Annotated in this window: 49 protein-coding genes (1 of these 49 only partly in view); 38 read left to right on the top strand and 11 right to left on the bottom strand. The window is 75.2% G+C overall.

Going from position 1 to position 56,640, the window contains the following annotated elements:
• The 3 genes in view from RM540_RS03680 to RM540_RS03670 are tightly spaced (each overlapping or abutting the next) and all read left to right on the top strand, a layout consistent with a single transcriptional unit that may run on beyond the window.
• Nucleotides 1-1,162 carry the 3' end of a heavy metal translocating P-type ATPase gene (locus tag RM540_RS03680; RefSeq protein WP_311662174.1) on the top strand. It extends 1,430 nt beyond the left edge of the window, so only the last 1,162 of its 2,592 coding nucleotides appear in the window; its start codon lies beyond the left edge, outside the window; it ends in the stop codon at nt 1,160-1,162.
• Nucleotides 1,159-1,341 carry a cbb3-type cytochrome oxidase assembly protein CcoS gene (gene ccoS, locus RM540_RS03675; RefSeq protein ID WP_311662173.1) on the top strand — a complete coding sequence of 61 codons (183 nt, stop codon included), beginning with the start codon at nt 1,159-1,161 and terminating at the stop codon, nt 1,339-1,341. The genes RM540_RS03680 and ccoS overlap by 4 nt, the downstream gene beginning before the upstream one ends.
• Complete coding sequence (locus tag RM540_RS03670) at nt 1,334-2,377, top strand: hypothetical protein (protein WP_311662172.1); 1,044 nt, start codon at nt 1,334-1,336, stop codon at nt 2,375-2,377. The genes ccoS and RM540_RS03670 overlap by 8 nt, the downstream gene beginning before the upstream one ends.
• A 127-nt stretch (nt 2,378-2,504) precedes the next feature.
• Here the strand turns inward: RM540_RS03670 and RM540_RS03665 are convergent, their stop codons facing one another.
• Nucleotides 2,505-3,200 carry a sulfite exporter TauE/SafE family protein gene (locus RM540_RS03665; protein WP_311662171.1) on the bottom strand — a complete coding sequence of 232 codons (696 nt, stop codon included), beginning with the start codon at nt 3,198-3,200 and terminating at the stop codon, nt 2,505-2,507.
• 186 nt (nt 3,201-3,386) lie between these two features.
• Here RM540_RS03665 and RM540_RS03660 point away from each other — a divergent pair, with 186 nt between their 5' ends.
• A complete protein-coding gene (locus RM540_RS03660) occupies nt 3,387-4,406 on the top strand; it encodes a hypothetical protein (RefSeq protein WP_311662170.1) in 1,020 nt (339 codons plus the stop codon).
• Nucleotides 4,407-4,491: 85 nt separating this feature from the next.
• Here RM540_RS03660 and RM540_RS03655 read toward each other — a convergent pair whose 3' ends face one another.
• Both RM540_RS03655 and RM540_RS03650 read right to left on the bottom strand, forming a co-directional pair.
• Nucleotides 4,492-7,632, bottom strand: a complete 3,141-nt coding sequence (locus tag RM540_RS03655) for a hypothetical protein (RefSeq protein WP_311662169.1) — start codon at nt 7,630-7,632, stop codon at nt 4,492-4,494.
• A 244-nt stretch (nt 7,633-7,876) separates the two neighbouring features.
• Nucleotides 7,877-8,761 (bottom strand): LysR family transcriptional regulator, encoded by an 885-nt coding sequence (locus RM540_RS03650; protein ID WP_311662168.1) that lies wholly within the window; start codon nt 8,759-8,761, stop codon nt 7,877-7,879.
• 270 nt (nt 8,762-9,031) lie between these two features.
• Between RM540_RS03650 and RM540_RS03645 the strand changes: the two genes are divergently transcribed.
• From RM540_RS03645 to RM540_RS03505, 29 genes are all read left to right on the top strand, one after another.
• Nucleotides 9,032-10,420, top strand: coding sequence for a YbaY family lipoprotein (locus RM540_RS03645; RefSeq protein ID WP_311662167.1), 1,389 nt, complete (start codon nt 9,032-9,034; stop codon nt 10,418-10,420).
• A gap of 76 nt (nt 10,421-10,496) precedes the next feature.
• The gene (locus RM540_RS03640; RefSeq protein ID WP_432280800.1) at nt 10,497-11,819 is read left to right on the top strand and encodes a serine hydrolase domain-containing protein; all 1,323 of its coding nucleotides are present in this window, start codon (nt 10,497-10,499) and stop codon (nt 11,817-11,819) included.
• Nucleotides 11,820-11,821: 2 nt separating this feature from the next.
• On the top strand, nt 11,822-12,595 hold the full coding sequence (locus tag RM540_RS03635; RefSeq protein WP_311662165.1) for a glucose 1-dehydrogenase: 774 nt from the start codon (nt 11,822-11,824) through the stop codon (nt 12,593-12,595).
• Between the two features lie 285 nt (nt 12,596-12,880).
• Entirely contained in the window at nt 12,881-13,324 is a 444-nt protein-coding gene (uraH, locus tag RM540_RS03630; protein WP_311662164.1) for a hydroxyisourate hydrolase, read from the top strand.
• Nucleotides 13,325-13,347: 23 nt separating this feature from the next.
• Complete coding sequence (gene sugE, locus RM540_RS03625) at nt 13,348-13,680, top strand: quaternary ammonium compound efflux SMR transporter SugE (protein ID WP_311662163.1); 333 nt, start codon at nt 13,348-13,350, stop codon at nt 13,678-13,680.
• A gap of 13 nt (nt 13,681-13,693) precedes the next feature.
• Nucleotides 13,694-14,290, top strand: a complete 597-nt coding sequence (locus RM540_RS03620) for a MarC family protein (RefSeq protein WP_311662162.1) — start codon at nt 13,694-13,696, stop codon at nt 14,288-14,290.
• Nucleotides 14,291-14,292: 2 nt separating this feature from the next.
• On the top strand, nt 14,293-15,192 hold the full coding sequence (locus tag RM540_RS03615) for a L,D-transpeptidase (RefSeq protein WP_311662161.1): 900 nt from the start codon (nt 14,293-14,295) through the stop codon (nt 15,190-15,192).
• 111 nt (nt 15,193-15,303) lie between these two features.
• Nucleotides 15,304-16,308, top strand: coding sequence for a YeiH family protein (locus RM540_RS03610; RefSeq protein WP_311662160.1), 1,005 nt, complete (start codon nt 15,304-15,306; stop codon nt 16,306-16,308).
• Nucleotides 16,309-16,435: 127 nt separating this feature from the next.
• Entirely contained in the window at nt 16,436-17,041 is a 606-nt protein-coding gene (locus tag RM540_RS03605) for a trimeric intracellular cation channel family protein (protein ID WP_311662159.1), read from the top strand.
• A gap of 26 nt (nt 17,042-17,067) precedes the next feature.
• Entirely contained in the window at nt 17,068-18,339 is a 1,272-nt protein-coding gene (locus tag RM540_RS03600; RefSeq protein WP_311662158.1) for a CynX/NimT family MFS transporter, read from the top strand.
• Between the two features lie 166 nt (nt 18,340-18,505).
• Nucleotides 18,506-19,696, top strand: a complete 1,191-nt coding sequence (locus RM540_RS03595; RefSeq protein WP_311662157.1) for an AI-2E family transporter — start codon at nt 18,506-18,508, stop codon at nt 19,694-19,696.
• A gap of 29 nt (nt 19,697-19,725) precedes the next feature.
• Nucleotides 19,726-20,343: a DUF3124 domain-containing protein gene (locus tag RM540_RS03590; RefSeq protein ID WP_311662156.1), complete on the top strand. Its 618-nt coding sequence runs from the start codon at nt 19,726-19,728 to the stop codon at nt 20,341-20,343.
• Nucleotides 20,344-20,354: 11 nt separating this feature from the next.
• Nucleotides 20,355-20,780: a hypothetical protein gene (locus tag RM540_RS03585; RefSeq protein WP_311662155.1), complete on the top strand. Its 426-nt coding sequence runs from the start codon at nt 20,355-20,357 to the stop codon at nt 20,778-20,780.
• 144 nt (nt 20,781-20,924) lie between these two features.
• On the top strand, nt 20,925-21,704 hold the full coding sequence (locus tag RM540_RS03580; protein ID WP_311662154.1) for a hypothetical protein: 780 nt from the start codon (nt 20,925-20,927) through the stop codon (nt 21,702-21,704).
• Between the two features lie 42 nt (nt 21,705-21,746).
• Nucleotides 21,747-22,913, top strand: a complete 1,167-nt coding sequence (locus RM540_RS03575) for a porin (RefSeq protein ID WP_311662153.1) — start codon at nt 21,747-21,749, stop codon at nt 22,911-22,913.
• A 300-nt stretch (nt 22,914-23,213) separates the two neighbouring features.
• Nucleotides 23,214-23,888 (top strand): response regulator transcription factor, encoded by a 675-nt coding sequence (locus tag RM540_RS03570; protein WP_311662152.1) that lies wholly within the window; start codon nt 23,214-23,216, stop codon nt 23,886-23,888.
• The gene (locus RM540_RS03565; protein ID WP_311662151.1) at nt 23,869-25,371 is read left to right on the top strand and encodes a sensor histidine kinase; all 1,503 of its coding nucleotides are present in this window, start codon (nt 23,869-23,871) and stop codon (nt 25,369-25,371) included. Before RM540_RS03570 ends, RM540_RS03565 begins: the two co-directional genes overlap by 20 nt.
• A gap of 64 nt (nt 25,372-25,435) precedes the next feature.
• Nucleotides 25,436-25,768, top strand: a complete 333-nt coding sequence (locus RM540_RS03560; RefSeq protein ID WP_311662150.1) for a PepSY domain-containing protein — start codon at nt 25,436-25,438, stop codon at nt 25,766-25,768.
• Between the two features lie 63 nt (nt 25,769-25,831).
• On the top strand, nt 25,832-26,149 hold the full coding sequence (locus RM540_RS03555; protein WP_311662149.1) for a PepSY domain-containing protein: 318 nt from the start codon (nt 25,832-25,834) through the stop codon (nt 26,147-26,149).
• Between the two features lie 17 nt (nt 26,150-26,166).
• Complete coding sequence (locus RM540_RS03550) at nt 26,167-27,033, top strand: SdiA-regulated domain-containing protein (RefSeq protein ID WP_311662148.1); 867 nt, start codon at nt 26,167-26,169, stop codon at nt 27,031-27,033.
• A gap of 108 nt (nt 27,034-27,141) precedes the next feature.
• Nucleotides 27,142-27,615 carry a GbsR/MarR family transcriptional regulator gene (locus RM540_RS03545; RefSeq protein WP_311662147.1) on the top strand — a complete coding sequence of 158 codons (474 nt, stop codon included), beginning with the start codon at nt 27,142-27,144 and terminating at the stop codon, nt 27,613-27,615.
• A gap of 271 nt (nt 27,616-27,886) precedes the next feature.
• Complete coding sequence (locus RM540_RS03540; protein ID WP_311662146.1) at nt 27,887-29,536, top strand: TolC family protein; 1,650 nt, start codon at nt 27,887-27,889, stop codon at nt 29,534-29,536.
• Between the two features lie 76 nt (nt 29,537-29,612).
• A complete protein-coding gene (locus RM540_RS03535; RefSeq protein ID WP_311662145.1) occupies nt 29,613-30,902 on the top strand; it encodes an efflux RND transporter periplasmic adaptor subunit in 1,290 nt (429 codons plus the stop codon).
• An 89-nt stretch (nt 30,903-30,991) separates the two neighbouring features.
• Complete coding sequence (locus tag RM540_RS03530; protein WP_311662144.1) at nt 30,992-34,285, top strand: efflux RND transporter permease subunit; 3,294 nt, start codon at nt 30,992-30,994, stop codon at nt 34,283-34,285.
• A gap of 172 nt (nt 34,286-34,457) precedes the next feature.
• Nucleotides 34,458-34,841 (top strand): hypothetical protein, encoded by a 384-nt coding sequence (locus RM540_RS03525; RefSeq protein WP_311662143.1) that lies wholly within the window; start codon nt 34,458-34,460, stop codon nt 34,839-34,841.
• Nucleotides 34,838-35,515 (top strand): TetR/AcrR family transcriptional regulator, encoded by a 678-nt coding sequence (locus tag RM540_RS03520; RefSeq protein ID WP_311662142.1) that lies wholly within the window; start codon nt 34,838-34,840, stop codon nt 35,513-35,515. The genes RM540_RS03525 and RM540_RS03520 overlap by 4 nt, the downstream gene beginning before the upstream one ends.
• A gap of 142 nt (nt 35,516-35,657) precedes the next feature.
• Nucleotides 35,658-36,320: a PhoU domain-containing protein gene (locus RM540_RS03515; protein ID WP_311662141.1), complete on the top strand. Its 663-nt coding sequence runs from the start codon at nt 35,658-35,660 to the stop codon at nt 36,318-36,320.
• A gap of 92 nt (nt 36,321-36,412) precedes the next feature.
• Nucleotides 36,413-36,775, top strand: a complete 363-nt coding sequence (locus RM540_RS03510) for a hypothetical protein (protein WP_311662140.1) — start codon at nt 36,413-36,415, stop codon at nt 36,773-36,775.
• 173 nt (nt 36,776-36,948) lie between these two features.
• A complete protein-coding gene (locus RM540_RS03505; RefSeq protein ID WP_311662139.1) occupies nt 36,949-41,346 on the top strand; it encodes a CusA/CzcA family heavy metal efflux RND transporter in 4,398 nt (1,465 codons plus the stop codon).
• Between the two features lie 241 nt (nt 41,347-41,587).
• On the opposite strand, the gene RM540_RS03500 is transcribed toward RM540_RS03505, so the two are convergent.
• From RM540_RS03500 to RM540_RS03480, 5 genes are all read right to left on the bottom strand, one after another.
• Entirely contained in the window at nt 41,588-43,057 is a 1,470-nt protein-coding gene (locus RM540_RS03500) for an NAD-dependent epimerase/dehydratase family protein (RefSeq protein WP_311662138.1), read from the bottom strand.
• Between the two features lie 98 nt (nt 43,058-43,155).
• Nucleotides 43,156-43,557 carry a hypothetical protein gene (locus RM540_RS03495; RefSeq protein ID WP_311662137.1) on the bottom strand — a complete coding sequence of 134 codons (402 nt, stop codon included), beginning with the start codon at nt 43,555-43,557 and terminating at the stop codon, nt 43,156-43,158.
• Nucleotides 43,557-43,796, bottom strand: a complete 240-nt coding sequence (locus tag RM540_RS03490) for a hypothetical protein (RefSeq protein WP_311662136.1) — start codon at nt 43,794-43,796, stop codon at nt 43,557-43,559. The genes RM540_RS03495 and RM540_RS03490 overlap by 1 nt, the downstream gene beginning before the upstream one ends.
• Before the next feature lie 362 nt (nt 43,797-44,158).
• A complete protein-coding gene (gene dnaE, locus RM540_RS03485; RefSeq protein ID WP_311662135.1) occupies nt 44,159-47,632 on the bottom strand; it encodes a DNA polymerase III subunit alpha in 3,474 nt (1,157 codons plus the stop codon).
• A 270-nt stretch (nt 47,633-47,902) separates the two neighbouring features.
• On the bottom strand, nt 47,903-48,415 hold the full coding sequence (locus RM540_RS03480; protein WP_311662134.1) for a fasciclin domain-containing protein: 513 nt from the start codon (nt 48,413-48,415) through the stop codon (nt 47,903-47,905).
• Between the two features lie 221 nt (nt 48,416-48,636).
• Between RM540_RS03480 and RM540_RS03475 the strand changes: the two genes are divergently transcribed.
• The 5 genes from RM540_RS03475 (at nt 48,637) to RM540_RS03455 (ending at nt 54,435) form a co-directional block, all read left to right on the top strand.
• Nucleotides 48,637-49,314 carry a hypothetical protein gene (locus RM540_RS03475; RefSeq protein ID WP_311662133.1) on the top strand — a complete coding sequence of 226 codons (678 nt, stop codon included), beginning with the start codon at nt 48,637-48,639 and terminating at the stop codon, nt 49,312-49,314.
• A gap of 151 nt (nt 49,315-49,465) precedes the next feature.
• A complete protein-coding gene (locus tag RM540_RS03470) occupies nt 49,466-49,651 on the top strand; it encodes a histone H1 (protein WP_311662132.1) in 186 nt (61 codons plus the stop codon).
• A gap of 67 nt (nt 49,652-49,718) precedes the next feature.
• Nucleotides 49,719-50,684 (top strand): DUF3078 domain-containing protein, encoded by a 966-nt coding sequence (locus RM540_RS03465; RefSeq protein WP_311662131.1) that lies wholly within the window; start codon nt 49,719-49,721, stop codon nt 50,682-50,684.
• A 72-nt stretch (nt 50,685-50,756) separates the two neighbouring features.
• Nucleotides 50,757-53,069, top strand: coding sequence for a hypothetical protein (locus RM540_RS03460; protein ID WP_311662130.1), 2,313 nt, complete (start codon nt 50,757-50,759; stop codon nt 53,067-53,069).
• A gap of 85 nt (nt 53,070-53,154) precedes the next feature.
• Nucleotides 53,155-54,435 (top strand): type IX secretion system plug protein domain-containing protein, encoded by a 1,281-nt coding sequence (locus RM540_RS03455; RefSeq protein WP_311662129.1) that lies wholly within the window; start codon nt 53,155-53,157, stop codon nt 54,433-54,435.
• Nucleotides 54,436-54,474: 39 nt separating this feature from the next.
• Here RM540_RS03455 and RM540_RS03450 read toward each other — a convergent pair whose 3' ends face one another.
• From RM540_RS03450 to RM540_RS03440, 3 genes are all read right to left on the bottom strand, one after another.
• A complete protein-coding gene (locus RM540_RS03450; protein WP_311662128.1) occupies nt 54,475-55,227 on the bottom strand; it encodes an SDR family NAD(P)-dependent oxidoreductase in 753 nt (250 codons plus the stop codon).
• Nucleotides 55,228-55,285: 58 nt separating this feature from the next.
• The gene (locus RM540_RS03445; RefSeq protein WP_311662127.1) at nt 55,286-55,876 is read right to left on the bottom strand and encodes a fasciclin domain-containing protein; all 591 of its coding nucleotides are present in this window, start codon (nt 55,874-55,876) and stop codon (nt 55,286-55,288) included.
• Nucleotides 55,877-55,956: 80 nt separating this feature from the next.
• On the bottom strand, nt 55,957-56,568 hold the full coding sequence (locus RM540_RS03440) for a Maf family protein (RefSeq protein ID WP_349256293.1): 612 nt from the start codon (nt 56,566-56,568) through the stop codon (nt 55,957-55,959).
• Nucleotides 56,569-56,640 lie beyond the last annotated feature (72 nt).

Genomic DNA, 56,640 nt, shown 5'->3' with positions numbered 1-56,640 from the left:
CGTCGCGCTCCTCGTCGTGACGTGCCCGTGCGCGCTCGGCATGGCGACGCCGCTCGCGCTCGCCGTGGCGTCGGGCCGCGCCGCCCGCGCCGGCATCTTCGTCAAGTCCGACGCCGCCGTGCAGCGGCTGACCGAGGTCGACACGGTCGTCCTCGACAAGACGGGCACGCTCACCGAGGGGCGCATGGAGCTGGCCGAGTGGGAGGGGAGCGGGGCGGCGCTCGACCTCGCGGCGGCGCTCGACGCGCACGCGACGCACCCGGTCGCCGAGGCGATCGTGCGGGCGCGCGGCGTGGGGCCGGAGCCCGTGACCGACATTGAAGCCGTGGCCGGTCAGGGCGTGCGCGGCCGCGTGGGCGGGGCGGCCGTCGCCGTCGGGCGGCCCGACTGGGTCGAGGCGCTCTCCGCTCCGCTCCCGGCGCGGTGGCGCAGGGCGCTCGCGGCGTGGGCCGAGGCCGGCCACACGCCGGTCGCCGTGGCCGTCGACGGCGCGCCGGCCGCCGTGCTCGCCGTGGGCGACCGGCTCCGGGCCGAGGCCGCCGACCTCGTGGCCGGGCTCCAGGCCGAGGGCAAGGCCGTCCACATCCTGTCCGGCGACGACGCGCGGACGGTCGCCGCCGTGGCCGGCCGGCTGGGCGTCGAGAGCGCGCGGGGCGGCGTCTCGCCCGAGGCCAAGCGCGAGGCCGTCGCCGCGCTCCAGGACGCGGGCGGCGTGGTCCTCATGGTGGGCGACGGCGTCAACGACGCCGCCGCGCTCCGCCAGGCCGACGTCGGCGCGGCCGTGGGCGGGGGCACGACGGCCGCGCTCGTGGCCGCCGACCTGTTCCTCACGCGCCGCGGCGTGGCCCCGCTCGTCGACGCGCTGGGCGGGGCGGAGCAGGCCATGCGGACCGTCCGCCGCCTGCTCGCGCTCTCGCTGGGCTACAACGCGGTCGGGGCGGCGGCGGCCGTCGCCGGGCTCGTGACGCCGCTCGTGGCTGCGGCCGCCATGCCGATTTCGTCGCTGGCCGTCGTCGGGCTCGCGCTCCTCCAGCCCTCGTTCGCCGCCCGCCCCGCCCCGGCTGGTGACCGCCCCGCCCCGCCCCGGCCGGACGGCCCATCCCGATTGGCCGCTCCGCCCCGCCCGGCCGCCCTGGCCGACGCCTCACCCCGCCCGTCGTGAACGTCCTCTACGTCCTGGTCCCGCTGGCGCTCGCGCTGGCGCTGGGCGGCGTCGCCGCCTTCCGGTGGGCCGTCCGCGACGGCCAGTTCGACGACGTCGAGACGCCGGCCCTCCGTGTCCTCCTCGACGACGAAGAGGCTCCGACCGACGGAGCCCCATCCCCCCCGCCCGATGCCTAAGCCCTCTGCCGCCGCCGCCCCGCCCACACCCACGGCCCCCATCGACGGCGCCGTCGTCCCGCTCGACGCGGCGGTCCTCCGCTGGACCGCCCCGCCCGGGACGGCCTCGTTCGACGTGCGCGTGGCCGCGGCCGACGCGCCCGACGACCCGCTCGTCGAGCTCGACGCGCTGCCGGCCACCGAGGTCGAGGTCGCCGACGCGCTCCCGCCCGGCGACTGCGTGTGGTGGGTCCGCCGCTCGGGCGGGGCGTGGAGCACGGCGGCCCGGTTCCGCGCCGGCACGGCGGCCGACGTCGAGGCCACCGTCGAGGCCGGGGCCGCCGCCGCCGACAACGAGCGCGACGCGCGCGGGCCGGGGCGGGGCGGCGGGGAGGGCGGCGCCACCGAGCCGCCGCCGGACCCGGTGTGGCCCCACGCGACCGGCGAGGCGCTCGACGGCGCCGCCGACGTCGACTGGTCGACGGTGCCCGGCTTCGGGGCGCCGACGCGGGACAGCGTGCCCACGGCCGACGCCCCGCCGCCCCAGCTGATCGGCCCGCTGGGCGGCGAGATCGTCGACGCCGTCGTCGTCGCGCTCCGCTGGCGCGACGTGCCCGGCGCCGACTCGTACGAGGTCGAGCTCTCGCCGCACCCCGAGTTCGACCGCGACGTGCTGTCGCTCGACGCCGGCCGCGCGACCGAGATCGAACTCCCCGGCCTCGTCCCGGCCGCCGGCCGCAAGCTCCTGTGGCGCGCGCGGGCGCGCGTGGGCGGGGCGGCGACGCCGTGGAGCCCGTACGGCCGCTTCTACCCGGCCGGCGAAGACGACGTCGACCGCTTCCGCGCCGACCTCAGCGCCGCGCTGGCCGCGCAGCAGAGGCAGCAGGACTACGCCCGCGTCGTCCGCGAGCGCGAGCTCGACCTCGTCCCGCTCCACGAGCGCCCCGACGCCGTCACCACGACGGCCATGGCGGGCGTGATCACCTGGATGCTCATCTCCGGCCTGGTCATCGGCGTCATCGCCTTCGTGTTCGTGATGTCGCTGCGGGGCGGCTGACGCGGACCGCCCCGCCCGAACGGTGCCGACGTCGTCCCGGCTCTCGGCGAGAACGCTGGCGCCGCGCGGCGTCGGCGCAGCCAGGGCGCTGGAGCGGGGTGGAGGCCGTGGACCGTCGGAGCGCGGGTTAGCGGTCGACGCCGTGGACCATCTCGCTGTGGGCGGAGTGGCCCTCCGGCGCGAGCGCGCCCGCGCCGCGCACGACCGTCAGCGCCCCCATCACGACGACGAGGACGCCGGCCAGCCGTTGCAGCCGGAGCCGGCCCGACGGCCGCAGGCGGCGGCTCAGGACGCCCGTCAGCGCGAGCGCCGGCACGGTCGCTAGGCCGAACACGGCCATCGTAGCCGCCCCGCCCCCCGCGCTCCCCGTCGAGGCCGCCATGCCCAGCATGCCGTAGACGAGCCCGCAGGGGAGGAGCCCGTTGAGCGCGCCCAGCGCCACGAGCGCCGGCATCGACCCCGACCCCGCGAGCCGGCCGATCGCGGGCGCCAGCCGCGTCGCCACCCCGCGCCCCGGCGCCCGCGCCCCGCCCCACGCGACGCCGCACAGGGCCAGCCCGACGAGCACCATCGCCACGCCGAGCCCGACCGAGAGCACGCCCGAAACGGCGCCCAGCGCGCCCGTCACGAGCGCGCCTACGCCGCCCGCGAGGGCGCCGAAGGCGGCGTAGGTGGCCGTTTTGCCCGCGAAGTACGCCGCCTGCCGCACGGCGACCGACGGCCCGCCGCCCACGCTGAGCAGGGCCACGAACCCCCCGCACATGCCGACGCAGTGGGCGCTGCCGAGGAGGCCGGCGAGAAAGGCGGCCGTAAGGTTGAGCATAGTGCCCCGAGGCTACGGCCCGCCGCCCCGCTCGGCTGCGGGGCCGGCGGCGGCCGCGGTGTAGGGGAATCCCGGCCGGGGCGGGGTGGAGCCTGCGGCCGCCCCGCCCCGGCCGGCGCTAGCTTTGGGCATGGACCGACTCTCCGCCGGCGAACGCCCCCGATCCCCCGCCCCGCCCGGACGCCCGTGAACGGGTTGGTCCTCGCCGCGGGCGTCGCCCTCGTCGCCGTCATCTGGGCCGACGCCCTCGTAACGGCCCTGTCGCAGCGGGGCGGCGGGCCGGTCACCTCGCGTGTGGCCCACGGGCTGTGGCGGCTCTCGCTGGCCGCCATGCCCACGGGCACGCGCTCGCGCGCCGTCGAGCTTATCGGGCCGACCGTCGTCGCCGCCATTGTGCTCGCGTGGCTCCTCGGGCTGTGGGCGGGGTGGCTCCTCGTGTTCAGCGCCGACCCCGCCGTCGTCGTCGACGCGGACTCGCGGGCGCCCGTCGACCTGGGGACGCGGATCTACTTTGTCGGCTTCGTGCTGTGGACGCTCGGGACCGGCACCTACGTCCCCGTCGGCGACGAGTGGGAGGTCCTGACGGCGGTCGCGTCACTCCAGGGGTTCGCGCTGATCACGCTCGGCGTGACGTACCTGCTCCAGGTGCTCCAGGCCGTCACCGCCGAGCGCCAGCTGGCCGGGGTGGTCGACGACCTCGGCGGGACGCCCGACGGCATCGTCCGCCAAAACTGGTCGGGGAGCGGGTTCGACGCGCTGAGCTCCTACGTCCCCTCGCTGGTCCAGATGATCGAGCACCACGGGCGGCGGCACCAGGCGTACCCGGGGCTCCGCTACTTCCGCAGCGCCGAGCGGCGCGTGGCGCTGGCGCCGTCGATGGCCGCGCTGAGCGAGGCGCTCCTGCTGCTGGAGTCCGGCGTGGCCCCCGACGCTGCGCCGCCGCCGCCGACGCTCCGGCCGCTCCGCCGCGCGCTCGACGGGTTCGTCGCCAGCCTCGGCCACACGGCCGTCGAGCCCAGCGCGGCCGACCCGCCGCTCCCAGACCTCGCCGCGCTCGCCGAGGCCGGCGTCCCGACCGCCCCGCCCGCCGCGTTCGCCGCCGGGGCGGGGTGGGCCAGCCACCGTCGGCGCGCGCTCTGGGGGCTCGTCGAGGCCTCGGGCTGGCGGTGGGACGACGTGGTGGGCGAGGCCGCCGCCCGGCCCTGAACGCCGACCGCCCCGCCCCCAGGATGGGGGCGGGGCGGAATCCGCCCGCGGGCGGGGTGGGGGAGGGTGGAGGCCGCCCCGCCCGCTACAGCACCTCGCGCAGGATCCGCCCCAGCCAGCGTTCCAGCGCGCTGTAGGGCGGGATGAGCTCGTCGATCTGACTCTGCTCCTCGATCCACGTCGTCCGCCCGAGCAAGAGGGCGAAGTCGGGGTAGTGGACCATCGCCCACGGGCCGCCCACGACGTGCATCGTCTCGCCGTCGAGCATCATGCTCCGCGAGTCCTTGTTCATCGACCCCACGAGCGAGAAGAAGACGGCGCTGTCGCGGAGGGCGGGGCGGAGTCGGGCCACGCGCTCGACCATCGGGTACTGCGCCTGCGCCCGTGTCGCCATTGTGCCCCGGACGCTGTCGGCGAGCATCGTGCCCAGCGTGGTCGCCCGGAGCCCCTCGCGGACCGTCTCGACGTCCATCTCGCGGGCGATCTGGCGCGTCACCGCGCCGATGCCCAGGAGCTGCGTCTTCCGGTGGAGCTTGGGGAGCCGCTCGACGACGTCGGTGACGAGCGGCTGGACCGTGACGCCGGCCTCGTCGAGCTCGTCGGGCACGGTCTGCAACAGGTCGTAGACGTCCTGGGGGAACGGGAACTCCTCGCGCAGGAACGCGCCCCGCTCGAACTGCGAGGACGCCTCGCGGAGCAGGCCGGCCAGGTCGTCCACCTCGGACGTCCGCGTGTAGAGGCCGACGCGGAAGTCGCCGCCGGCCGCGGCGAACACGTCCTCCATCTCGTTCTGGATCAGGAGCATCCGCGCGATCAGCGCCCGGCTCCGGGCCATGACCGGGGCCGAGGCCGAGGGCGCGTTCGCGAAGGCCGGCGCGATCACGCGCACGGCGCACCCGCGGAAGGCGGCGCCGACAAGCTGGCCCGACCAGAACGCGCTGAGCCAGAGCGAGTCCGGCACGTAGATCACGCACCCCGCCGGCATGAGGTTGTAGAGCGTGGCCTGCGCGACCGTGGCCTCTTTGGGTGCGTAGCCCACCTCGTTGTGGACGTTGATCGCGCGGGCGTCCGCCCCGCCCGCGTCCAGCTCGGCCACGAGCGCGTCGTAGGTCGGCGGGAAGGGCTCGGCGCGGAGCGGGGGCGGGATCTCGTCGGCGTCGAAGCCCTGCGAGAGCAGCAGCTCGCGCGCCGCCGTCTTGAGCGCGACGAGCGCCGGCCCGGTCGCCACCACGCCGCGGTCCTCCCACGTCGGCGACGCGTACTGCTCGCCCACGCCGGTCCCCACGAACACGCCCCGCCCGCGGCGGGGGTCCCGCTCGGTCACGTCGTAGAAGGCCACCTTCCGGTGGTCGCGCATGAGCTCGTCGGGGAGGAAGTTGGTCCAGTCCGGCCACCACGAGATGAGCTCCGACGAGCGGAAGGAGAAGTCAGCCGGGAACGTGATGTTGAGGTGGACCTTCACCACGTCGCGGATCCAGCCGTCGCCGCCCCGCTCGGCCGCCTCGCGCTGGAGCCTCGCGCTCCCGGCGACCGCCGCGCGGAGCGCGTCCTGCGCCCGCCGCACGCCGTCCTCCATCTCGGGGTGGTCGCCGGGCAGCGAGAACCGCCGGCGGAGCGGGTCCTGGAGCACCTTCAGCCACACCCCGCCCCCCGTCGTCGCGTAGCTCTTGACGTCGAGGAAGAGGAGGAACGTCGGCAGCCGCCCCGTCTCGTCGTAGCGCCGGACGGACTCGGTGAGGGCGTCGAGGTAGCCGGCCGTCGTCACCCGGTAGGCGACGGTGTCGGGCTGGCCGATGGCGTCGTAGCCGGCAAAGTCGTGGACCCAGAGGACGTGGTAGTCCTCGGCGTCGTGGAGCGAGGCCACGAGGTCGCGGTAGAACCACGTGTTGTTGATGGGGAGGGCCAGGTTGCCCGTCGTGAGCGGGCGCCCGACCGTCCGCCCGACGATCTCGTTCAGCTCGTCCTGCGAGTCGTGCGCCTCGGGGCGCATCCCGAGCTGGAGCGGGAGCCACACCTTGCGCCCGTCGTCGTGCCAGCGGTCGAGGAGCCAGGCCCGCGTGGACTCGGCGATGTCGAGGAGGTGGGAGAAGGCGTCCTGCGCCCGCGCCTGGGCGCCGGCGTCGGCCCCCGACGAGTCGGCGAGCCACCGGCCGAAGCGGTCCTGGGCAGCGGGGAAGAGGCCGCGGAGCGAGTCGTTCTCCCTGGGCTGCCCGATCAGGCGGTCGTAGGGGATGAGCACCTCGTCGAGCAGGGCTGCCCGCGCCGCGTCGGCCGCGGCCGCCCCGCCCCGCCCGCCGAGCGCGAGCGCGAAGGCCCGCTCGACGCCAGCGTGGTAGCCGTCCTCGGCCTCGGCGAACGTGGGGAAGGCGCTCTTGGCCGCCCCGCCCCGCTGCGCGAGCGAGTCGCGCCAGTCGACGAGCTGGCGGCGGAAGTCCTCCAGCCCGACGGCCTCGTCGCGGCCGCTGTTGTCGAGAAAGGCCGTGTTGAAGGCCGTGAGCCAGAACGCGCCCTCGGCCGCCTCGCGCAGCGCGGCCTCGACGGCCGGCGCGGGCGGGGTGGGCGGGGCGGCCTCCCGGTCGGCGCGCGGCGCGCGCGGGAGCACGGCCTCCACGTGCCGCGGGCGCGCCTCGCCCAGCCACCGCTGGCCCAGGGGGAGCTTCAGGCCCAGCCGGAAGGAGTGGTCCCGCGTCGGGATCCAGTCGATGCGGAGCGCGCCGCCCTGCCCGAGCGGACCGCTCCGCCGGAGCGGCGGAAGAACCGAAACCACGAGGTCCAACTCCGGGTCGTCGAGCCGGACCTCCCCGCCCACCTGGAGCGCCAGCGACGGCGCCGACCCGAACAGCCGGACGGCCCCGCGCGCCCCGCCCTCGTCGCCGCCCGTCCACCCGACGGACCCTTCGAGGGCGACGCCGACGCCGACGATGGGGTTGATGAGGTCGCGGTAGACGCCGGCCGTGAGGGCGCCGCCGGCGGCGCCGGCCTCGCGGTCCCAGACCGCCCCGCCCACGGCGTAGGGCTTGAACGTGGGCGGAATCCCCATCGACGTGATGGGCTCGGGGGGCGCCGCCGGCTCGGGCAGCGGCGGGGCCTCCAGCGCCGAGGCCAGCACCCCGGCCGGGCGGGGCGGGGCGGCGGCCGAGTCGGGGCCGGCGGCCGGCCCGCCCACGCCTTGGGCGGCGGCGACGGCGGGGAGCAGGGCGAGGAGCGAGAGGGCGAGGGCGCGCATGAGCGGGGGGTCCAGCAGGCCCTGTAGGTACGGCCTCACCGGGGGCGGCGTCTCCTGGTTTTCTCCACGCGGCGCTCCCCGCCCGGCGTCCCCGCCCGGCCGCCCCGCCCCGCCCCGGCGCCGAGGCCGGCGAAACCGCCCCGCCCCGCCCGCCAACGCCTCACGCGGCCCGCGGGCGGGGCGGCGATTGGCAGGGGCGATCGCCGTGATGGAAACAACCCATCGGCCCCGCTGGGCGGGGCGGCTAGAGGGGCGGGGCGGGGCGGAGGACGGCGTCGAGGAACCGGGCCAGCAGCGGCGAGCCGTCGCCGCGCCGCCACACGGCGCCGGTCCGGATCGTGAGCGCGGGCTCGACGAGCCGCGCGAACGCCACGCCGGGGTACCCCGGCTGGACCCGGGCCGCGTGCATCGTCCCCACGCCGACGCCGGCGGCGACGAGCCCGAGCAGGCTCTCGGCGTGGCGGACCTCCTGGACGACGCGCGGGACGAAGCCGGCCGCCCCGCACGCTCGGAGGTACTGGTCGTACACCTCGGGGGCCGGGTCCCGCGCCCACGCCACCTGCGGCTCGTCGGACAGCTCGGCCAGCGCGACCGTCTCGCGGCCCGCCAGCCGGTGCCCCTCGGGGATCACCACGAAAATGGGGGACTCGGCAATCGCCCGGACCTCGACGCCCCGCTCGTCGACCGGCAGGAGCACGAGGCCGGCGTCGGCCCGGCCCTCGCGGACGGCCTCGACCTGCTCGCGGCTCCCGGCCTCCCAAAAGTGGAGGCCGGCGTCGGGCACGTCGGCCCGGAAGGCGCGGATCGACTCGGCCAGGCCGTCGCGCATGATCGGCGCCTCGTAGCCCACGCGGAGCGCGCCGGCCCGCCCCTCGGCCGCCGCCCGGACGGCGGCCTCGGCACACGCGGCCTCGTCCAGCACGCGCCGCGCGTGGGGCAGGAGGACGGCGCCGACGGGCGTGAGCGAGACGCGGGGCGACCGCTCGAACAGGCGCGCGCCGACCTCGCCCTCGAACGTCTTGATCTGCTGGCTCAGCGTCGGCTGGGCGACGAACGACCGCGCGGCGGCCCGGCCAAAGTGGAGCTCCTCGGCGACGGCGACGAAGTAGCGGAGGTGGCGGAGCTCCATGCGTCGGGTTGGCTGGGGGTGTTCCTGGGCGGGCTCGGGGTCCCCACGCCTACACGAACGAGCGCCCGTGCCGGCACGAAGAGCGAAACGTCGGGCGGGGCGGCTCGGGCGGGGCGGAGGCCGGAGCCTGGGGCCGGGGAGAGTCGGGAGGAGGGGGTGGGGATCGAATGATAGAGGCGGCCTACCCGCCCGATCCAAAGGATCGATACAACCTCTCGTGCAGGCCCGCGTTCGTAGGGAGTCCGCCGCCTCCTCTGCCGCGCTGTTTCTATGGCTCCGTCTTCTGCAAAAGCGTTCCTGTTCGCTCTCTTCGCGCTCGCGCTCGGCGGGTGCGCAACGACGGGGTCGTCGGGCGGGGCGGCGACGTCCGAGCTGGCCGGGACCGTCACCTACCTCCCCCGCATCGCGCTGCCGCCCGACGCCGCCGTCGTCGTCCGGCTCCTCGACGTGAGCCGCGCCGACGCGCCGGCGGAGACGCTGGCCGAGGAGACGATCTCGACCGAGGGCGTGTCGGTCCCCGTCCCGTTCACGCTGCGCTACGACGCGGACCGGGTCGACGCCCGCCACCGCTACGTCGTCCGCGCCGAGATCCGCGACGCCCTGGGCGACCTCACCTGGACGACCGACACCGCGGTCCCCGTCCTCACGAACGGGGCGCCGTCGTCGGGCGTCGAGGTCCGCGTCGTCCAGGTCACGAGTGAGCCCGAGGGAGAATCCGGGGGCGGGGCGGACGTGCTCCGCGGCCCCGAGTGGCGGCTCGTCGAGCTGCGCGCGGCCGGGGGCGCCCCCACCCCGCCCGAGGGCGACGGCGCGTTCACGGTCTCGTTCCTGGAGGACGGCCGCTTCCTCGGCCAGGCCGACTGCAACCAGTACGGCGGCACCTACCGGACCGAGCCCGGCGGCGACCTCGTGCTGTCGGACGCGGCCACGACGCTCGCAGCGTGCGCCCCGCCCTCGTCGTCCCGCGACTTTTTCGGCACGCTGGGGCAGGTCGTCGGGTACAGCGTGGCGGGCGACCGGCTCACGCTCCGCGCCGCCGACGGCCGCGCGCTCGTGTTCAGGGCGGGCGCCGCGCCGGACCTCGGCGGGATGCCGCCGCAGGAGACCGGCCGCGACTATGCCTACACGTGCGCCAGCGACGACGGCCCGTTCACGTTCCGCATCCGCACCGGCCCGGGCGAGGTCGCGCTGTGGCTGCCCCCGCGCTTCGAGGGCCGCGAGGGCGGGACGTACCGCGTGCTCGGGCAGGTCGTCTCCGCCAGCGGCGCCAAGTACCAGGACGGGCCGGTGACGGTCTGGACGAAGGGCGAGGACTACGCGCTGCTCGACGTCGACGGCCAGGAGTTCCTCGACTGCCCGGCCGACCCGGCGCGGGCGGGGCGGCTCCTGCTCCGGGGCACCGGCGACGGCTGGTACCTCGAAGTCGTGGAGGCCGGCGACGGCGCCCGCCTCCGCCTCGTCGGCGCCTTCGAGGAACGGGGCGGGGCGGCGACGGTCACGCGGTCGGGCGCCCAAACGGTCTACCGCGCCGACGGCCTCGTCGTGACGGCTACCGACGAACCGTGCACCGACGCCGACAGCGGCGATACGACCGGCACCCGCGTCACCGTCGAGCTGGACGGCCGGACGCACGAGGGCTGCGGGCAGCGGACCGGGTAGCGCCTGTCTCCGCCCCGCCCGTCCCCGCCCCGTCCGCCTCCGCCCTCGCTTGCACCTCTCCTACGACTTCTCCACGATGAACCCATCCCTCCGCTGGCCGAGCGCGCTGCTCGCCGCTCTGCTCCTCACCGTTATGAGTTCGCCCGCCGCCGCCCAAGACGCGCCGCTCTCCGCCCGCGAGAGCGACCCCATCGACATGGGGTGGATGCAGGGCTCGCCGCCGCCGCCCGACAAGGTCCTGAGCGCGGTCGACAGGTCGTTCTTCGAGTTCCCGGCGCTCCGCTACAGCGTGGCCCACATGCGCCAGTTCCTGCCGACCGTCAACGTAGGTCGCGGGCTGGGGGACCCGGTCCCGTTCGAGGTCGAGCTCGACGCCGGCATCGACTCGGTCACGTTCGTGCCGTGGGACGCCAGCGAGCCGATGACGTGGGAGGAGTCGCTGTGGGCGAACTACACCGACGGCATCCTGGTCCTGCACCGCGGCCGGATCGTCTACGAGCGCTACTTCGGCGCCCTCACGCCCGGCGGCAAGCACGCGGCCATGTCGGTCACCAAGTCGCTCACCGGCCTGCTGGCGGCGGCGCTGGCCGTCGAAGGCACCCTCGATCCAGACAAGCCCGTGACCGACTACGTTCCCGAACTCGAAGGCTCGGCCTTCGGCGACGTCACCGTCCGCCAGGTCATGGACATGACGACGAACCTGGACTACAGCGAGGACTACGCGGACCCCGACGCCGAGATCTGGGAGTACGCCGAGGCCACGGACCCGTCCGCGGCGCCGAGCGACGGCCCGGTCGGCACGCTGGCGTACCTCCAGACGATCCAGGCCGCCGGCCCGCCCGGCGAGGCGTTCGCCTACCAGACCCCCAACGCCGACGCGCTGGGGTGGATCGTGACGCGTGCCTCGGGACAGCCGCTGAACGAGCTGCTGTCGGACCGGATCTGGAGCCGGATCGGCATGGAGCAGTCGGGCTACTACCAGGTCGACGCCGTGGGCACGCCGGCGGCGGGCGGCGGGTTTAGCGGCGGGCTCCGCGACATGGGCCGCCTGGGCGAGCTCATCCGCAACGAAGGCATGTGGCGGGGCGAGCAGGTCCTGCCGCGCCTGGCGATCTCCGACATCCGGCGGGGCGGGAGCGTCGAGGACTTCGCCCGGTCCGACCACCCCGCCCTCGACGGGTGGTCGTACCGCGACTTGTGGTGGATCACGAACAACGCGAACGGCGCGTTCGCCGCCCGCGGCGTCCACGGGCAGACGGTCTACGTCGACCCGACGGCCGAGATGGTCATCGTCCGGTTCGCGTCGCACCCCGTCGCCGCCAACGCCGCCAACGACCCCACGTCGCTCCCGGCCTACCAGGCCGTCGCCGACTACCTCATGGCCCACGATTCCCGCTAGACATGACTCCGACTCCACTCTTCGACCTCTCCGGCAAGACCGCCATCGTCACCGGCGGCGCCAACGGCATCGGCCTCGCCTCTGCCCAGATGCTCGCCGACTACGGCGCCGCCGTCGTGGTCGCCGACCTCGACCTAGCGGACGCCCAAGCCGCCTCCGACGAGATCCGGTCCGCCGGGGGCCGCGCGCTGGCCGTCGACTGCGACGTGACCGACGACGCCGACCGCCAGCGGCTGGTCGAGCGGGCCGTCGCTGAGTTCGGCGGCGTCCACGTCCTCGTCAACAACGCCGGCGGGGGCGGGGCGGGGCGGGAGAGCCCGGACGACATCACGGTCGAGCAGTTCGCGTCGGTCTTCAGGCTCAACGTGTTCAGCGCGTGGCGGCTCTCGCAGCTGTGCGCGCCCCACATGCGGGAGGCGGGGTACGGCTCGATCGTCAACATCACGTCGATGGCCTCGGTCAACCGGAGCCCAGCGATCAGCGCCTACGCCTCGTCAAAGGCGGCCCTCAACCACATGACGGCCAACCTCGCCTTTGACTACGGCCCCCACGTCCGCGTCAACGCCGTCGGCCCGGGCGCGGTGCGGACGGGCGCGCTGGAATCCGTCCTCACGCCCGAGGTCGAGGCCAAGATGCTGGAGCACACGCCGCTGGAGCGGCTGGGCGAGCCCGGCGACATCGCGGCGGCCGTCCTCTACTTTGCCGCCCCGGCCTCGTCGTGGACGAGCGGGCAGACGCTGTTCGTCAACGGCGGCGGCGTGCAGACGCTGGACTGAGCCCCTCCGGGGAGGTACGGGGTACACGGTACCGGGTACGGCTGTGGGTGGGCGTACTCCGTGCCCTCCTGAACCGCGCTCCGATGGCCGCCCCGCCCGCGGAGATCGACGTCAGATGCCCACCCCGCCCACGCAGAGTGGTGTGGGCGGGGTGGGGAAGGGAGCCGCCCCGCCCTTTGCGCGGCCTTCCGCGTCTCTCCTCCGGTTCTGGGCCGGGCGCGCCGTACCTCGGGGCGGGGTGGCGCGTTGAGTCGCCGCCCCGCTCCGTCTCCTCCGCCGTTCTCGATGCCCTTCCGCCTCTCTCTCCTCGTCGCCCTGTGCGCCCTAGCCCCCGTGGTGTCGGCCCAGACGGCTGTTCAGGACCTCGGCATCTCGTCGCACGTGCTCGACATCGCCCGCGGCGTCGGCGGCGGCGGCGTTCCCGTCATGCTGGAAGTCCAGACCGGCGACGGCTGGGCGCTCCTCGGCCGCGCCGTCTCCCAGGACAACGGGCGCGTCGAGTCGTTCACGGCCGACGAGTCGGCGCCGCGCGTGAGCGGGACCGAGACGTACCGGCTCACGTTCGACCTGAGCGACTACTGGGACGACGAGATGGCCGACGACGACGGCCCGAGCCTGCCGTTCTTCCCCGAGGTCGTCGTCGTCTTCCGCACCGACGACCCGACGGCGCACACGCACGTGCCCGTCCTCGTGAGCCCGTTCGGCTACAGCACGTACCGCGGGAACTGACCCCGCCCCGCCCGGACGTGACCATGACCCCCACCGCCGCCTGGGCGACGCTTGTCGTCGCGGGCCTGTTCGAGACCGGCTGGGCCGTCGGGCTCGCGTACACCGAGGGCTTTACGCGCCTGTGGCCGAGTCTGGCGACCGCGGCCTCGATGGCGGTCAGCGTGTTCCTGCTGTCGCGGGCGCTCCAGGTGCTCCCCGTGGGGACCGGCTACGCCGTGTGGACCGGGATCGGGACCGTCGGGACGGCGCTGCTCGGCCTCGTCCTGTTCGACGAGCCGCGCACGGCGGCCCGGTTCGCCTGCATCGGCCTCATCGTGGCCGGCATCGTCGGGCTCAAGCTCGTGACGCCCTCGTAACCCACCCTGACTCGTGACGCTGTTTTCCGCCGCGCTCCTGCTGTTCCTGGTGATGGACCCGTTCGGGAACGTCCCCGTGTTCCTCGCGGTCGTCGCGCCGGTGGCGCCCGAGCGGCGGCGGCGCGTGATCGCGCGCGAGCTGCTGATCGCGCTCGCGTTCCTCCTCGTGTTCCTGTTCGCCGGGGGGAGCCTGCTCGCGGCCGTCGGCATCTCCGAGGCCACGCTAACTGTCGCGGGCGGGGTGATCCTGTTCCTCATCGCGCTGCGGATGCTGTTCCCCCCGCCCGGCGGCGTCTTCCCGGCCGACACCGAAGAGGGCGGCGACGAGCCGTTCCTCGTGCCGCTCGCGGTCCCGCTCGTCGCCGGGCCGTCGGCGCTGGCGGCCGTCCTGTTCATCATGAACAGCGACCCGGAGCGGTGGCCCGAGTGGCTGGCGGCCGTTGTGCTCGCGTGGGCGGCGTCGGGGGCCGTGCTCCTGCTCTCGACCGACCTCGCGCGCGTCCTCAAGCGGCGCGGGCTGATCGCCATCGAGCGGCTCATGGGGATGGTGCTCACGGCGGTCGCGACCAAGCTGATCCTGACCGGCCTCGCTGATTTTTTTGGTCTCTAGCCATGCGTACGCTCCTCCTCCTCGCCCTCGTCGCGTTCGCGGCCCCGGCCCTCGCTCAGGGATCCTACGACCAGGACGTGCTGGGCACGCTCCTCGGCCGCGAGGCGCCGCTCCCGGCCGCCCCGCCCGCGTACGCCGTCTGGCACGTCGAGCACCCGTCGGGCAACTCGATCCTCGCGCGGCACGCGCTCTACGAGCGGGTCGGCGAGGGCGACGTGGCCCTGGGCCGCGAGCGGCTCGCGCTGGCCCAGCTCCTCGGCGAGACCGAGGCCGGCCTGCTCCGCACCGGCGACACGCTCGTCCTCCCCGCCCGGCCGGCCGACTTCGACCTGTCGCCGCTCGCCTACGCGCCGTACCCGCGCGAGTGGCCCGGCGCGGCCGAGATCGACAAGGTCGTCGTGATCGACAAGACGACGCAGACGTGGGCCGGCTACGAGCGCGGCCGGCTCGTGCGCTGGGGGCCGGCCTCGACGGGCGCCGCCGAGACGCCGACGCCGAGCGGCCGGTTCACGATGAACTGGCGCGCGCTCGAGCGCGAGTCGTCCGAGGCCCCGCCCGGCGAGCGGTGGCTCATGCGCTACGTCATGAACATCCACGCCGCGCGCGGCATCCACCTCCACCAGTACGACGTCGTGCCGACCGGGCCGCCGCAGGGCCACGGCTGCATCCGCATGGTGACGTCCGACGCCGAGTGGCTCTACGGCTGGTCCGACGGGTGGCAGACGACGGCGGGGCGGGGCGCGCTCGGCGGCCGGCCGACGGCGCCGGGCACGCTCGTCATCGTGCAGGGCGAGGAGCCCGACGGCGCCCCGCTCCGGTTCGTCGATGGCCCGAACGGGCCGGAGCGCGTGGCCGTGACGCTCCCGCCCGACCCAATGGCTGTCCCCCGCGGCGACCGCTAGCCCGCCCCGCCCTCGGCGGACGACCCGGCGCCGGGCTACCCGCGGGCGGGGCGGTGGCTCGCGCGCCGCCCCGCCCGATTCTCCCACGGCCCTGCACGCGCCGTCCCCTCCATGTCCGCCCCCTCCGTTCCGGCCGCCGAGCCGTTCGACGCCGTCCTGCCGCCCGAGCCGTCGCCCGCCCCGCCCGCGTGGCACCGGGCGCTGTTCCTCGCGCTGGCCGCCGCGGCGCTGCTCCCCGTCGTGTCGCCGGCCGTCGCGCTGGGCGCCGGCGCCATTCTCGGGCTGACGCTGGGGAACCCGTTCGAGGCTGTGAGCGCGCGCGTCTCGAAGCTGCTGCTCAAGGCGTGCGTGGTCGGGCTCGGGTTCGGGATGTCGCTGCCGGCCGTGCTGGCGGTGGGGAAGGACGGGGTCGGGGTGACGGCGCTGGGGATCGCGTTCGCGCTCTCGGTGGGGCTCCTGCTTGGGCGGCTGTTGCACGTCGAGCAGACCACGGGCGCGCTCATCTCGGGCGGCACGGCGATCTGCGGCGGCTCGGCGATCGCGGCGTTGGGGCCGGCGCTCGGAGCGGGCGCCGAGGCGATGGGCGTGTCGCTGGCGACCGTGTTCCTGCTGAACGGCGTGGCGCTGTACGTCTTCCCGGCCGTGGGGCACCTGCTGGACATGAGCCAGCACCAGTTCGCGCTGTGGGCGGCGATCGCCATCCACGACACGTCGTCGGTCGTCGGGGCGGCGGCGTCATACGGGACCGAGGCGCTGGCCGAGGCGACCGTCCTCAAGCTCACGCGGGCGCTCTGGATCGTCCCGCTCGCGCTGGGCGCGGCGCTGTGGCACCGGAAGACGGCGGGCGGGGAGGTCAAGGTGTCGATCCCGTGGTTTATCGGCCTCTTCGCGCTGGCCTCAGCCGTCGTCGCCGTGTTCCCGGGCGGGGCGGCGCTCTACGACGTGCTCGTGGCGCTCGCGAAGCAGGGGCTCGTGCTCACGCTGTTCCTCATCGGCGCCGGGCTGAGCCGGGCCACGCTCCGGGCGGTCGGCGTGCGGCCGCTCGTGCAGGGCGTGCTCTTGTGGGTCGCCGTCGGCGGCGCCTCGCTCGCGGCGATCCTCGCGTGGGCGGGGTGAGGGTGCGTTCGTCCCCGCGATGCGTGATTCGTGATGCGTGAGGGTGCCCTGTGAAGAGTCACGCATCACTCGTCACGTATCCGCCTCGTCACGCGTCCGCCGCCCGCCCGTGCTCACCGCCCCGCCCATGCTCACCGTCCTCGACTTTGTCGGCACGTTCGTGTTTGCCGCCTCCGGCGCGCTCCGCGGCGTCCAGCACCGGCTCGACCTGTTGGGCGTGGCCGTGGTCGCCGTGGCGACGGGCGTCGGGGGCGGGCTCGTCCGCGACGTGCTCCTGGGCGCCACCCCGCCCGCGGCGCTCGTCGACGAGCGGTACCTCGTGGTGTGCCTGGCCGGCGCGGCGCTCGCGGCGGCGGCGGCGGCCACGCTCGTCCGGCTCCGCCCGGCCGTCCAGCTTGCCGACGCTGTCGGCCTGGGCGTGTTCGCGGCGATGGGGGCGGCCAAGGGCGCGGCGTTCGGGCTCGGCCCGCTCGGCGTGATCTTGATGGGCGGGCTCACGGCGACGGGCGGGGGCGTCATCCGCGACGTGCTGGTCCTCGAAGTGCCGTCCGTCCTGCGGCACGACCTCTACGCGACGGCCGCGCTCGCGGGCGGGGCGGTGTACGCGGGCGGGGCGGCGCTGGGCATCGCGTCCGAGGTCGGGCTCGGGGCCGCCGCCGCCGTCGCGACCGGGCTCCGCCTGCTGGCGATGTGGCGGGGGCTGAGACTTCCGCGCCCGGCGGGCGTCTCGTAGCGCCCGCTCCCCGACCTCCGCCGCCTGTGACCCCTGACCCGCCGCCCGTGCCCGCCCCGCTCGCCACCGCCCCGCCCGCCGCCACGCCGTCCGCCGCCGCCCCGCCCGCGCCGGTCCCCCCGTCGGGGCGGGCGCTGCTCGTGGCCGGCATCGTGCTGGTCGCCCTCAACCTCCGGCCGGCGCTGGCGGGCGTCGGGCCGCTGGTCGCCGACATCCGGCTCGCGACCGGGCTGTCGAACACGGCGCTCGGGCTGCTCACGACGCTCCCGTTGCTCGCCTTCGGCGTCGTCTCGGCGTTCACGCCCGTCGTGACGCGGCGGCTGGGGATGGAGGGCGCGATCGGGCTCGCGCTCGTGCTCATCGGGGGCGGGGTGGCGGTCCGCGCGGTGCCGTCGGTGGCGCTCCTGTTCGCGGGGACCGTGGTCCTGGGCGTGGGCATCGCGCTGGGCAACGTGCTCCTCCCCGCCCTCGTCAAGCGCGACTTTTCCGACCGCTCCGGCCCGATGACGAGTCTGTATTCGAGCGCGATGGGGATGGGCGCGACCGTCGCGGCCGGCGTGAGCGTGCCGCTGGCGGCGGCCGTCGGGTGGCGCGGGGCGTTGGGGGCATGGGCGCTCTTGGCCGCCGCCGCGCTCGCCGTGTGGGCGCCCCAGCTCCGCCGCCGGACGCGGACGGCCCGGCGCGGGACGGTCCTCGACTCGCTCCGCGACCTGGGACGCTCGCGGCTCGCGTGGGCCGTGGCCCTGTTCATGGGCCTTCAGTCGCTGGCCTTCTACGTGATCCTCGCGTGGCTCCCGGACCTCCTCCAGAGCCGCGGGCTGAACGCGGAGGAGGCGGGGTGGATGCTCGCGCTCTCGCAGGCGGCCGGCATCGCGGGCTCGGCCGTCGCGCCGCTGTGGGCGGGGCGGATGCGCGACCAGCGCCCGATCATCTGGACGCTCGCCGTGCTGGAGGCCGTCGCGCTCGCCGGGCTGCTGTTCGCGGGGACGACGCTCGTGGGCGTGTGGGTCGGGCTCCTGGGGTTCGTGCTGGGCGGCTCGTTCGGGCTCTCGCTCCTGTTCCTCGCGATCCGCGCCGACACGCCCGAGACGGCGGCCGAGCTGTCGGGCATGGCGCAGTCGGTCGGCTACCTCGTGGCGGCCGTCGGGCCGGCGCTTTTCGGCGGGCTCCACGACCTGACCGGCGGGTGGACGGTCCCGCTCCTCTCGCTCGTCGTCGTGCTCGTCGTCAAGGTGGCCGTCGGGCTGCCGGCGGCGCGCGACGAGCAGGTCCGCCGCGCGGACGCGCCCGGCCCGTGAGGCGCCGCCCCGCCCGAGTGCGCGGGCGGGGTGGCGAGCGGGGCGGGGTGGAGGCGGCGTGCGCGCGGGGCTCCGCTGTCCGTAGGATGCGGCCGCGGGCCGGGGCCTCGGCCCGCTCTCCCTTTCCCGCCCCGCCCGCGTGCCGCTCCCCGACGCCACCCCGCCCATGACCCTCGGCCGTTTCGTCCAGCGCGTGCTCATCGGCTTCGTCGCCGTCGTCGTCGTCGTCGGGTTGTGGACGGCGCGCGACACGCTGCTCTACGGGTTCGCCGCGGCCGTGCTCGCCGTCGGCATCAGCATCCCGGCGGGGTGGCTCCGGCGGGTGGGGCTCCCGCGCGGCTGGGCGATCGCCATCTCGGCCCTGGGGATGGGCGTCGTGGCCGTCGCGCTCCTGCTGCTCGTGCTGCCGCGCCTGCTCAGCGGGCTGGGCGACCTCGTCGGCGGTCTTCCGGCGGCCATCGGCGGGCTGTCGGACGTGTACGCGGACCTTCGGACTCAGGGCGAGTTCTGGTACGAGGCGCTCCCGCCGCTCGACGGCACCGCGGAGCTGTCGACCGAGCGGGCGCAGGCGCTCCTCCGCCGCGTCGTCGAGGGCAGCCTGGCCGTGGCCCCGGTCGTGCTCGGCGGCGTGAGCACGCTCGTGGCCGCGCTCGTGCACCTGGGCATCGTCATCTTCGTCTCGCTCTTTTTCATCACCGACCCCCGGACGTACGTCCGGGGCAGCCTCTACCTGTTCCCCGAGCGCGCCCACGCCCGCGTCGTGTTCCTCTGGAACGAGCTCTACAGCACGGTGCGGACGTGGATCACGGCGCTCTCGCTCTCGATCGCGATCACGACGACGCTCGTCTGGGTGGTGCTGGGGCTGATCCTGGGGATGCCGGGCGCGCTCGTCGTCGCCGTCTTCGCCGGCATCGCCACGTTCATCCCCAACATCGGGTCGATTCTGCCGGTCGTGCCCATCGTGGTGTTCGCGCTGGCCAGCGGCGACCCGTCGCGGGTGTTCCTGTACGTCGCGGCCTACCTCGCCATCCAGCTTCTCGAGAGCAACGTGCTCACGCCGTCCATCGTAAAGTCGCAGCTGGCGATCCCGGCGGGCGTGGTGCTCCTGTTCCAGCTTGTCGTGACGCTGGCGTTCGGGGCGCTGGGGCTGCTCCTGGCCGTCCCGCTGCTGGCGTGCCTGATCGTCTTGGTCCGCGAGCTGTACAGCTACGACCTGCTCGGGCTGCGCACGCTCCAGATCGAGCTGTCGAAGACCGACGACGGGCGCCTCGTGCTCCACGAGACGGACGCGCTGCCCGACGACCCGCCGCCCGTGGAGGCGCGGCCGGCGGCGGCCGTGCCTGAGGCCGCGTCCTGACGCCCGCGTTCCACCCCGCCCCCCCGCCCGTGCTCCGCTCCCGCCCCGCCCGCTTTGCCGTGGCCCTCGCCGTCGCCGTCGCCGCCGGGTGCGCCCCCGACGGGCCGCCGCCTGCGGGCGGGGCGGCCGTGGGCGGGGTGGAGGAGGGCCGTGCGGCCGAGGGCGGGGCGGCCGCGCCTGACGTCCCGGGCGGGGCGGCCGAGGCGGGCAGGGTGGTCGGGGGCGAGGCGGTCGTCGGGCAGACGGTCTACGTCCCGGCCTACTCCCACATCTTCCACCAGGACGGCACGCGCGAGCTCGACCTCACGACCACGCTCAGCGTCCGCAACACGGACCCCGAGCGCGCGATCACCGTGGCGTCGGTGGGGTACTACGACTCCGGCGGCCGGCGCGTTCGGGGCTACGCCGAGCGGCCGTTCCAGCTCGGCCCGCTGTCGTCGGAGGCGTTCGTGGTCGAGGCCCGCGACCGGACGGGCGGCGTGGGCGCCACCTTCCTGGTGGAGTGGGAGGCGGCGGCCGAGGTGAGCCCGCCGATCGTCGAGGCCGTCATGGTGTCGACGGCGCAGAACCAGGGCATCTCGCTCCTCACCCGGGGCCGGGTGGTCCGCTCGCTGGGCGGGGCGGCCGCCCCGCCCGACCTCCCCTAGCCACCCCGCCCATGCCCTCCCGCTTCCAGACCGGCTTCGTCGCCGGCGCGCTCGGCGCGCTCGTCCTCGCCGCCCTGGTCTACGCCCAGTGGGCGGCCGGGTGGGGCGGCGCGCCCGGGTTCGTGGGGACCTACCGCACGGCGTTCGGGACGCACGGCGCGCTCGACCACGTGCTCGGAGCCGTCCTGTTCGCGCTCAGCGGCGGGGTCTGGGGGCTGATCTACGCGTGGCTCGTCCCGCGCTCGGCCGTCTGGAAGGGCATGGCGTTCGCGGTGCTCCCGACGCTGTGGTTCTGGGTCGTCGTGGCGCCGGCGACGGGCACGCCGATCTTTCTCGGCGGCGACGTGCGGGGGCTCGGGCTCTCCCTGTTCTTCAACGTGGTGATCTGGGGGGCCTTTCTCGGGTGGTACTGCACGCGGCGACCGGCGACGGCCTGAGCCGCTGGGGCGGGGCGGGGGCTAGCTTGGGCGCTCGCCGCCCCGCCCCGCCGCCCGTCTGGACGTGCCCCCGTTGACTCCGCCTGCCGCCGAGCCCCGGCCCGCCGCGCCGCGCGCGCTCCCGCCGAGCCCAGGGGCCGCGTCGTGATCGGCCTCGCCTTGGTCGCCGCCCTCGTGCTGGCCGGCGTCCACCTCGTGGCGGCCCGGCTCCGGTTCCTCGACGGCACGCCGCGGAGCCGGTGGCTGAGCGGGGCGGGCGGGGTGTCGGTCGCCTACGTGTTCGTGCACCTCATGCCCGAGCTGGCCGAGGGGCAGTCGGCGGCCTCGGCCCGGAGCGGCGGGCTGTTCGGGATGTTCGAGCAGGAGGTGTACCTGCTCGCGCTGGCAGGCCTGCTCGTGTTTTACGGCGCCGAGCGGCTGGCGAAAAAGTCGGGCGGCCTCCACCGCGGCGAGGGCGAGGCGGCCGGAGACGAGGACGCGCCGAGCCGAGCGGCGTCGGCGTCGGGGAACGGGACGGCGGGCGGGGCGGGGTTCTGGGTGCACCTGGGCTCGTTCGCGCTCTACAACGCCATCATCGGCTACCTCCTCGTCCACCGCGAGGAGCCGGGGGCGCTCGGGCTGGCGGTCTTCGCGGTCGCGATGGCGCTCCACTTTGTCGTGACCGACTACGGCCTCCGCACCGACTACCAGCGGTCGTGGGAGCGCGTGGGGCGGTGGGTGCTGGTCGCGTCCGTGCTGGCGGGGTGGGCGCTGGGGGCGGCGTTCGAGGTGTCCGAACTGGCGATCGCCGGCATCACGGCCTTCCTCGGGGGCGGGGTGATCCTCAACGTGCTCAAGGAGGAGCTCCCGGAAGAGCGGAAAAGCCGGTTCAGCGCGCTCCTCCTGGGCGCGGTCGCTTACGCCGGCCTCTTGCTCCTGCTCTGACACCGCGTGGCGATCCCGCCCCGCCCACATCCCACTCCGCCCGTGCTCCGCTCCTTTCTCGTCGCGCTCTGCCTCGCCGCCCCGCCCGCGCTCGCGCAGTCGGGCGGGGTGGGGTTCGCCTCGTCCGACGGGCGCGTCGTGGTCACCGTCGAGCCCAAGATCCACGCCGACGTCCGCGCGTTCCCCGGCGGACCCACGGGCGGGTCGCCGGGCTTCCTCCTCCGCCGCGCGCGGTTCGAGCTCGCCGCCGAGATCGACGGGCGGTACCGGGTGGTCCTGGAGCCGGGCTTCGGCGAGGGCGAAGTCGAGATCCTCGATGGCTACGTGGGGGCGGCGCTGGGGGGCGGGGTGGAGGCCCAGGTCGGCCGGTTCAAGACGCCGGTCGGGTACGAGTCGCTCTTGTCGTCGTCCGACCTCCGGTTCGCCGAGCGCGCGCTCCCGACGGCGCTCTCGCCGCGCCGCGACCTGGGCGCGATGCTGACGTGGGAGGCGGAGCACGTCGAGGCGCAGGCCGGCCTGTTCAACGGGGTCCCCGACGGGTCAAGCGCGAACCGCGCGTGGGGCGCCGGCCCGGACGCGGCGGCCCGCGTGTTCGCGCGGCCGGGCGGCCCGCTCGACGGCCTGGGCGTGGGCGTCGCCGTGGCGGCCGGGACCGAGCGGGGCACGGACGACGAGGACGACCTCGCCGACTACGAGACGTCGGGCGACCGGACCTTTTTCGACTACGCCCCGGGCGTCCGCGCTGACGGCGCGCGCCTCCGCCTCGCGCCGCAGGCGACGCTCGACGTGGGGCCGCTCTACGTGCTCGGCGAGTGGACGCTCGCGCGGCACCGGCTGGCCGGGCCGGGCGGCGGCGACGTGACGGTCGCGCACCGGGCGTGGCAGGCGGCGGCCTCGGTCGTGCTCGTGGGCGAGCCGCAGGGCGCCGAGCGGCCCGTGCCGCGGCGGTCCCTCACGGCGGGCGGGGCGGGCGCCGTCGAGGTGTCGGCCCGCGTCCACGGCCTGCACGTCGACCCCGACGCCGCCCCGCTCGCGGCGGCCGAGCGCGCGCAGCGGGCGCTGGCCTGGGCGCTGGCCGCCCACTGGTCGCCGGTCGCCGCCGTGCGGCTCGGCGTGACGGTCGAGCGGACGGCGCTCGACGGGTTCGGCGACGCCGCCGGCCCGCCCGACGAGACGCTCGTCGTGGGCCGCGTCCAGATCGACCTGTAGGGCGGGGAGGTACGGGGTACGGGGTACGGTTTTCCTCGGTAGGCTTCCCGGGCTGCGTACCCGGTGCCCCAGTGGGCGGGGCGGGGCGGCAAACCCCGCCCGGCCGCCGGCGTTGGACCGCCCCGCCCTTGCTCCGTTTTCGCCGCCCCGCCCCGTGCGCGGGGCAGGTCAACGCCCACGTCCGGTCGCTCGACGTCGACCTCCCCGCCCCCGGCTAGACGGGCGGGGCGGCCGCGTCCCGGTCGCCTGCCCCGCCCCGCCCACACCGGGCCGGTCCGCCGCCCCACACCCCGACGTTCCATGCGCGTGCTCGTGGTCGAGGACGACCCCGCCATCGCCGACTTTGTCCGCACCGGGCTCCAGGAGGCCGGCTACGCCGTCGACCACGCGGCGGACGGCGAGGAAGCGTACGCGCTCACGGTCAACGAGCCGTACGACGCGGCCGTCGTCGACCTCATGCTCCCGCGCCTCGACGGGCTCGGCCTCATCGAGCGGATGCGCGGCTCCGGCGTCGCCACGCCGGTCCTCATCCTGAGCGCGAAGCGGACGGTGGACGACCGCGTGCGGGGGCTCCAGGCCGGCGGCGACGACTACCTCACGAAGCCGTTCGCGTTCGCCGAGCTGCTGGCCCGCGTGCAGGCGCTCGTCCGGCGGAGCACGGGCGCGCCCGAGACCACGCGGCTCGTGGCCGGGCCGGTGTCGCTCGACCTCCTCGCGCGCGAGGCCACGCGCGCCGGAGAGGCGCTCGACCTCCAGCCCCGCGAGTTCTCGCTCCTCGAAGTCCTCGTCCGCAACGCTGACCGCGTGGTCTCGAAGACGGCCATCCACCAGGCCGTGTGGGACTTCGACTTCAACCCGCGCACGAACGTCGTCGAGGTGCTCGTGCACCGGCTCCGGCAGAAGGTGGACGAGCCGTTCGAGCCGGCCCTCATCCACACCGTCCGCGGCGCCGGCTATGTCCTCCGCACGCCCTGACGCCGGTCTCCCCGCCCCGCCCCGCCCGGCGGCGCGGGCGGGCGGGGCGGGGTGGCGGAGCCCGTTCGGGGTCCGCCTCGCGCTGAGCTACGCGGCGCTCTTCGCCGTCAGCGCGGCGGTGTTGCTGGGGCTGGCTTATGCCGCCTACGGGTTCGTCCTCGCGCGCCAGGACGCGGCCTACCTCCGCGACCAGCTGGGCGCCGTCGAGCGGGTGTACGCGGCCGGCGGGGTCGACGGCGTCCGCCGCTACGCGGCCCGGCTCCAGGCCGACGACCGCGGCGAGGAGGTCCTGATCCGGATCGCCGGGCGGGGCGGGGCGGTCCGCCTGCTCGTGCTCCCGGACGCCTGGCGGCCCGGCGACGTCGGCGCGCTCGACGGGCCGCTCGGCCAGACGCCGGCGGTGATCGTGAACGCGCGTGAGCGGCAGACGCTCGACGTGCTCGCGCGGCGGCTGGCGTCGGGCGACGGGCTCCAGGTCGGGTTCAGCTCCGACGAGCGCGACGACGCGCTCGAAGCGCTGCCGCGCGTGTTCCCCGTCGTCGCCGTGCCGCTCGTGCTCCTGGCCCTCCTTGGGGGCGGCGTGATGGCCGCGCGCGCGCTCCGTCCGGTCCGCCGGATCGTCGCTACGCTGGAGGCGATCACGGACACGGGCGACGTCCGCCGCCGGGCGCCGGTCGAGCCCGAGCGGGGCGAGCTGGCCGACCTGCTCCGCCTGTTCAACCGGACGCTCGACCGCGTCGAGGCGCTCGTGGACCGGCTCGGGCACACGCTCGACGACGTGGCCCACGACCTCCGCACGCCGCTCACGGCCGTCCGCGGGACGGCCGAGCTGGCGCTCCGCCGCGACCGCGAGCCCGAAGCGTACCGCGCCGCGCTCGCGCGCGTGGTCGAGGCGGCGGAGGCGGCCCAGGACACGCTCGACACGGTCCTCGACGTGGCCGAGGCCGAGAGCGGCGCCCTCCACCTCGACCTCGCGCCCGTCGACCTCGACGGCTTGGCCCGCGACGTGGCCGACCTCTACGAGCTCGCGGCGTCGGAAAAGAACGTCACGCTATCTGCCGACCTCGGGCGGGGCGGTGCGGTGCGGGCCGACGCCGCGCGGCTCCGCCGGGCGCTCGCCAACCTCGTCGACAACGCGGTCAAGTACACGCCGCCGGGCGGCCGCGTGACGGTGACGACCGGGCGGGACGCGGGCCGTCCGGGCGGGGCGGAGGCCTGGGTGGCGGTCCGCGACACGGGCGCCGGCATCGCCCCCGACGAGCTGGAACGCGTCTGGGACCGGCTCTACCGCTCCGAACGGACGCGCCACGAGCGGGGGCTCGGGCTGGGGCTGGGCCTCGCCCGCGCGATCGCCGAGGCGCACGGGGGACGCGTTACGGCCGAGAGCGGGGTGGGAGAGGGCTCCACGTTCACGCTGGCGCTCCCGGTCGATGGGCCGGGCGGGGCGGCCTCGGGCGGGGCGGCGAACCTGTCGGTTTTGTAAGCGGCCCGCAAGGGACGGGCAAGGGCGGGGCGGTACGAGGGGCACAACCACCCCGCCCCGACCCATGAAGACTCTCATTTCCGCCGCCGCCCTCGCCTTCGCCCTCGCGCCGGCCGCCAGCGCCCAGACCACCCCGCTCGACGAGTGCGGCCCGCTCCAGGGCACGATCCGCGTCGCCGACGGCGACCTCATTCAGCCCGACATGGCCCGCGTGTCCCCGGAGGACGCCAGCGACGCCGCCCTCCGCGCCGTACCGGACGCGACCGTGACCGAAATCGAGCTGGAGGAGGAGGACGGCTTCCTCGTCTACGAGGTCGACCTCTGGCGCGACGGCGTCGAGTTCGAGGTCGAGGTCGATGCCGGCACCGCCGAGGTCCTGTGCGCCGAGCGCGACTAGTCCACGCTGCGGCCCGGCGGGGTTCTCTGCCGGGCCGCCCAGACGTTTGACCGTCTCCGACCTATGCTTTCCCGCCTCCTCCTCGGCGCCCTCGCCGTCCTCGCCGTCGCCTTTGGCGTCTCGCAGCTGGCGGACCGCCCCGCCCCCGAGTGCGGCCCCGTCACCGGGACGCTCCCGGCCGACGCCCGCCCGACGGTGTCGGTCGAGGACGCCCGCGCCGCCGCGGTCGTCGCCGTCCCCGGCGCCGTCGTCGCCGACGTCGATCTGGACGACGAAGACGGCTTCCTCGTCTACGAGGTCGAGCTGACGCAGGACCGGGCCGAGTTCGACGTCGTCGTCGACGCGGGCTCGGGCGAGGTCCTGTGCTTCGAGCGCGACTGATCCCATCCCCCCGACCCATGACCGCTCTCCACGCTGCCTGCCTCGCCCTGGCTCTCTCCGCCTGCGGCTCTGAAGTCTCCGCCGACTCCGCCCCGCCCGCGACGCGTCCCGCCCCGGCGGAGGCCGCCCCGCCCGGCGCGCCGTCCGCGAGCCCGTACCGCTTCGACCGGCCCGTCGCCCGCTTCGAGTTGCCCGACGAGCTGGTCGAGATCTCGGCCCTCACCGTCCTCGACGACGGCTCGCTCGGCGCCGTCCAAGACGAGGACGGCGACCTCTACGTGCTCTCCCCCGAGACCGGCCGCGTGACGGCCGTCGTCCCGTTCGGGCCGCCCGGCGACTACGAGGGGATCGAGCTCGTGGGCGACCGCCTGTTCGTGCTCCGCGCCGACGGCGCCGTCCTGGAGCTCGACGGGTGGGACGGCGACGAGGCCCGGGCGACGACGTATGAGACCGGCCTGGGCGCCAAGGCGTGCGACGCCGAGGGCCTGGGAACGGACGGGGAGCGCCTCCTGATCGCGTGCAAAAAGGAGGACGACGACGGCTTCAACCGCGTCTACGCCTTCGACCTGGACGCGAACGCGCTCCTCTCCGAGCCCGTCCTCGTGCTCGACCGCGACGCCGTGCCGGGCGAGAAAAAGCTCCGCCCGTCGGCTCTGGCCGTCCACCCCCTCACCGGGCACACGGTCGTGCTGTCGTCGAAGCGCGAGGCGCTCGTGTCGCTCGACGCCGACGGCGCCGTGGTCGACGCGTGGGACCTCGGCCCGGCCGCCTTCGAGCAGCCCGAGGGCCTCGCGTTCCTCCCCAACGGCGACGCGTTCGTGTCGAGCGAGGGCGGCGACGGCCCGGCCGTCCTCGTCCGGTTCGCCTACGAGCCGGCGCCGTAAAGGCGGCCACCCCGCCCGCGGATCGGCCGCCTGAGCTCCGCCCCGCCCGTGCCCGAAAGGCGGGGCGGGGCGGCGCTATGTTGCCCGCCCCCCGAGCCCGCCCCGCCCATGCCGACGACCCTGTCCGACGAGGAGGCGCAGTTCGTCGACGACATCGGCCACATCCTGGAGGACCACGGGCGGCCCCGGATCGCCGGCCGCATCCTCGGGTGGCTCCTCGTCTGCGAGCCGCCCCACCAGTCGTTCGACGAGCTCGTCGAGGCGCTCGGCGTGAGCAAGGGGTCGGTGTCGAGCATGACGCGGCTCCTCGTCGACGGCGGCCTCGTCGAGCGCGTCGCGCTCCCGGGCGACCGCCGGACCCACTTCCGCATGGCGCCCGACGCGTGGTCGCGCGTGCTCTCGTGGACCACCGACCGCGTCCGGCGGATGCACGGGGCGGCCGAGCGCGGCCTCGCCCTCGTCCAGGAGCGGTCGCCCGAGGCGGACCCGTGGCGGCTCCGCGAGATGCGCGACCTCTACGGGATCGCGGCCCGCCAGCTCCCCGAGGTGGCCGAGGCCTTCGAGAACGCCCGCCGCTGCTGACGCGGGCGGGGCGGGGCGGCTGAGGCGACGGCGGGCGGGGCGGCCACCGGGCTCCCGACGCGGACGCGCGGCCTTTCCCCTAGAAAACAATGGGGCACGCCACCCCGCCCGGTGCCCCACCTTGCGTGCGGACCTCGCCACGCGGCTGGGCGGGGCGGTAAGCGTGGAGGGGCGCCGACTTGGCGCCCACTTCATGCAACATCGGTCGGGCGGTGGACGTGTAGTCACGCAGGTTCAGTGGGTGCTGAACCAAACGATCAAGCCGCCCCCCATGCGTCGTCTCGTCTCCCTCGGCCTGTTCGCCGTGCTCGCCTCCGGCGCCGCCGCGCAGGACGTTCCCCGGGTCCCGCGCCCCGACTCCACGGCCGCCGTGCTGCCCGACTCGGGCGCCGTCCCCATCAACCCGCCCGAGCCCACCGGCCCGGCCGCCCCGCTCAGCCTGGAGGCCGCCGTCGCGCGCGCGCTCTCCGAGAGCGAGGAGGTCGAGCTCGCGCGCTCCCAGGTCGACCTCGCCGAGACCCAGGTCGACGCCGCCTACGCCCAGCTTTTCCCCCAGGTCAGCGCCAACCTGGGCTACCAGCGGACGCTGGCGTCCCAGTTCGACACCGGCAACGGGCTCGAACTCCCCGACTCGCTCCAGTTCCGGCCCGACCCGACCGCCCCGCTCGAAGAGCGCGTGTCGTACCTCGAGCAGAACGCGTCGAGCGCTGCGTTCGCCGCGCTCGGCGGCCTGTTCGAGGGGCTCCCGTTTGGTCAGGAAAACGCGTACTCCGCCTCGCTCAGCGGCTCGCAGGTCCTGTTCGCCCCCCAGGCCTTCGTCGGCACGCGCATCGCCAAGGGCGTCCGCGAGGCCGTGACGTACAACGAGGTCGAGGAGGTCGCCGACGTCCGGCTCCAGGTGGAGCAGGCGTACATCCAGGCGCTCGTGGCGCAGGAGCTCGTCGGCATCTCGCAGGCCGCCATCGAGCAGGCGCAGGCGTTCCTCGACGAGGAGCGGCTCCGGCTGCGGGCGGGGCGGGCGTCGGAGCTCGAGGTGCTCCGGGCCGAGGTCGACCTCGAAAACCTCCGCCCGCAGCAGGTCCAGGCCCAGAACGCAGCCGACCTCGCCGTGCTCAACCTGAAGCGGCTCGCGAACGTCCCCTACGACCAGCCGGTCGTGCTCACGACCGACCTCACGCTCCCGCCGTCGGCCGCCCTCGCCGACGTCGACATCGACCCGGCCGCGTCGACGGCGCAGCGGGCGGCGATCCTCGCGGCCCAGGCCCAGGTGGGCGTCCGCGAGCAGCAGGTCCGGCTCCAGAAGGCCGCCTACCTCCCGTCGGTCGCGCTGACGACGAACTACGGGCAGACCCTTTTCCCCTCGTCGATCTTCGCCTTCGACGGCGACCCCCGGACCGACTGGACCGTTTCGCTCGGCGTTCAGATCCCCATCTTCGACGGGTTCCGCCGGCGCGCCCAGGTGGCCGAGGCTCGCGTCGAGCTGTTGCAGGCCGAGCTCCAGCGCGACCAGCTCGTCGAGGCCGTCCAACTCCAGGTCGAGCAGGCCCTCCGCGAAAAGCGCCGGGCCGCCGCCCTCATCGCCGCCCGCCAGACGACGGTCGACCAGGCCGCGCGCGTCTACCGGCTCACCGACCTCCAGTACCGCGAGGGGCTCGCGACCCAGCTCGAGGTCTCGAACGCGCGGCTCGGGCTGCTCCAGGCCCGGAGCAACCTCGTGCAGGCCCTCGCCAACTTCTACACGGCCGACACCGACCTCGCCCGGTCGATCACCGACGCCACCGGCACCCCGTCCCCGTTCTCGATGGGGACCGGCCAGCCGCTCGCCGACCCTGCCGACGCCGCCCCGCCCGCCCCGTCGGACACCGTGCCCGGCACCCTCACGCCCACCGACGGCGGCACGCCGCTTCCGTCCGACGGCTAGCGCGCGGGCGGGGTGGCCCCTTGCCTCCCCGCTCCGGCAGCACTCTTCCCACCCCGCCCCTTTGTCTCCGACCGTGATGACCGCGACCCCCCGCCGGGCGCTCCTCGCCCTCCCGCTCCTCCTCGCCCTCGCCGCGTGCGGCGGCGACGAGGCCCCCGACCCCGCCGAGGCCGAGGCCGCCCCGCTCGTGCTGGCCTCGACCGACGTGGCCGCCGTCGAGCGGGGTGAGATCCAGTCCGGCATCCAGATCACCGGCACCCTCGAACCCGCCCAGCAGGTCGACGTCAAGGCCCAGGTCGGCGGCACCCTCGGGAGCCTCCGCTACCAGGAGGGCGACCGCGTCTCGCGCGGGGCCGTCATGGCGACGGTCATCGCCGAGGGCGTCCGCAGCCAGGCCGCCGCCACGCGCGCCGGCGTCGGGAGCGCCGAGGCCGGCGTGACGAGCGCCGAGGCCGGCGTCTCGAGCGCCCAGGCCGGCGTCGAGGCCGCCCAGGCCCAGCTGGCGCTCGCGCGCGAGCAGGCCGCGAGCGCCCAGCTCCTCTACAACGAGGGGGCCATGTCGCGGCTGGACTACCAGGCCGCCCAGGCCCAGGTCGAGGCGGCCCAGGCCCAGGTCGCCTCGGCCCGCGCCAACCTCACGGCCGCCCGCGGGCAGGTCGCGGCCGCCCGCGGCCAGGTGGCCAACGCGCAGTCGCAGGCCACGGCCGCCGGCGAGCAGGCGGCCCGGACGACCGTCCGGTCCCCGCTCTCGGGGTCCGTCAGCGCCCGCCCCGCCGAACCCGGCGAGGCCGTGGCTCCCGGCCAGACGCTCTACACCGTCGTCAGCACGGGCGCCCTCGAGCTGCGCGGGCAGGTCGGCGTCGGGGAGGCCGGCCGCGTCCGCGTCGGCGACCCCGTCGTGTTCCAGATCGACGGGTACCCGGGCCAGACCTTCCGCGGGTCCGTCTCGCGCGTCGTCGCCACCGCCGACCCCGCCTCGCGCCAGGTCTCCGTGTTCCTCCGCCTCCCGAACCCGAGCGGCCTGGTCGGCGGCCTCTTCGCGACCGGCACCGTCGTCTCGGAGACGCTCGACGACGCGCTCCTCGTCCCCGAGAGCGCCGTCCGCACGCGCCAGACCGAAGACGGCGAGGCGGCGTCCGTGCTCGTCGTCCGCAACGACGTGATCCGGCAGCAGCCCGTCGGCATCGTCCAGCGCGACCCGTCGCGCGGCGTGATCGCCGTGCAGGGCGAGATCCAGGCCGGCGACCGCGTGGTCGTCGCGCCCACGACCGACACCGTCGACGGCGCCCGCGTGCGCCTCGCCGGCGCCTCGTCCAGCGCCGCCCCGCCCCGCCCGGCCGCCGCGTCCGCGGTCGCCCCTCAGTAAAGCCGGTGAGCCGGCGGGTCCGCCCAGACGCCCAGGGCGCCGGACCCCCGACGAACCGCCTCCGTGAATCGCCCCGAGCCCGCACTCCGATGACTGACCAACCAAACGACGGCCGCCCCCACGGCGACGGCTTCTCGGACGACCCCGGCTACCACGCGGCCGAGGTGCCCGCCCCGGCCGCCGAGCCCGACCTCGACGAGGACCGCTACTCCGGCCTGAGCGGTGTCGCCATCCGGCGCCCCGTGTTCACGTCGATGATCATGCTCGGGCTCATCGTGCTCGGGCTGTTCTCGCTCAGGAACCTGCCCATCGACCAGTTCCCCGACGTCGAGATCCCGGTCGTCACCGTGACGACCGTGTACCCGGGCGCGAGCCCCGAGACGATCGAGCGCGAGGTGTCCGAGCGGCTCGAGCAGGCGTTCAACCCGGTCGAGGGCGTCGACGGCATCACGTCGATCTCGCTCGAGGGCGTCTCCCAGATCATCGTCGAGTTCGACCTCGACCGGAGCTCCGACGACGCCGCCAACGACATCCGCTCGAAGATCGCGACGGTCCGCGCCGACCTCCCGGCCGACATCGAGGAGCCGCTCGTGCAGACGTTCGACCCGTCGGCCCAGCCCATCGTGTCGCTGGCCGTCTCGTCGACCGCGCTCCCCATCCAGGACCTCACGTCGCTCGCCGACGAGGACATCCGGCGCCAGCTCGAGGCCGTCCCCGGCGTCGGCGAGGTGCAGGTGGCGGGCGGGTTGGCCCGCGAGATCCGCGTCAACGTCGATCCCGCCCGGCTCCAGGCTCAGGGCGTGAGCGTGAACGAGGTGATCGGGGCGCTCCAGGCCCAGAACCTCGAGGTCCCCGCCGGCCGCGTCGAGCGCGGCACGGCCGAGCAGCTCGTCCGCGTCGTCGGCCGCATCGAGGAGCCCGACGAGTTCAACGACATCGTCGTCGCCAACCGCGGCGGCACGCCGATCCGGCTGGGCGACGTGGCGACCGTCCGGGACGCGACCGAGGAGGAGCGGTCGGTCGCGCTCGTGAACGGCGAGCGGGCCGTGGCCCTCAACATCCTCAAGGTGTCCGGCTCCAACACGGTCGACGTGGCCGAGGGCGTGCGCGAGACCGTCGCCGAGATCCAGGCCGCCCTCCCCGCCCAGACCGAGCTCCAGGTGATCCGCGACAACTCGGTCACGATCGAGCACTCGGTCAACGACACGCTCTTCGAGCTGGTCCTGGGCGGCATCCTGACGGTCGTGATCGTCATGCTCTTCCTCAACGACGGGAAGGCCACGGTCATCACGGCGCTCGCGCTGCCCGTGTCGGTCATCGCGGCGTTCATCCTCATGGGCGTGCTCGGGTTCACGCTCAACATCATCTCGCTGCTCGCGCTCTCGCTCTCCATCGGCATCCTGATCGACGACGCGATCGTGGTCATCGAGAACGTCGTGCGCCACCGCGAGATGGGGAAGGGCTACTTCGAGGCCGCCGCCGACGGCACCAAGGAGATCTTCCTCGCCGTCATGGCGACGACGCTCTCGATCGTGGCCGTCTTCGTGCCGGTCGCGTTCATGGGCGGCATCGTCGGCCGCTTTTTCTACCAGTTCGGGCTGACGGTAGCCTTCGCGGTCCTCGTCTCGCTCTTCGTCGCGTTCACGCTCACGCCCATGATGGCCGCCCACTGGGGCGTGGACCCGCACGTCGAGGGCGGCCACGGGGCGCCGTCGAAGAACCCGCTCAAGCGCGCTATCTCGGCCTTTAACCGCTGGTTCGACCGGACCGCGCTCCGCTACCACGGCATCATCGAGTGGGCGCTCCGCCACCGCAAGACGACCGTCCTCGGGGCGACGGCCCTGTTCGTTGGGAGCCTGTTCCTGTTCCCGCTCATCGGCGGCAGCTTCCTGCCGCCCCAGGACCAGAGCCAGTTCGTGGTCCAGTTCGAGACGCCGGACGGGTCGAGCCTGACCTACACGCGCGACAAGGCCGAGCAGGTCTCTAGGGCGCTCCGCGGCCTTGACGGCGTGGACTACACCTACACGACGGTGGGCGCTGGGCAGACCGGGACGGTCACGTCCGGCGAGGTGTTCGTGTCGCTCGTCGGGACCGGCGAGCGGGACCGGACGCAGCAGGAGGTGCAGGCCGCCGCCCGCGAGACGCTCGCGCCCCTCTTCGGCGTGACCACGTCGGTGCTCGACGCCGGCGGCATCGGCGGGGCAGTCGCCCCGCTCGCCGTCGAGGTGCGGGGGCCGGACGTCGAGGGGCTCCAGGAGCTCGCGCAGGCCGTCGAGGCCGAGGTCGCCGCGCTCCCGGAGGTCGTCGACGTGCAGAACTCGCTGGGCCAGCCGCGGCCGGAGTTCCGGATCGCCGTCAACCGCAACGTCGCCAACGAGCTCGGGCTGACCGTGGGCGGGGTGGCGGGCACGGTGCGGCCCGAGCTGGCCGGCCAGGAGGTGACCACCTGGCAGGACCCGACGGGCGAGGAGCGCGACGTGGTCGTCCAGGTAGCCCCGGAGCTCCGCCAGTCGGTCCGCGACATCGCGCAGATCCCGATCGCGACGCCGCAGGGCGGGTCGGTCCCGCTCGAGCAGATCGCGGCCATCGAGGAGGGCACGGCGCCGTCCCAGATCGACCGGACCGACCTCCAGCGGACGGCGACGATCTCGGGGAGCCCGGCCACGGGCCTCTCGGTGTCGGAGGCCACGCAGGCCATCCAGGCCCGGCTCGACCAGATGGACATCCCGGCCGGCTACACGGTCGGGTTCGGCGGCGAGACCGAGCAGCTGGCCGAGACCGGCGGCTACGTGATCCAGGCCATCCTGCTCGCCATCATCCTCATCTTCCTCATCCTGGCCTCGCAGTTCGAGTCGATCACGCAGCCGTTCGCGATCATGATGTCGCTTCCGCTGTCGCTCATCGGCGTGTTCGTCGCGCTCCTGCTCACCAACGACACGTTGAACATGATGTCGATGATCGGGGTGATCCTGCTCTTCGGCCTCGTGGTCAAGAACGCGATCCTGCTCATCGACAACGCCAACGAGCGGCGGCGCGAGGGCGTCGATCGGTTCCAGGCGCTGGCCGAGGCCGGGCAGGTCCGGCTCCGGCCCATCGTCATGACGACGCTGGCGATGATCGCGGGCATGCTCCCGAGCGCGCTCGCGCTGGGCGAAGGCGGCGGGTTCCGCGCGCCGATGTCGCGGGCCGTGATCGGCGGCCTCATCACGTCGACGATCCTCACGCTCATCGTGGTGCCCGTGGCCTACACCTACTTCGACGACCTGGGCGCGTGGTTCCGCGGCAAGCTCGGCCGCGAGGACCCGCACGGCGACCCGACGACGGAGCCGAGCGCGACCGAGCGCCCAGACCCCGCCCTCGCGCCCGTCCCCGCCCTGGACTAAGGCACCCTCCGGATTGGGTACGGGGTACCGGGTACGCGGTACGGTCCTGCACATGCGCGGCGCTTGCGTACTCCGTACCGAGTACCCTGTACCATCCCGAACCGTGCTCTAGGGCGGGGCGGGGACACATACTCACCAGGGGGCCACCCGCCCAAACCCGCCACCCCGCCCCGTGTACGTCTCCACCTCCGAGGCCGCCCCGCCCGCCGGACCCCGTGTCCGCTCTGCGTACTTCGTGGGGGCCGTGGGCGAGGAGCACCGCGAGGCGTTGCTCGGCGACCTCCTGCGGTGGGCCGAGAGCGGCCCGTTCCGGCTGCTCGTCTTCGCCGAGGACGTCCTGGTCGTCGACGAGAGCCTGACGAGCGACGAGTTCCGCGTCGGGCGGGCGCTGCGCCGGCCACCGCTGTCCGGCGCCGTCGACCGGATCGCCCTTGTCGGCGCCACCCCGCCCCCCGCCGACCGCCCCGCCGGCGGCCCGTCGGTCCGCCGCTTCGGCGACGACTGGCAGGGCGCGCTCCGGTGGCTCCACGAGCCCACCTCACCCCTGACCCGATGACGTCTGAGAAGCCCCTCCCGACCTGGAAAGAGCGCGCGCAGGAGATGCTCCGGGCGGCGATCCTCGACGCAGCCCGCGCCACGTTCGCCGAGCGCGGCTACCTCGGCGCGACGGTGGACGAGATCGCCGCGCGCGCCGAGGTGGGCAAGGGGACGATCTACAACCACGTCGAGGGTGGCAAGGCTGGCCTGTTCGTGGCCGTCCTGGGTCAGCACTTCGACGAACTCCACGCCCTCGCCGACCGCCACCTGGCCGAGGACGGCACCCCGCTCCGGGGCCGCTTCCACGCGTTCGCCACTCGCGTGGCGGCCTACTTCGAGGCCCACCGCGATCTCCTGCGCGTCCACCTCCGCGAGGTCCCCCAACTGCTGGCCGCGGGCGGGGAGGGCGAGCAGGCGGAGGCGCTCCGGGCGCGGCGCGACGGGCTCGTCGAGGCGCTCGTGCCGCCCATCGAGCGGGCCGTGGCGCGCGGCGAGCTCCGCCCGGTGCCGGCCCGCCTCACGGCGCATGTCGCGTTCGGGGCGCTCATCGGGACGCTCATCCAAACCGTCGACGCGTGCGCCGCCCCGCCCCGCTCGGGTGGACCGGACGCGGGCGGACCCGGCGCGGGCGGCGTGGCCGACTACCTCACGGCGCTCCTGTTCGACGGTGTCGCGGCGGGGCCGGTGGAGTAGCGGCCACCCCGCCCGCTCCGCAGGGGCGGGGTGGGAGAGGGGCCGCCCCGCCCTCGGAGAGCGGGGCGGGGTGGGGAAACGCCGGGTGCGGCACCAATGGGTATCCCGGTGCGTAACAATTCGGTAACGCATCCCCCCGCCCATGCAGCTCTTCCGTTTCCTCACCGGCGCCCGCCCGCCCCTCATCGAGCGGGCCGTCCGCGACCTGGCCGCCATGCTCGACACGAGCGCCGAGATGTTCGCCGCGGCGACCGGCTGCCTCCTCGACAACGAGCCGCTGCGCATCGACCTGGGATCGCTCGACGACCGCGTCAACGACGGCGAGCAGGCCGTCCGCCGGGCCGTCCTGGAGCACATCGTGGCCGCGCCCCAACACGAGACCTCGTTCAGCCTCCTCCTCGTGTCCGTCGTCCAGGACGCCGAGCGGTGCGGGGACCTCGCGAAGACGCTCGCGAAGGTGTCCGAGCTGGCCGACCGCCCCCGGATGGGCCGCCACGTCGAAGCGCTGAGCGTGGTCCGCGACCGGGTCCAATCCGCGTTCCCCCGTGCCCGCCAGGCGTTTACTGGCGGCGACTCGCGCGAGGCCCGCGCGCTCATGGACGAGCACGCCCAGACCAAGGACGACGTGGCCACCTTCCTCCGTGAGATCACGTCGGACCCCGACCTCTCGCCCAACGCGGCCGCCGTGCTCGCCATGTCGGCCCGGATCATCGGGCGCGTGTCGTCGCACCTCTCGAACATCATCTCGGCCGTGGCGCTCCCGTTCGACCAGGTGCGCAACGCGCCGACGTGGAGCGAGGAGTAGGCCGCCCCGCCCGCTGCGTCTGGGGCGGGGTGGACGCCAATTCGCCGGAGCCTAGAGCGGCGCCCCTCCCCGCCCTCGTACCTTCGACGCGCATGACACGGCTCCGCCGCGCCCTCCCCGTTCTCGCCGCGCTCCTCGCGGTCGTCGTCGCCGTGCAGGCGACGGACCTCGTCGCGTGCGCCGACGAGGCGGAGGCGGCCGAGCACGGTGAGGCGCACACGGACGCCTCGTTCGCGCCGGGCGCCCACCCCGCCCCGGCGCCGGGCGACGCCCACGGCGCAGACGGCCACGCGGGCGCGTTCGCCGACTGCCTCTGCCACGTCGTGTTCGCGCCGACCGGCGTCGTCCCCGACGTCGGCGCCCGGTTGGTGGGCGGGGCGGCCGCGTTTGCCGCGTTCGTCGCCGCCCCGCCCGAGGTCGAGCCGCTGGGGCTCGACCACGTGCCCTTGGTCTAGGACCGTCCGCACGCTCTCGCGCTCGGTGAACCCGCAGCGCCGCCCCGTGTGGACCGCCGCGCCTGTTGGAGGCGCGGCCCGAACCACCCCGCCCGCTGCCTGCGGACGCGCGTAATCGCGCGCCGTCCCCGGCGGCCGGTGGGACTCCGCCCCGCCCGGTTCTCGGTCCCCCCATGTTCGATCGCATCGTCGCGTTCTCGCTCCGCCAGCGGGTCCTCGTCCTCTTCGGCACCGCCGCCCTCGTCGCCGCGGGCCTGTACGCCGCCACGCGGCTGCCCGTCGACGCCGTCCCCGACGTCACCAACAACCAGGTCCAGGTGCTCACGCAGGCGCCGGCGCTGTCGCCGCTCGAAGTCGAGCGGTTCGTGACGGTCCCGGTCGAGCTCTCGCTGAAGTCGCTGCCCGACGTGGTCGAGCTCCGCTCGCTCTCGCGCCAGGGGATCTCCGTCGTGACGGTCGTCTTCGAGGACGGCGTCGACACGTACTTCGGTCGCCAGCTCATCCTGGAGGCGCTGCGCGGCCTGAACGACGAGCTCCCGCCGGGCGCCGAGACGCCCGAGCTGGGGCCGGTCTCGACGGGGCTGGGCGAGGTGTTCCGGTACACGCTCCGCGACACGACCGGCCGCCTCTCGGCGATGGAGCTGCGCACGGTCCAGGACTGGATCGTCCGCCGGCAGCTGCTGGGCGTGCCGGGCTTGGCCGAGGTCAACTCGATCGGCGGCGAGCTCCGGCAGGTCCAGGTGCTCGTCGACCCCGACCGGCTCGCGGGCTACGGGCTGGAGCTCCGTGAGGTGTTCGAGGCGACGGCCGAGGCGAGCGGGAACGCGGGCGCGGCGACGATCGAGACCGGGCCGGAGCAGCTGGCGGTCCGCACGGCCGGCCTCGTCGAGTCGGCCGAGGACTTGAGGCAGTCGGTCGTCGCCACGCGCGGCGGCACGCCGGTCACGCTGGGCGACGTGGCCGAGGTCCGCGACGGCGCGGCCGTCCGCTTTGGGGCCGCGACGCAGGACGGCGAGGGCGAGGTCGTGACCGGCTTCGCGCTCCAGCTCAAGGGCGCGAACGCCCGCGTCGTCGTCTCGGCCGTGAAAGAGCGGATCGCCGAGATCCAGCGGGCGCTGCCCGACGGTGTCGTCATCGAGCCGTACTACGACCGGACAGCGCTCGTGGACCGCACGATCCGGACGGTCGCGAAGCACCTCGCCGAAGGCGCGCTCTTGGTCATCGTCGTGCTCCTGATCCTGCTCGTGAACCTGAGGGCGGGGCTGGTGCTCGCGAGCGTGATCCCGCTGGCCATGATGTTCGCCTTTATCGGCATGTGGATCACGGGCCAGAGCGCGAACCTCATGAGCCTGGGCGCCATCGACTTCGGGCTCGTCGTCGACGGCTCGCTCATCATCGTCGAGAACGTGCTCCGGCGGATCGGCGTGGTCCAGGACGAGGGCGGGGCGGGGCGGCTCACGAAGGAGGGCTTCCGCGACCTCGTGCGCGACGGGACGCTCGAGGTGCGGAAGGTGGCCCAGTTCGGCGAGGTCATCATCCTGGTCGTCTACCTGCCCATCCTGTTCCTGCGCGGCGTCGAGGGCAAGCTGTTCGCGCCGATGGCGCTGACGGTCAGCTTCGCGCTCGTCGGCGCCCTCGTCCTGTCGCTGACCTACGTGCCCGTCATGTGCTCGCTCGTGTTCGACCCGACGAAGCCGGTCAAGCACTCGCCGGTCGTCGCGTGGCTGCACCGGATCTACCGCCCGCTCCTCGACCGCGCGCTCGGCGCCCGCCGGCTCGTCGTGGGCGGGGCGGCGCTCCTGTTCGCGCTGGCGGCGGTCGGGTTCGGCGGGTTGGGCGCCGAGTTCGTCCCCCGACTGGACGAGGGCGACGTGGCGGCCCAGATCGTCCGGCTCCCGAGCGTGTCGCTGAGCGAGTCCATCGAGATCGCGGGCGACGTCGAGCGGCGGCTCGTGCGGTTCCCCGAGGTCGAGACCGTCGTCGGCAACACGGGCCGGCCCGAGATCTCGACCGACCCGATGGGCGTCGAGATCACCGACGCCTACGTCATCCTCAAGCCGCGCCACACGTGGCCCGAGGTCGACGGCGAGGTGCGGACGAAGGCCGCGCTCGTGGCGGCCATGCAGGAGGCCGTCGAGGACGTGCCGGCCGGCGTCCAGTTCTACCAGCCCATCGAGATGCGGACGAACGAGCTCGTGGCCGGCGCGCGCGGCGACGTCGTCGTGAAGGTGTTCGGTGAGGACTACGACGACCTCACCCCGCTCGCGGCCCAGATCGAGCGGATCGTGCGCGAGACGCCGGGCGCGTCGTCCGTGTCGCGCGACCAGACCGAGGGCTCCCCGCAGCTCGTCGTCCGCCCCGACCGCCCCGCCCTCGCCCGCTACGGGCTGACGGTCGCGGCGCTCAACCGGATCGTCGAGACGGCCGTGGGTGGGGCGGTGGCCGGCCAGGTGTACGAGGGCGAGCGGCGGTTCGACCTCGTCGTCCGGTTCCAGGCGGGCGTGCGGTCGAGCCCGGCCGCGATCGAGGCGCTCCCGGTCGTGACGCCGACGGGCGCGCGCGTCCCGCTCTCGGCGCTCGCGTCAGTGGCCGTCGAGTCCGGGCCGGCGTCGGTCTCGCGCGAGGAGGGCAGCCGGTTCGTGTCGGTCCAGTCGAACGTGGCCGGGCGCGACCTGGCCGGCTTCGTCGACGAGGTGCGGGCGCGCGTCCGGGCCGAGGTGGACCTGCCGCCGGGCACGCGCGTGGCCTACGGCGGCCAGTTCGAGAACCTGGAGGCGGCGTCGCGGCGGCTCGCGCTCGTGGTCCCGATCGCGCTCGCGCTCATCGTCGTGCTCCTGTACCAGACGTTCGGGTCGGCCCGGGCCGCGGCCGTCATCTTCCTGTGCGTGCCGATGTCGGTCGTGGGCGGGGTGGCGATGCTGTACCTGCTGGGCCTGCCGTTCTCGATCTCGGCCGGCGTCGGCTTTATCGCCTTGTTCGGCATCGCGGTCCTCAACGGGCTCGTGATGGTGGGCGCCATCCGCGGCTTCGAGGAGCAGGGGCTGCCGACGCGCGAGGCGGTCCTGGCGGGGGCCGACCAGCGCCTCCGCGCGGTCGTCACGACGGCGACGCTCGCGGGCGTCGGCTTCCTGCCGATGCTGCTGGGCAGCGGCGCTGGGTCCGAAGTGCAGCGGCCGCTCGCGGCCGTCGTCATCGGTGGCCTCGTTACGAGCACGGTCCTGACGCTCTTCGTGCTCCCGACCGTCTACGCCTGGATCGGCTCGGGCGCCGCCCCGCCCCCGGCCAGCGCGCAGGGCGACGGCCACGCGCCCGCCCCGCCCGCGCGGCTCGGCCGGGGCGGGGTGGCGCTCGGGCTCGCGCTCCTCGCCGCGGGCGGGGCGGCGCAGGCGCAGGACGCCCCGCTCACGCTCGCCGACGCGCTCGACCGCGCCGAGGCCGTCGCGCCGGAGCTCGCGGGCGGGGCGGCGGCTGTCGCCCGCGAGGCGGCCCGGCGCGAGAGCGCGGCGATCCTCCCAGCAACCGAGTTTTTCTTGGGCGTCGACCGCGTGCCCACGGTCGACGGCGGGTTCGGGGGGACCGAGACGGCGCTCGGCGTGGGGCAGTCGTTCCGGCTCCCGGCGTTCTACCGCGCCCAGCGCGGGGCGGCCGATGCGCTCTTGGCTCAGGCCGAGGCCGAGCGCGGCGCGCTGCGGCGGGGCGTCCGCCTCCGGGCCGCGCTCGCCTACGTCGAGGCCGTGGCCGCCGACGCCCGGCTCGCGATCGCCGACTCGTCCGTGGCCGTGGCCCGGAGCTTTGCGACCGCCTCGACGCGGCGGCAGGAGCTGGGCGCGGCCGGCGCGCTCGAACCGCTCCAGGCCGAGGTCGCGCTCGCCCAGGCCGAGCGCGCCCGCGCCGAGGCCGCCGGACTCGCCCGCGCCGCGCGCGCCGCGCTGGGCGCCTACCTCGGCACGACCGCCCCGCCCGCGCTCGCGGACCGCCTGCCGCTCGCGGTCGAGCCGCTCCCTGAGGGCGGGGCGGACGCGCTCGCCCCGACGGATTCGCTCCTCGTCCGGGCCAACCCGCGCCTCCAGGCAGCCGAGGCCGCCGTGCGCGTGGCCGAGGCTGACGCCCGCGCCGTGGCGGCGGAGCGGCTCGTGTCGTTCGGGGCCGAGGCCGCGCTCCAGACCGAGGGCGGGGCGGTCGGCTTCCTCGGCGGCCGCGTCGGCGTGGCGGTCCCGCTCGCGCGGCTGGCGACGGACGCGCCGGACCGGGCGGCCGCGGCCGCCGTCGAGGTCGCGCGGGCCGAGCGCGACCGGCTCGCCGTGGGCCTCGCGGTCGACCTCCGCCAGCGGGCCGCACGGCTCGCCGCCGCCGTCGAGCAGGCCGGCCTCTACGCCGAGCGCCTGGTGCCGCAGGCGGAGCGGGCCTACGCCATCGCGCTCCGCCTGCGCCGCGAGGGGGCCGCGAGCTACCTCGAAGTGCTCCAGGCGCAGACGGCCCTGCTCCAGACGCGCGCCGACGCGCTCGACGCGCGCCTCGACGCTGCCCGCCTGCGGACGGAAGTCGACGCGCTCCTCGACCCCGCGTTCTGACCCGGCGGCCGCCCCGCCCCACCCATGCGCCGCGGCCCGACGGCGTTGCACGCAACGCCGCTACGGCGCCACCCCGCCCACGCCGCGGGCGGGGTGGGTTTTGTCTCGGCCGGCGGGCGACCGCCGGTCGCTCCTACGGGCGGGGTGGGGCGGTTCTCGCCGGCCCGCTGCCTGCCTGCCTTCCCTCCGGTTTCCGCCCCGCCCGCTTGCCGCCCCGCCCATCTGGTCGGGCGGGGCGGTCCTACGCCGGAGCCGGGGCGCCGGCGGCCGCCGCGTCCGCCCGGTCGACGAGCCGGCGGAGGTGGCGGCCGAACTCGTGCATCACGAACAGGTGCGCGAGCGCCTGCGTCGACTGGTAGAGCCGCCACGGGAGGCGCGGCGCGAAGTCGTGGATGCCGGCCAGGAGCGTCCGCCCGCCGAGCATCTGGCGGAATTCGAGGCGCCCGCGGTGCGGCGTGTCGGGCTTGTGGAGGAGCCCGCCGGTCACGTAGAACAGGGCGCGGTCGGGGTGGCTCCGGTCGGGCGAGTACGTGAGCTCCAGCACCGGCCGCGGCACCGGCCCGACGCGGAACCGGGCGACCGTGTGCTCGTCGCCGCCCGACACCTCGACGTCGATGAACGGGCCGGCAAAGCGGTCGAGCCACCGGAGGTATTCCTGCGCGGCCCACGCGGCCGAGCGCCCCGGCGGCAGCGGGAACCGCTGGACCGACCGCACGAGCCGCTCCTCGCGGATCACGCGGGCGTCGGGCTTGCGGAGCGGCGTCCGCGGGTCGGGGAGCAGATGCCCCTCGGCGTCGAGCGAGGCGCGGAGGGCGTCGTCGAACCCCAGCGCGTCGGGCGCGATCGCCTCCTGCACGGGGTTGTCGCGGACCACCATGTCGTGCTTGAGGCTGGCGACGAGCGGCCCCGCGAGCGCCCGCGGGCTCCCCGACACGAGGCTGACCCAGAGCGTCGAGAGCCGCGGCGTGATCAGCGGGACCCCGAACATGGGCCGGTCGAGGCGCATCACACGGGCCGTCCGCTCCATCATCTCGCGGTAAGTCATCACCTCCGGCCCAGCCACGTCGAACACGCCGTCGAAGCGGGCGGGGTGGCCCAGCACCAGGCGCACGGCGCGGACCACGTCGCGGAGCGCGACCGGCTGCGTGTCCGACTCGGTCCACGACGGGAGCACCATCGCCGGCAGCCGCCGCACGAGGTTGACGAGGATGCGGAGCGACGACCCGCCCGCCCCGACCACGAGGCCCGTTCGGAGCGTGGTCACGGGCGTCGACCGCGCGGCCAGCGTCTGCTCGACCTCGAACCGGCTGCGGAGGTGGCGCGAGAGGTCCTGCCTGTCGTCGGGGAGCAGGCCGCTGAGGTAGACGACCTGCTTTACGCCGTTGTGCTCGGCCGCGCGCGCGAAGTTGTCGGCGAGCACCAGGTCGAGGTCCGCGAACGTCCCCTGCGTCAGCCGCGACGACGGAAGCATCGAGTGGACGAGGTAGACGGCGTAGTCGGCGCCTTCGAGCCCGCGCTCCAGCTCGAGCAGCGAGAACAGGTCGCACCGCCGCCACTCGACGGGGTCGTCCGGGTCCTTCCGCCCCGCCCGCGTGGCCGAGCGCGTGAGGCCGACGAGCCGGTAGTCGTCCGCGAGCGCCTTGCGGATCGCGGTGCCGACGAAGCCCGTGGCCCCGGCGATCGCGACGGTCGGCCGGTCGGACATGGACATCAAGGCAGGGTGGGGGAGGGGCGCCTCGCGGTCGGGGCGACTCGAAATGGGCGGGGCGGCCGTGAGACCACCCCGCCCGCGCGTCTTGAGGTGCGGCGCTAGCGGCGGAGGCCGAGGAGCAGGCCGAGCGCGAACGCCCCGCCCACGACGCCCCGACGCACGCGCGGGTCGGCGAACGCCGTCGCGGCGGCCGCCCCGCCTTCGATCTGGACGCCGCCCAGGCCGACGGCGCGGGCGAGCCGGCCGGACACGGCCGACGGGCCGACCGACGCGAGCGGGCGGCCGCCCAGGACCACCTCGACGTCGACGCCGAACCGCTCCAGCAGGTCGACGAGCGAGCGGACGGCGCCGCGGCCGGGCCTGCGCCCGCCGAACACCTTCCACGCCGTCTGCGCGTCGCCCACGTCGACGACCACGCGCGGCCCGTCGCCGCGGACGGTGACGGGGCGGCCGTCGACGGTCAGGTCGAGGTCGGCGTCGACGAGGAGTCGGCGGGCCACTACTTGTTGGCGGCCCCGCCGTTCTGGTCGTCGCGCGTGCGGATGCGGAGCGTCCCGTTCATCTTCCACGTCGCGTGGTCGACGTTGTCGCCGACGCCGCTCGGGACCATGAGCTCGAAGTTGTCGAACTCGTAGGCGATCTCGGCGCCGCGGCCGGTGAGCTTGTCGTAGAGGCCGATGGCGAGCTCGGGCCAGCTTTTGGTCTGGTTGTCAGCGCCGGGTTGTGTAGGGGCAGCCATGAGGGGCGGGGTGGTGAAGGGGGCGGTGTCAATCGCCGCCGCCCCTCGCAGTTCCTCCACAAACGCTCACAGGAAATCCCTGAGCGGCGCCCCGCCCCGCCCGTGCGCGTGGGCGGAATGGCCCCGCCCCGCTCTGGGCCACCCCGTCGTTGCGGCCGCCCCGCCCATGGCGCGGGCGGGGTGGTACATGGTGATCGGACGCTGCGGCCCGACGGCGTTGCATGCAACGCCGCTACGGCGGCCACCCCGCCCCGCCCTCGCATTCTGCGGGCGGGGCGGTGCACCTTGGCTGCCCGCTGCCCGCTGCCCGCTGCCCGCTGCCCGCTGCCCGCTGCCCGCTGCCCGCTGCCCGGGCGGGGCGGCTACCCCTCGCCCTCCAGCACGACGGACCGCGCGCCGAACAGGCCGTTCAGCCCCTTCATCAGCTCCGGCGTCAGGTCCACGACCGCCGTCCGCGCGTGGAGGCGGACGGGGCGGGGCAGCGCCCGGCTCGCCACCTCGAAGTACACCTTGCACGCGCCCGGGTGCTCAGCGCACAGCCCGGCGAGCGCGTCCACGTCGGCCTCGGTCGCCACATCGGGGTCGATCCGCAGCACGACCGCCTTGACCATCTGCTCGCGGACGCGCCACATGGGCAGGATCTCCTTCGCCACCAGCTTGAGGTCGCCGCGCGTCGTCTCGGCCTTGCCGCGCACCATCATCACCGAGTCCACCTCGATCAGGTGGCCGCACCGCTCCAGCGTCTGCGCGAACAGGACCACCTCGGCCTGGCCCGTCGTGTCCTCGATCGTCACGAACGCGATGGGCCGGCCCGACTTCGTCGTCCGCCGCGTGACCTCGGTCACGATCGCGAGCACCGTCTGGTCCGACTCGTGCGGGATGTTCTCGACGTTCCCCAATTGGCACGACGCGAAGGCGGCGGCCTCGGCGGCGAAGTCGTCGAGCGGGTGGCCCGAGACGTAGAACCCCATGAGGTCGCGCTCGTAGCGGAGCGTCTCGCCCTTCGTCCACGGCTCGGCGTGCGGGAGCGTCGGCGTGAACGACGAGCCCACCTCGTCGGCGGCCCCGAACAGCGACGACTGGCCCGCCAGCTTGTCCGCCTGGTGCTTCTGCGCGTAGGCCCACGCGAGGTCCACGGCGTCGACGAGCTGCCGGCGGTGGGCCTCGAACGTGTCCATCGCGCCGGCCGCCGCGAGCGCCTCCAGCGTCTTCTTGCCGACCGTCCTGAGGTCGAGGTCGCGGGCCAGCGCGAACACGTCGTCGAACGCCCCGCCCGCCGCCTCGCGCGCCTCCACGAGCGCGTCGATGGCCCCGTGCCCAACGCCCTTGATGGCGGCCAGCCCGAACCGGACGCGCCCGTGCTCGACCGTGAAGTGGGCGTCCGAGCGGTTCACGCACGGCGGCAGGATCTCGATGCCCGCCACGCGCGTGGCGTCGAGGGCCGTCGCCAGCTTCGAGCTGTCGGCCATCTCCGTCGTGAGGACCGCGGCCATGAACTCGGCCGGGTAGTGGGCCTTGAGGTACGCCGTGTGGTAGGCGACGACGGAGTAAGCGGCACTGTGGGATTTGTTGAACCCGTAACCTGCAAACTTGGCCATCATGTCGAAGACCTCGTTCGCCGTCTTCTTGTCCACGCCCTTGTCCGCCGCCCCGCCCACGAAGATGACCCGCTGCTTGTCCATCTCCGACTGCTTTTTCTTGCCCATCGCCCGCCGCAGGAGGTCCGCCCCGCCCAGCGAGTAGCCGCCCATGACCTGGGCCATCTGCATCACCTGCTCCTGGTACACCGGGATGCCGTAGGTCGGCGCCAGGATCGACTCCAGCATCGGGTGCGGGTACTCGACCGGCTCCTTCCCGTGCTTCCGGTCGATGTAGCTCGGGATGAGGTCCATCGGCCCCGGCCGGTAGAGCGCGTTCATCGCGATGAGGTCGTCGAGCGACGTCGGCTTCAGCTTCCGCATCCACTCGCGCATCCCCGACGACTCGAACTGGAAGATGGCGACCGTGTCGCCGCGCTGGAAGAGCGTGTAGGTGTCGGGGTCGTCGAGGGGCAGCGCGTCGAGGTCGATCTCGACGCCGTGGTTCTCTTTGATGAGCGCGAGCGCGTCGTCCAGGATCGTCAGCGTCTTCAGCCCCAGGAAGTCCATCTTGAGCAGGCCGAACTCCTCGACCCACTTCCCGTCGTACTGCGTGACGACGGCGTCGGCCGCCCCGCCCTTGCCCTTCTGGATCGAGACCGGCACGTACTGGCTCACGTCGCCCGGCGCGATGATGACGCCGGCCGCGTGGACGCCCGTGTGCCGCGCGCTCCCCTCCAGCACCGTCGCGTAGTGCATGAGCTTGCGGATCTGGGGGTCCTGGTGCTCGTAGAGCTTGGCGAACTCCGGCACCTCGCCCTTGGCCTTGTCCAGCGACACCTTGACGCCGTCCGGGATCATCTTGGCGATCCGGTCGGCCTCCGGGAGCGGCACGCCGAGCACGCGCGACACGTCGCGGATGACGCTCTTCGAGCCCATCGTCCCGAACGTCACGATCTGGCAGACCGACTCGCGCCCGTACTTTTCGACGACGTAGTCGATCACCTTGCCCCGCCCGCGGTCGTCGAAGTCGATGTCGATGTCGGGCATCGACACGCGCTCCGGGTTCAGGAAGCGCTCGAACAGGAGGTCGTACTGGAGCGGGTCGATGTTCGTGATCCCCAGGCAGTACGCGACGGCTGAGCCCGCCGCCGACCCGCGGCCCGGCCCGACCGACACGCCCATGTCGCGGGCCGCCGTCGTAAAGTCCTGCACGATGAGGAAGTAGCCCGCGTAGCCCATCGTCTGGATCACGCCCAGCTCCAGGTCCAGCCGCTCGCGGACCGTCTCGGAGATCTCCGGGTAGCGCCGCCCCGCCCCCTCGTACGCCAGCGCGCGGAGGTAGGCGTCCGGCCCGGCGTGCTCGGGCGGGATGGGGAAGTGGGGCATGAGGAGCTCGCCCATCGGGATCTCCAGCCGGCACTTGTCGGCGATCTCGCGCGTCGCGTCGAGCGCGGCGTCGACGGCCGCCTCGGACCCGAACACGCCCTCGCGCACCGACGGCCCAAAGGCGACCCGCATCTCGTCGGCGCTCTTCAGGAAGAACTGGTCGTTCTCGAACCGCATCCGGTTCGGGTCGTGGAGGTCCTTCCCCGTCTGGAGGCACAGCAGCACGTCCTGCGCCTCGGCGTCGGCCTGGTCGACGTAGTGGACGTCGTTCGTGGCGACGACCGTCACGCCGTACTCCTCGGCCCACCGCATGAGGACCGCGTTGCACTGCCGCTGCTCGGGGATCGCGTGGTCCTGGACCTCGATGTAGTAGTCGTCGCCGAAGATGTCGAGGTAGTCCTCGAACACCGTCCGGGCCTCGGCCTCGCCCTGCTTGAGGATCGTCTGGAGCACCTCGCCCTGGAGGCAGCACGTCGTCGCCACGAGGCCGCCCGAGTGCTTGCGGAGCGTCTCGCGGTCGATCCGCGGCTTGTAGTAGTAGCCGTCGGTGTAGCTCTGCGACGAGAGCGCGATAAGGTTCTGGTAGCCTTCCAGGTTCTTGGCGAGCAGCACCTGGTGGTAGCGCGTGCGGTCCTGCGTGTCGCCCATGCCCGACGGCGTGACGTAGAACTCGCACCCGACGATGGGCTGGACGCCGGCGCGGCGGGCCTTGGTGTAGAGCTCGGGGACGCCGTACAGGTTGCCGTGGTCCGTGATGGCGACCGCCTTGTGGTCCAGCTGCACCGCCCGGTCCACCAACCGCTCGATCCGGGCCGCTCCGTCGAGCAGCGAGTACTGCGTGTGGCAATGGAGGTGGCAGAACTCGGGCATGGGATCTCGGCGTCGCGGGGGGACGGCAAGAACGCCCACCCCGCCCCGCCCGGGCAACCCGTGTGCGTAACTCGCCGGCAGTTCAGAGACGCGGGCGGGGCGGCCGCGCAGCCACCCCGCCCGGCGGCGGGCGCCGTGAGGGATACGACGCGCCGCGCCCGACGCGGGCGGGGCGGTCTGAGGCGCTGCCAAAAGCGGGCGGGGCGGTCCAAGACGAACGGGCGCGGCCCGGAGGCCGCGCCCGCGCGCTACGAGAGACGGACGTCGTCCCTAGTTGTCGGTCGGGAGGAGGACCGCGTCGATCTTGTGGATGACTCCGTTGTCGGCGTCGATGTCGGTGTCGACGATGAGGGCGTTGGCGTTGGTGTCGGCGTCCTCGGTGTCGAGCCCGAGCCCGGACCCGACCGCGACGACCGTCAGCGTCTCCCCGTTGAGGGTCGTGAGGACGTCACCGGCGTCGAGGTCGTCGGCGTCGAGGTCGAGGCCCGCGACGACGTGGAGCCGGAGGATGTCCGCGAGGTTGTCGAGCGCGACGACCTCGTCCGGCGTCCCGACCGCAGCGAAGGCCCGGTCGAGCGGGGCGAAGACGGTGAACGGGCCTTCGCCGCCGAGGTCGTCGGCCAGACCGGCCCGGACCACAGCCTGCTCGAGCGTCGAGAGTTCGGAGTCGTCAACGACGATGTCGGTGATGGTGTCGCCGTCGCCGACCTCGTCCGAGTCGCAGGCGGCGAGGGAGAGGGCGAGAACGGAGAGCCCGAGAAGGGCGGGGCGGGGGATGTACATAGGACTACCAGGGGGTGGGGGGAAAGGGGCGGAGCGGTTAGGTGCTCCGCGCTCCGGCAGGAAAGGATGGAAGGCGCTCGTGGTATGGGAAGTTGTGACGGAGCGGTGTGGTTTGGGTGTGGGCAAGGGGAGGAGGCCGCCCCAGGGGCGAGGGCGGGCCGCCCGGGAGGAATCAGCGCGCGGCCGAGCGGCGTCTCCTCCCGCCGCCCGCCGCCCCGCCCGTGCCCGTCCTGCTCCTCGACGCCTACCACCTCGGCGACCCCCTCTTCCTGACCGGCCTCGCCCGCGACCTCGCCGCGCGCGCGGGCGGGGCGGTCCTCGTGCACGGGAGCGGCGAGCGGGGCGAGCGGGCGCTCGAATCGCTCGGGCTCCTGCCGGAAGCCGTGGGCGGCGCGTGGGCGACCGCCACCGACGAGGAGGCCGCGGCCGTCGAGCGCGCCACGCGCGCGCTCAGCCGCGAGATCGTCCACGAGCTGAACGAGGCCGGCGTCTCCGCGGTCCGCGCGCTCGGGGCCGACCGCGGGCTCCTCAAGCGCTCCGAGGGCGGGGTGGTGGCCGGAAAAACGGCGTGGCTCCAGACGCTCGTCGGGCAGGGCGTCGTAGCCGTCGTGGCGTCGCTCGTGGCGGGCGCGGACGGCGGCCCGCTCGCCGAGGCGGACCCGGCCGCGGCCGCCGCGGCGCTGGCCGGCGCGTTCGGGGAGCCGGTGACGGTCCTGCTGAAAAAGGGGCTCGCCAGCGACGGAGAGGCCGTTTCGGTCGCCGCCCCGCCCACGCGCTCGGCGCTCGGCGACCCCGACGCCGCCGAGCGTCTCGTGGCCTCGGGCGCCCGCGTCGAGGCCGTCCCCCGGGGCGCGATCCGCGGCGTGGGCGGTGCGGGCGCGGTGCGGGTCTCCGGCTGACGGCGGCGTAGGGAACCGGCGTTTCTGGCCGATGCGGGCCGGTGATCCTTGACAGGCCAGAAGGCCGCACGGTATGTTGAGGTCCTTCCGAGCGCTTCTGAGGGCGATTTTGCCCGCGCCGCTCCTCTCCCCACTCACTCCCCCCCTCCCCATGGCCCAGAGCATGTACAACAAGCTCCAGGAGCACGTCGCCTCGCTCGAGGACGACTTCAGCAAGTTCTACGACAAGAGCAACAAGGCCGCCGGCACCCGCGTCCGCAAGGGCATGCAGGAGCTGAAGCAGATGGCCCAGGACATCCGCACCGACGTCCAGGACAAGAAGAACGCCGAGGGCTAAGCGACGCCCTCCCTGGTTGCCGAGGCCGCGTCACCGCTGTGGCGCGGCCTCGCTCGTATGTCGCCCCATGCCCCGGACCGTCCTGTCCCGCCGCCCCGCCCTCGCCGCCGCGCTCCGCCCCGTCCTCGCGCTCGCCCTCCTATTCGGCGCCCCCGCCGCGGCCCAGGACACGGCCTTGGAGAGAGCCCCGGCCCGCGCCCTGGGCAAGGCCGACACGCTCCGCGCCGCCGACGGCTGGCGCACGTCGCTCGTGGCCCAGCTCCAGGGGAACCAAGCGGCCTACTCGAACTGGCAAGAAGGGGGCGTCAACGCGCTCGCGTTCACGGCCTCGGCCGAGGGCTCGTTCGACCGCGTGGTCGGCCGGTTCCTGATCAGCCAGAACGGCCGGCTCGCGTTCGGGCTGCTCCGCCAGGACACGCTCTCGTTCCGCAAGGCCGTCGACGTGGTCCGCTACGGGGCCACGGTCGAGACGGCCTCGGACGACGCGTTCCGCCCGTACCTCGGGGTCTCGCTGCGGACCCAGTTCGCCGACGGCTACGACTACGACCCGTCGCCGGAGGACTACCCGTCGCTCGTGGTCGTCCCCGGCGAGGAGGTCCGCGTGAGCACGTTTGCCGCCCCGCTCGTGCTCGGGCAGTCGGTGGGCCTGGCGTACCGGCCGGGTGGCGGGTTCGTGGCGCGGAGCGGGCTCGCGCTGCGGGAGACGGCCGTGAGCGTGCGCGAGCTCCGGCCGGTCTACGGGAACGGGCTCGACCAAACCGTGCGGGTCGAAGTCGGCGTGGACGTCGAGGCGATCTTCGAGCGGGACGTGATGGAGAACGTCCGCCTGCGGTCGCGGCTGACGGCGTTCCAGGGGTTCGGCGTGGTGGGCGAGGCGCTCCCCGACGTCCTGTTCGAGAACGCCCTCGTGCTGAAGGTGAACGACCTGATCAACGTGACGCTCAACGGGTCGGCGCTCTACGACCGCGACGTGAGCTCCGACCTCCAGCTCCGCGAGACGGTCGCGCTCGGGCTCACGTTCGAGCTGCTGTAGCGGGCGGGGCGGAGGCTCGGCCGCCCCGCCCTGGCTGCGAGACCTCGGCCGCCCCGCCCGCGTCCCCACGCCATGCCGCCCGCCCCGCCCGACCCGTCGGACACTTTGGGGACGACCGCCCGGCCGCCCCGCCCGTGGGCGACCGCGCGGGCGGGGCGGCTCCGGTGGCCGGCGCTGGCCTACGCGGCCGTGTGCGTCGCGCTGTGGCCGGTCCCGGTCCTCGGCCTGCTCCACGCCGAGTCGTCGGCGGTCGTCGCGGCCGTAGCCTTCCTCGTGGGCGGCGTCGCGGGCGGGGCGGCGCTCCGGGGCGGCGTGCCGCTGCGGACGGTCGTGGCGGAGCACCTCGCGCTCCTGGTCCTCCCCGCCCTCCTCCTGACCGCCACGCTGCCGTGGCGGCCGAACTGCGGGATCGCCCAGGGCGCCGGGCTCTACGCCCTCCTCGTGCCGCCGAGCCTGCTGCTCGGCGTCGCGCTGGGCGACGCGCTCGGCGCGTGGGCGGTGCGCCGCCCCGCCCTGTGGGTCGTCGGCGTCGGGCTCGCGGTGGCGGCGGGCGGCGTCGCGTGGGACCTGGGGCTCCACCCGCAGCTGTTCACCTACAGCCACGTGTTCGGCGGCGTCCTCGGGCCGATCTACGATGAGGAACTGGCGGTGCGGCCGGGGCTGTGGGCGGCCAAAGCGCAGACGCTCCTGTGGGCGACCTTTTTACTGTTCGCGGCGCGGTGGAAGCGGGGGCGGGGCGGGAGCGAGCCGCGCGAGGCCGGGCGGGGCGGGGCGGGGGGGAGGCCCGCGCTCGCGGTCGGCGCGCTGCTCGTGGCGAGCTACGCGCTCGCGGTCCCGCTCGGCATCCAGCAGAGCGCGGCGCACCTCCAGCGCGCGCTGTCGCAGCGGGTCGACCTCGGCCCGCTCGTGCTGCACCTCGACCCGGCCGCCCCGCCCGAGGAGGCGCGGCGGCTGGCCGACGAGGCGCTCTACCGCTTCGGCCAGGTCGTGGGCCGCCTGGGCATCATGCCGGCCGAGCCCGTCGACGTGTACCTGTACCCGGACGCCGACGCGAAGGCGGCGCTCATCGGGTCGCGGCGGACGAGCGTGGTGCCGGTGTGGCTGCCCTCGCCGCAGGTCCACATGCTGGCCGACCAGGTGCCGGCGTCGCTGGGGCACGAGCTGGTCCACGTGGTCGCGCGCGAGTTCGGGGCGCCGGTCTTGCGGGCGTCGCCGGCCGTCGGTCTGGTCGAGGGGCTGGCCGTCGCGCTGGAGCCGCCGGACGGCCGCCCCGCCCCCGCCGAGCTCGTCGCGGCGGGGCGGGCGCTGGGCGGCGACGCGGGCGGGTTGGACGCCGACCCGGCCGCCGTCGTGGCCCGCGTGATGAGCCCGGCCGGGTTCTGGACGGCGCGGGCCGGCGTGGCGTACACGGCGAGCGGGGCGTTCGCGGCGTGGCTCCTCGACACGCGCGGCCCCGCCCCGCTCCGCGAGGCCTACCGCACGGGCGACTTCCGCGCCGCCTACGGCGAGAGCCTGGACGCGCTCGCCGCCGCGTGGGGGCGCGACCTCGCCGGCCGCCCCGCCCAGCCCGAGGCCGTCGCCGTGGCGGCGTGGCTGTTCCGGCGGCCGTCGCTGTTCGAAGTCCGGTGCCCGCACCACGTGCCCGCGCACGTCCGCCACGCGCGGGCGGGGTGGGAGGCGCTCGACGAGGGCCGCGACGGGGCGGCGCTGGCCGCCTTCGACGCCGCGCTCGCCGCCGAGCCGCTCTCGGCCGCCGCCGAGGCCGGCCGGCTCCAGGCGCTCGCCCGGCACGGCCGCCGCCCCGCCCCGCTCGATCTCGACCGCGCCCGCGCCGCCGCCGACTCCCTCGGCGACGCGCTCTCGCTCCGCGTGCTGGGCGACGTGCTCCGTCTCCGGGGCGAGCCCGGCGCCGCCCGCGCCACCCGCGCCGCGACCGACTCGCTCAGCGTCGTCGACGCCGTCGGCCGCCTGCTCCTGCGGCGCCGGGCGGGGTGGAGCGCGCCGACGCTCGCGGCCGTCCTGGGTGCCCCGCCCGATTCGGTCGCGCCGCGCGTCGAGGCCGCAGCGCCCGTCGCCGCCGCGCTCCGGTGGGCGCAGGCCGACCGCCCCGCCCGCGCCTGGCGCCTCGCGCGGGCCTGGGACGACGACGCCCTCCTCGCGGGGTTCGACTCCGCCGCCGCGCGCGAGGGCGGGGCGGCGCTCGACCTGCTCCGCGCGCAGCTCGCCTACCGCGCGGGCGCTACGGGCGCCGCCGAGCGGTTCGCCGAGCGCGCCGCCGTGCGGTTCCGCGCCGCCGGGCCGCAGTCGCTCGTCGCCGTCGCCGAGGACTGGGCGGCCCGCGCCCGGTGGCGGCGGGGGCTCCCGCCCCGCCCGCGAGCGGGCTAGCTTGGAGATGAGGGATCGGGGGACGAAGAGGAGACTCGCCCCGCTCGTCCTCCCCGGCGCGCCGCGCCCTTTCCCCACCCCGCCCATGACGCCCGCCCGCTCCCTCGCGCTCCTCGTCGTCTGCGCGCTCGCCGCGTGCGCCCCGCCCGACGAGGCGTTCGACGGGGACGGGCCGGCGCCAGCCCCCGTCCGCGCGGCGGCGCCGGGCGAGTGGGTCTACGCCAGCGACGCCGTCGGGGCGGCCCAGCTCTACCAGACCGGCGACGAGGCTTCGCTGCCGGTCCTGACGCTGGGCGGGGCGGGCACGCTCACGCTCGCGTTCGACCTGCTGGGCCAGGAGGCCGGCGCCCCGCTCGACGTCTCGTTCGTCCACACCGACCGGCTGGGGCGGCCGGACCTCGTGCCGTCGGAGTACCTGACGGCGTTCGAGCGCGACGACATCCTGGACTACCGGCCGTCGGGCGCCGCCGTCGCCGTCCCGTACGTCCACTACGAGTACGCTTTCCCGAACGAGTCCATCGGGTTCCGCGTGAGCGGGAACTACCGGGTGCGCGTCAGCCGGCCCGACGGGACGCCCCTGTTCGAGGCCCCGTTCTACGTGTCCGAGGAACTGGCCCAGGTGGGCCTCGCGTTCGGGGCCGCGGTCCAGGGCGGGACGGTCGGCACCTCGATCCAGCCGTCGGTCCAGGTCCGCCCGGACCGCCGGATCGCCCAGTTCGACGCCTCGCAGTACACGGTCTGCTTTGCCCGGAACGGCCAGACCGACGGCGTCCGGTGCGCGCCGCAGCCGTCGCTCATCGACCTCGCCCTGTTCCAGTTCTACCTCCCGCGCGACGACGTCTTCGAGCCGGCCGCCCCGCTCTACGAGTTCGACCTGGGCCTGCTCGGCTTGGGAACCGACGTCGTCGAGGTCGACCGCGCGGCGCGGCCGCCGACGGCGGTCCTCGACCTGGACTACGCCGAGTTCGGCGGCGACGTCCGCGACCCGGTCCTCGCGGCGACGCCGCTCATCGGGGCCGTCTACCGCGACGTCGGCACGTCGGACACGGACGCGCAGTACGTCGACGTCCTGTTCCGGTACGTGCCCCCGGGCAGCCGCCAGCTCACGCGGCGCGTCTACGTGCAGGGCTCGTTCAACGGGTGGCGCCGGGAGCCGTCGACGGAGCTCGCGTGGGTCGAGGCCGAAGGCCGCTACGAGGGCGTCGTCCTCGTCAAGCAGGGCCGGTACGTCTACGGCTACGCCCCGCCCCCGGCCCGCGTCGCGCCGGCCGCGCGGCCCCAGCTGTTCACGGCGTTCGTCTACCTCCAGGACCCGATCCTGTTTACGGACCGCCTCGTGGCCGTCCAGAGCGGCGTGGCGCAGTAGGGCGGGGCGGCCGCCGGGCGGGGCGGTCGGGCGGGGCGGTCAGCGCGGGCGGACGGTCGAGAACCCGCCGTCGACCGACAGGGTCTGCCCCGTGACCCACCCGCTCCGCTCGCGGTCGAGGAGGAACGCGAGCGCGTCGGTGAGGTCTTCGGGCTCGCCGATCCGCCCCAGCGGGTGCATCGCGGCCGACGCCTCGACGGCCTGCTCCGAGGCCACGAGCCGCCCCGCCAGCGGCGTCCGCACGAGGCCCGGCGCGACCGAGTTCACGCGGATGCCCTGCGGCGCGTACGTCGCCGCCGCCGCCCGCACGAGGCCGTCGACGCCGGCCTTGGCCGCCGCGACCGCCTCGTGGTTGGCGAGCCCCAGCCGGGCCGCCACGCTCGACATGAGCACGACCGCCCCGCCCGCCGGGTCGGCGTTCTTGCGCATGGCCGTGGCCGCGGCGCGGACGGCGTAGAAGGCGGTGTGGAGGTTGAGCCGGAGCGTCTCGTCGAACGCCTCGGGCGAGAGCGCGTGGGCGGGCTTGAGCGTGATCGACCCGACCAGGTTGGCGATCCCGTCGACGCGGCCGTGCGCCTCGACCGCGGCGCCGACGAGGCCGCCGATGGCGTCGGGCTCGGTGGCGTCCAGCGTGAACGCCTTGGCGCCCGTCTCGCCGGCGAGCGCCGAGAGCTTGTCGGCGTCGCGGCCGCCGAGCACGACGCGCGCGCCGTCCGCGGCCAGCCGCCGCGCGAGCGGCGCGCCGATGCCGCCGGTGCCGCCGACGAGAACGTAAACGGGGGCGTCAGACATAGACCAGGAGGGAAGGGGTGAGGGGGAAGGGTGCGGGAGGGGCAGGCCGCCCCGCCCGCTAGACCGCGCTCGGCCGAGCGAGGACGGCGTCGACCACGTGGACCACGCCGTTGGCCGCGTCGAGGTCCGCCGTCGTGACGCGCCCCGCCCCGCCCGGGCCGCTCGCGGTCACGGCGTCGTCGTCGGCGTCGACCGTGAGGTCGGTCCCGCCCGGGGTCTCGAACGCGATCTCGGCGAACACGTCGGCCGCCGGCAGCCGCGTCGGGACGACGTGGGACAGGAGCAGGGCGCGCGTGGCGGCCGGGTCGGCGCGGAGGGCGTCGAGCGCCCCGGCGGGGAGCGCGGCGAACGCCGCGTCGCTCGGCGCGAACAGGGTGATCGTCTGCGACGTGTCGCGGAGCACGGCGCCCAGGTCGGCGCGCTCGACCAACTCCGCCAGCGTCGAGAGGTCCGGCGTCGCGGCGACGACGTCGAGCACCGTCTGCGGCCCGGCCGGCGGACGCGCGGCGCCCTCGGCGGCCACCCCGCCCCCGGCCGGGGGCGGGGCGGGCTCGGGCTCGGCGCCGCACGCGGCGAGACACGCGGCGGCGACGACGAAGGCGGCGAGGCGGGCGGGGCGGAGGCGCCCCGCGAGCGGGAGCACGGGCATCGGGCGGGGTGGGAGAGGGGCGTCGCCGGGGAGCCGCTCGGGCTCCGGCCTAGGAGCGCCGCGCCGCAGGCGGGGTTCCCTCACGCCGCCCCGCCCGCGTCCGCCCCGCCCGGCGGGGCGACGAGGTCGGGGAAGGCCGCGCGGAGCGTGACGTAGAGGAGCCGGAGCGGGAGCCCGACCACGTTCGAGTAGTCGCCGTCGATGCGCTCGACGAGCAGCGCCCCGGCGTCGTCCTGGATCCCGTAGGCGCCGGCCTTGTCGAGCGGCGACCCCGTGGCGACGTAAGCGGCGATCTCGGCGTCGCTCAGCGCCCCGAACGTGACGTGGGTGACGGCGTGGGCGGTCTCCTCGCGGTCGCCGTAGCGGAGGGCGACCCCGGTCGCGACGCGGTGCGTCCGGCCGCTCAGGCGGCGGAGCGTCCGGCGCGCGGCGTCGGGCGTGGGCGGCTTGCCCAGGACCTCGCCGTCGAGCTCGACGACGGTGTCGGCCGCGAGGACGAGCGCCCCCGGCGCTTCCAGCGCCTGGGCCTTGCGGAGCGCGACGGCCTCGGCCGCCGGCCCCAGGTCGAGGTCGGGCCACGTCTCGTCGGCGTCGGTCGGGCGGACGTCGAACGCGAGCCCCAGCCGCCCGAGCAGGTCGCGCCGCCGCGGCGAGGCGGACGCGAGGACGAGCGGGACACGGAGAGCGAGCACGGGCGGGGCGGCGAGGAGCCGGAAGCTCGCTCCGGGGAAGAGGGGAAGAGGGGAAGAGGGGAAGAGGGGAAG

The organism is Rubrivirga litoralis (assembly GCF_031846415.1).
Taxonomy (GTDB): domain Bacteria; phylum Bacteroidota; class Rhodothermia; order Rhodothermales; family Rubricoccaceae; genus Rubrivirga; species Rubrivirga litoralis.
This window is presented reverse-complemented; position numbering and strand designations above follow the sequence as displayed.

What these genes read in the sequence shown, in the direction of transcription:
- RM540_RS03640 (WP_432280800.1), top strand. Translation starts at nt 10,497, where the DNA reads ATGAACCCATCCCTCCGCTGGCCGAGCGCGCTGCTCGCCGCTCTGCTC.
- sugE (WP_311662163.1), top strand. Translation starts at nt 13,348, where the DNA reads ATGACCCCCACCGCCGCCTGGGCGACGCTTGTCGTCGCGGGCCTGTTC.
- RM540_RS03665 (WP_311662171.1), bottom strand. Translation starts at nt 3,200, where the DNA reads ATGCTCAACCTTACGGCCGCCTTTCTCGCCGGCCTCCTCGGCAGCGCC.
- uraH (WP_311662164.1), top strand. Translation starts at nt 12,881, where the DNA reads ATGCCCTTCCGCCTCTCTCTCCTCGTCGCCCTGTGCGCCCTAGCCCCC.
- RM540_RS03550 (WP_311662148.1), top strand. Translation starts at nt 26,167, where the DNA reads ATGACCGCTCTCCACGCTGCCTGCCTCGCCCTGGCTCTCTCCGCCTGC.
- RM540_RS03595 (WP_311662157.1), top strand. Translation starts at nt 18,506, where the DNA reads ATGACCCTCGGCCGTTTCGTCCAGCGCGTGCTCATCGGCTTCGTCGCC.
- RM540_RS03555 (WP_311662149.1), top strand. Translation starts at nt 25,832, where the DNA reads ATGCTTTCCCGCCTCCTCCTCGGCGCCCTCGCCGTCCTCGCCGTCGCC.
- RM540_RS03605 (WP_311662159.1), top strand. Translation starts at nt 16,436, where the DNA reads ATGCTCACCGTCCTCGACTTTGTCGGCACGTTCGTGTTTGCCGCCTCC.
- RM540_RS03570 (WP_311662152.1), top strand. Translation starts at nt 23,214, where the DNA reads ATGCGCGTGCTCGTGGTCGAGGACGACCCCGCCATCGCCGACTTTGTC.
- RM540_RS03500 (WP_311662138.1), bottom strand. Translation starts at nt 43,057, where the DNA reads ATGTCCATGTCCGACCGGCCGACCGTCGCGATCGCCGGGGCCACGGGC.
- RM540_RS03460 (WP_311662130.1), top strand. Translation starts at nt 50,757, where the DNA reads ATGCCGCCCGCCCCGCCCGACCCGTCGGACACTTTGGGGACGACCGCC.
- RM540_RS03560 (WP_311662150.1), top strand. Translation starts at nt 25,436, where the DNA reads ATGAAGACTCTCATTTCCGCCGCCGCCCTCGCCTTCGCCCTCGCGCCG.
- RM540_RS03530 (WP_311662144.1), top strand. Translation starts at nt 30,992, where the DNA reads ATGACTGACCAACCAAACGACGGCCGCCCCCACGGCGACGGCTTCTCG.
- RM540_RS03535 (WP_311662145.1), top strand. Translation starts at nt 29,613, where the DNA reads ATGACCGCGACCCCCCGCCGGGCGCTCCTCGCCCTCCCGCTCCTCCTC.
- RM540_RS03650 (WP_311662168.1), bottom strand. Translation starts at nt 8,761, where the DNA reads ATGGAGCTCCGCCACCTCCGCTACTTCGTCGCCGTCGCCGAGGAGCTC.
- RM540_RS03515 (WP_311662141.1), top strand. Translation starts at nt 35,658, where the DNA reads ATGCAGCTCTTCCGTTTCCTCACCGGCGCCCGCCCGCCCCTCATCGAG.
- RM540_RS03655 (WP_311662169.1), bottom strand. Translation starts at nt 7,632, where the DNA reads ATGCGCGCCCTCGCCCTCTCGCTCCTCGCCCTGCTCCCCGCCGTCGCC.
- RM540_RS03585 (WP_311662155.1), top strand. Translation starts at nt 20,355, where the DNA reads ATGCCCTCCCGCTTCCAGACCGGCTTCGTCGCCGGCGCGCTCGGCGCG.
- RM540_RS03490 (WP_311662136.1), bottom strand. Translation starts at nt 43,796, where the DNA reads ATGGCTGCCCCTACACAACCCGGCGCTGACAACCAGACCAAAAGCTGG.
- RM540_RS03670 (WP_311662172.1), top strand. Translation starts at nt 1,334, where the DNA reads ATGCCTAAGCCCTCTGCCGCCGCCGCCCCGCCCACACCCACGGCCCCC.
- RM540_RS03540 (WP_311662146.1), top strand. Translation starts at nt 27,887, where the DNA reads ATGCGTCGTCTCGTCTCCCTCGGCCTGTTCGCCGTGCTCGCCTCCGGC.
- RM540_RS03465 (WP_311662131.1), top strand. Translation starts at nt 49,719, where the DNA reads ATGCCCCGGACCGTCCTGTCCCGCCGCCCCGCCCTCGCCGCCGCGCTC.
- RM540_RS03445 (WP_311662127.1), bottom strand. Translation starts at nt 55,876, where the DNA reads ATGCCCGTGCTCCCGCTCGCGGGGCGCCTCCGCCCCGCCCGCCTCGCC.
- RM540_RS03565 (WP_311662151.1), top strand. Translation starts at nt 23,869, where the DNA reads ATGTCCTCCGCACGCCCTGACGCCGGTCTCCCCGCCCCGCCCCGCCCG.
- RM540_RS03450 (WP_311662128.1), bottom strand. Translation starts at nt 55,227, where the DNA reads ATGTCTGACGCCCCCGTTTACGTTCTCGTCGGCGGCACCGGCGGCATC.
- RM540_RS03480 (WP_311662134.1), bottom strand. Translation starts at nt 48,415, where the DNA reads ATGTACATCCCCCGCCCCGCCCTTCTCGGGCTCTCCGTTCTCGCCCTC.
- RM540_RS03615 (WP_311662161.1), top strand. Translation starts at nt 14,293, where the DNA reads ATGCGTACGCTCCTCCTCCTCGCCCTCGTCGCGTTCGCGGCCCCGGCC.
- RM540_RS03510 (WP_311662140.1), top strand. Translation starts at nt 36,413, where the DNA reads ATGACACGGCTCCGCCGCGCCCTCCCCGTTCTCGCCGCGCTCCTCGCG.
- RM540_RS03470 (WP_311662132.1), top strand. Translation starts at nt 49,466, where the DNA reads ATGGCCCAGAGCATGTACAACAAGCTCCAGGAGCACGTCGCCTCGCTC.
- dnaE (WP_311662135.1), bottom strand. Translation starts at nt 47,632, where the DNA reads ATGCCCGAGTTCTGCCACCTCCATTGCCACACGCAGTACTCGCTGCTC.
- RM540_RS03545 (WP_311662147.1), top strand. Translation starts at nt 27,142, where the DNA reads ATGCCGACGACCCTGTCCGACGAGGAGGCGCAGTTCGTCGACGACATC.
- RM540_RS03645 (WP_311662167.1), top strand. Translation starts at nt 9,032, where the DNA reads ATGGCTCCGTCTTCTGCAAAAGCGTTCCTGTTCGCTCTCTTCGCGCTC.
- RM540_RS03635 (WP_311662165.1), top strand. Translation starts at nt 11,822, where the DNA reads ATGACTCCGACTCCACTCTTCGACCTCTCCGGCAAGACCGCCATCGTC.
- RM540_RS03505 (WP_311662139.1), top strand. Translation starts at nt 36,949, where the DNA reads ATGTTCGATCGCATCGTCGCGTTCTCGCTCCGCCAGCGGGTCCTCGTC.
- RM540_RS03520 (WP_311662142.1), top strand. Translation starts at nt 34,838, where the DNA reads ATGACGTCTGAGAAGCCCCTCCCGACCTGGAAAGAGCGCGCGCAGGAG.
- RM540_RS03455 (WP_311662129.1), top strand. Translation starts at nt 53,155, where the DNA reads ATGACGCCCGCCCGCTCCCTCGCGCTCCTCGTCGTCTGCGCGCTCGCC.
- RM540_RS03610 (WP_311662160.1), top strand. Translation starts at nt 15,304, where the DNA reads ATGTCCGCCCCCTCCGTTCCGGCCGCCGAGCCGTTCGACGCCGTCCTG.